The 54,702-nt window shown below is 63.4% G+C and carries 59 protein-coding genes, 1 tRNA gene and 1 riboswitch (2 of these 61 only partly in view); of the genes, 36 read left to right on the forward strand and 24 right to left on the reverse strand.

The genetic code is table 11. The features are described 5' to 3' along the window. From CXP40_RS12060 to mobA, 4 genes are all read right to left on the reverse strand, one after another. A protein-coding gene (locus CXP40_RS12060; RefSeq protein ID WP_106733905.1) for a tyrosine-type recombinase/integrase crosses the window boundary here: on the reverse strand, window positions 1-843 show its 5' portion. The gene continues 387 nt to the left of window position 1, outside the view; 843 of the gene's 1,230 nt are visible here — the first part of the coding sequence; the start codon lies at window positions 841-843; its stop codon lies beyond the left edge, outside the window. Between the two features lie 168 nt (window positions 844-1,011). Further along, a tRNA-Pro gene (locus CXP40_RS12065) sits at window positions 1,012-1,088 on the reverse strand. A gap of 130 nt (window positions 1,089-1,218) precedes the next feature. Next, window positions 1,219-1,440 carry a YgdI/YgdR family lipoprotein gene (locus CXP40_RS12070; RefSeq protein WP_099525269.1) on the reverse strand — a complete coding sequence of 74 codons (222 nt, stop codon included), beginning with the start codon at window positions 1,438-1,440 and terminating at the stop codon, window positions 1,219-1,221. A gap of 87 nt (window positions 1,441-1,527) precedes the next feature. Continuing rightward, on the reverse strand, window positions 1,528-2,118 hold the full coding sequence (gene mobA / locus CXP40_RS12075) for a molybdenum cofactor guanylyltransferase MobA (RefSeq protein ID WP_106733906.1): 591 nt from the start codon (window positions 2,116-2,118) through the stop codon (window positions 1,528-1,530). 68 nt (window positions 2,119-2,186) lie between these two features. On the opposite strand from mobA, the gene moaB reads away from it, so the two are divergent. The 19 genes from moaB (at window position 2,187) to CXP40_RS12165 (ending at window position 17,466) form a co-directional block, all read left to right on the forward strand. Next, window positions 2,187-2,726 carry a molybdenum cofactor biosynthesis protein B gene (moaB, locus tag CXP40_RS12080; protein ID WP_045732987.1) on the forward strand — a complete coding sequence of 180 codons (540 nt, stop codon included), beginning with the start codon at window positions 2,187-2,189 and terminating at the stop codon, window positions 2,724-2,726. Continuing rightward, window positions 2,723-3,937 carry a gephyrin-like molybdotransferase Glp gene (glp, locus tag CXP40_RS12085; RefSeq protein WP_106733907.1) on the forward strand — a complete coding sequence of 405 codons (1,215 nt, stop codon included), beginning with the start codon at window positions 2,723-2,725 and terminating at the stop codon, window positions 3,935-3,937. Before moaB ends, glp begins: the two co-directional genes overlap by 4 nt. A gap of 149 nt (window positions 3,938-4,086) precedes the next feature. Beyond that, complete coding sequence (locus CXP40_RS12090) at window positions 4,087-4,719, forward strand: C40 family peptidase (protein WP_106733908.1); 633 nt, start codon at window positions 4,087-4,089, stop codon at window positions 4,717-4,719. Between the two features lie 127 nt (window positions 4,720-4,846). Then, window positions 4,847-5,371, forward strand: a complete 525-nt coding sequence (locus CXP40_RS12095) for a C40 family peptidase (RefSeq protein WP_106733909.1) — start codon at window positions 4,847-4,849, stop codon at window positions 5,369-5,371. A 10-nt stretch (window positions 5,372-5,381) separates the two neighbouring features. Beyond that, the gene (locus CXP40_RS12100) at window positions 5,382-5,702 is read left to right on the forward strand and encodes a hypothetical protein (protein WP_106733910.1); all 321 of its coding nucleotides are present in this window, start codon (window positions 5,382-5,384) and stop codon (window positions 5,700-5,702) included. 39 nt (window positions 5,703-5,741) lie between these two features. Beyond that, window positions 5,742-5,952: riboswitch (cobalamin riboswitch) on the forward strand. A gap of 185 nt (window positions 5,953-6,137) precedes the next feature. Beyond that, window positions 6,138-6,749, forward strand: a complete 612-nt coding sequence (cobO, locus tag CXP40_RS12105; RefSeq protein WP_106733911.1) for a cob(I)yrinic acid a,c-diamide adenosyltransferase — start codon at window positions 6,138-6,140, stop codon at window positions 6,747-6,749. Continuing rightward, window positions 6,749-8,041, forward strand: a complete 1,293-nt coding sequence (locus CXP40_RS12110) for a cobyrinate a,c-diamide synthase (RefSeq protein WP_106733912.1) — start codon at window positions 6,749-6,751, stop codon at window positions 8,039-8,041. Before cobO ends, CXP40_RS12110 begins: the two co-directional genes overlap by 1 nt. Next, window positions 8,038-8,691: a 5,6-dimethylbenzimidazole synthase gene (gene bluB / locus CXP40_RS12115; RefSeq protein ID WP_106733913.1), complete on the forward strand. Its 654-nt coding sequence runs from the start codon at window positions 8,038-8,040 to the stop codon at window positions 8,689-8,691. The genes CXP40_RS12110 and bluB overlap by 4 nt, the downstream gene beginning before the upstream one ends. Before the next feature lie 3 nt (window positions 8,692-8,694). Beyond that, entirely contained in the window at window positions 8,695-9,603 is a 909-nt protein-coding gene (gene cbiB, locus CXP40_RS12120) for an adenosylcobinamide-phosphate synthase CbiB (RefSeq protein WP_106733914.1), read from the forward strand. After that, entirely contained in the window at window positions 9,596-10,606 is a 1,011-nt protein-coding gene (gene cobD, locus CXP40_RS12125; protein ID WP_106733915.1) for a threonine-phosphate decarboxylase CobD, read from the forward strand. Before cbiB ends, cobD begins: the two co-directional genes overlap by 8 nt. Then, entirely contained in the window at window positions 10,606-12,057 is a 1,452-nt protein-coding gene (locus CXP40_RS12130) for a cobyric acid synthase (RefSeq protein ID WP_106733916.1), read from the forward strand. Before cobD ends, CXP40_RS12130 begins: the two co-directional genes overlap by 1 nt. Before the next feature lie 58 nt (window positions 12,058-12,115). Continuing rightward, complete coding sequence (cobU, locus tag CXP40_RS12135) at window positions 12,116-12,637, forward strand: bifunctional adenosylcobinamide kinase/adenosylcobinamide-phosphate guanylyltransferase (RefSeq protein WP_106733917.1); 522 nt, start codon at window positions 12,116-12,118, stop codon at window positions 12,635-12,637. Next, entirely contained in the window at window positions 12,634-13,689 is a 1,056-nt protein-coding gene (cobT, locus tag CXP40_RS12140) for a nicotinate-nucleotide--dimethylbenzimidazole phosphoribosyltransferase (protein WP_106733918.1), read from the forward strand. The genes cobU and cobT overlap by 4 nt, the downstream gene beginning before the upstream one ends. Beyond that, window positions 13,686-14,261 (forward strand): alpha-ribazole phosphatase family protein, encoded by a 576-nt coding sequence (gene cobC, locus CXP40_RS12145; RefSeq protein WP_177429659.1) that lies wholly within the window; start codon window positions 13,686-13,688, stop codon window positions 14,259-14,261. The genes cobT and cobC overlap by 4 nt, the downstream gene beginning before the upstream one ends. Then, window positions 14,258-14,989 (forward strand): adenosylcobinamide-GDP ribazoletransferase, encoded by a 732-nt coding sequence (locus CXP40_RS12150; protein ID WP_106733920.1) that lies wholly within the window; start codon window positions 14,258-14,260, stop codon window positions 14,987-14,989. The genes cobC and CXP40_RS12150 overlap by 4 nt, the downstream gene beginning before the upstream one ends. Before the next feature lie 72 nt (window positions 14,990-15,061). Next, on the forward strand, window positions 15,062-15,466 hold the full coding sequence (locus CXP40_RS12155; protein ID WP_099525285.1) for a MarR family winged helix-turn-helix transcriptional regulator: 405 nt from the start codon (window positions 15,062-15,064) through the stop codon (window positions 15,464-15,466). Between the two features lie 58 nt (window positions 15,467-15,524). Further along, a complete protein-coding gene (locus CXP40_RS12160) occupies window positions 15,525-16,730 on the forward strand; it encodes an MFS transporter (protein WP_106733921.1) in 1,206 nt (401 codons plus the stop codon). Then, on the forward strand, window positions 16,727-16,852 hold the full coding sequence (locus tag CXP40_RS23985; RefSeq protein WP_256579287.1) for a hypothetical protein: 126 nt from the start codon (window positions 16,727-16,729) through the stop codon (window positions 16,850-16,852). The genes CXP40_RS12160 and CXP40_RS23985 overlap by 4 nt, the downstream gene beginning before the upstream one ends. 62 nt (window positions 16,853-16,914) lie before the next feature. After that, window positions 16,915-17,466: a glutathione peroxidase gene (locus CXP40_RS12165; protein ID WP_106733922.1), complete on the forward strand. Its 552-nt coding sequence runs from the start codon at window positions 16,915-16,917 to the stop codon at window positions 17,464-17,466. Window positions 17,467-17,521: 55 nt separating this feature from the next. Here the strand turns inward: CXP40_RS12165 and CXP40_RS12170 are convergent, their stop codons facing one another. From CXP40_RS12170 to CXP40_RS12180, 3 genes are all read right to left on the reverse strand, one after another. Continuing rightward, window positions 17,522-18,787, reverse strand: a complete 1,266-nt coding sequence (locus tag CXP40_RS12170; RefSeq protein WP_106733923.1) for an OmpP1/FadL family transporter — start codon at window positions 18,785-18,787, stop codon at window positions 17,522-17,524. 149 nt (window positions 18,788-18,936) lie between these two features. Next, complete coding sequence (locus CXP40_RS12175; protein WP_106733924.1) at window positions 18,937-19,416, reverse strand: hypothetical protein; 480 nt, start codon at window positions 19,414-19,416, stop codon at window positions 18,937-18,939. 412 nt (window positions 19,417-19,828) lie between these two features. After that, complete coding sequence (locus tag CXP40_RS12180; protein ID WP_106733925.1) at window positions 19,829-20,683, reverse strand: sulfurtransferase; 855 nt, start codon at window positions 20,681-20,683, stop codon at window positions 19,829-19,831. A 331-nt stretch (window positions 20,684-21,014) separates the two neighbouring features. Here CXP40_RS12180 and gdhA point away from each other — a divergent pair, with 331 nt between their 5' ends. Together gdhA and CXP40_RS12190 are read left to right on the forward strand one after the other, a co-directional pair. Continuing rightward, window positions 21,015-22,352 (forward strand): NADP-specific glutamate dehydrogenase, encoded by a 1,338-nt coding sequence (gene gdhA / locus CXP40_RS12185; protein WP_106733926.1) that lies wholly within the window; start codon window positions 21,015-21,017, stop codon window positions 22,350-22,352. A gap of 129 nt (window positions 22,353-22,481) precedes the next feature. Further along, window positions 22,482-23,162, forward strand: a complete 681-nt coding sequence (locus CXP40_RS12190; RefSeq protein ID WP_106733927.1) for a spermidine synthase — start codon at window positions 22,482-22,484, stop codon at window positions 23,160-23,162. Between the two features lie 41 nt (window positions 23,163-23,203). Here the strand turns inward: CXP40_RS12190 and CXP40_RS12195 are convergent, their stop codons facing one another. Further along, entirely contained in the window at window positions 23,204-24,265 is a 1,062-nt protein-coding gene (locus CXP40_RS12195; RefSeq protein ID WP_106734022.1) for an SMP-30/gluconolactonase/LRE family protein, read from the reverse strand. Window positions 24,266-24,396: 131 nt separating this feature from the next. Here CXP40_RS12195 and rnd point away from each other — a divergent pair, with 131 nt between their 5' ends. From rnd to CXP40_RS12220, 5 genes are all read left to right on the forward strand, one after another. Next, window positions 24,397-25,530 carry a ribonuclease D gene (rnd, locus tag CXP40_RS12200; protein ID WP_106733928.1) on the forward strand — a complete coding sequence of 378 codons (1,134 nt, stop codon included), beginning with the start codon at window positions 24,397-24,399 and terminating at the stop codon, window positions 25,528-25,530. Beyond that, window positions 25,527-25,820: a YcgL domain-containing protein gene (locus tag CXP40_RS12205; RefSeq protein ID WP_106733929.1), complete on the forward strand. Its 294-nt coding sequence runs from the start codon at window positions 25,527-25,529 to the stop codon at window positions 25,818-25,820. Before rnd ends, CXP40_RS12205 begins: the two co-directional genes overlap by 4 nt. Before the next feature lie 3 nt (window positions 25,821-25,823). Further along, window positions 25,824-26,756 carry a D-2-hydroxyacid dehydrogenase gene (locus tag CXP40_RS12210; protein ID WP_106733930.1) on the forward strand — a complete coding sequence of 311 codons (933 nt, stop codon included), beginning with the start codon at window positions 25,824-25,826 and terminating at the stop codon, window positions 26,754-26,756. A gap of 133 nt (window positions 26,757-26,889) precedes the next feature. Next, window positions 26,890-27,339, forward strand: coding sequence for a YcgN family cysteine cluster protein (locus CXP40_RS12215; RefSeq protein WP_106733931.1), 450 nt, complete (start codon window positions 26,890-26,892; stop codon window positions 27,337-27,339). 100 nt (window positions 27,340-27,439) lie between these two features. Next, the gene (locus tag CXP40_RS12220) at window positions 27,440-28,666 is read left to right on the forward strand and encodes a hypothetical protein (RefSeq protein ID WP_106733932.1); all 1,227 of its coding nucleotides are present in this window, start codon (window positions 27,440-27,442) and stop codon (window positions 28,664-28,666) included. A 17-nt stretch (window positions 28,667-28,683) separates the two neighbouring features. On the opposite strand, the gene CXP40_RS12225 is transcribed toward CXP40_RS12220, so the two are convergent. Continuing rightward, window positions 28,684-29,154: an RNA methyltransferase gene (locus CXP40_RS12225; protein ID WP_037002491.1), complete on the reverse strand. Its 471-nt coding sequence runs from the start codon at window positions 29,152-29,154 to the stop codon at window positions 28,684-28,686. A 47-nt stretch (window positions 29,155-29,201) separates the two neighbouring features. Continuing rightward, window positions 29,202-29,543 (reverse strand): YajD family HNH nuclease, encoded by a 342-nt coding sequence (locus CXP40_RS12230; RefSeq protein ID WP_099525302.1) that lies wholly within the window; start codon window positions 29,541-29,543, stop codon window positions 29,202-29,204. 83 nt (window positions 29,544-29,626) lie between these two features. Between CXP40_RS12230 and CXP40_RS12235 the strand changes: the two genes are divergently transcribed. Beyond that, window positions 29,627-29,941 (forward strand): hypothetical protein, encoded by a 315-nt coding sequence (locus CXP40_RS12235; protein ID WP_106733933.1) that lies wholly within the window; start codon window positions 29,627-29,629, stop codon window positions 29,939-29,941. Between the two features lie 69 nt (window positions 29,942-30,010). On the opposite strand, the gene CXP40_RS12240 is transcribed toward CXP40_RS12235, so the two are convergent. Continuing rightward, complete coding sequence (locus tag CXP40_RS12240; RefSeq protein WP_106733934.1) at window positions 30,011-32,053, reverse strand: S9 family peptidase; 2,043 nt, start codon at window positions 32,051-32,053, stop codon at window positions 30,011-30,013. A gap of 105 nt (window positions 32,054-32,158) precedes the next feature. Between CXP40_RS12240 and CXP40_RS12245 the strand changes: the two genes are divergently transcribed. The 6 genes from CXP40_RS12245 (at window position 32,159) to CXP40_RS12270 (ending at window position 36,077) form a co-directional block, all read left to right on the forward strand. After that, a complete protein-coding gene (locus CXP40_RS12245; RefSeq protein WP_106733935.1) occupies window positions 32,159-32,629 on the forward strand; it encodes an MFS transporter in 471 nt (156 codons plus the stop codon). A gap of 63 nt (window positions 32,630-32,692) precedes the next feature. Beyond that, window positions 32,693-33,139 carry an HIT family protein gene (locus CXP40_RS12250; protein ID WP_106734023.1) on the forward strand — a complete coding sequence of 149 codons (447 nt, stop codon included), beginning with the start codon at window positions 32,693-32,695 and terminating at the stop codon, window positions 33,137-33,139. Between the two features lie 4 nt (window positions 33,140-33,143). Continuing rightward, window positions 33,144-33,917: a class II glutamine amidotransferase gene (locus CXP40_RS12255; RefSeq protein ID WP_099525306.1), complete on the forward strand. Its 774-nt coding sequence runs from the start codon at window positions 33,144-33,146 to the stop codon at window positions 33,915-33,917. A 4-nt stretch (window positions 33,918-33,921) separates the two neighbouring features. Continuing rightward, complete coding sequence (locus tag CXP40_RS12260) at window positions 33,922-34,446, forward strand: DUF2937 family protein (protein WP_106733936.1); 525 nt, start codon at window positions 33,922-33,924, stop codon at window positions 34,444-34,446. Between the two features lie 159 nt (window positions 34,447-34,605). Then, window positions 34,606-35,670 carry a DUF2167 domain-containing protein gene (locus CXP40_RS12265; protein ID WP_106733937.1) on the forward strand — a complete coding sequence of 355 codons (1,065 nt, stop codon included), beginning with the start codon at window positions 34,606-34,608 and terminating at the stop codon, window positions 35,668-35,670. Continuing rightward, window positions 35,667-36,077, forward strand: a complete 411-nt coding sequence (locus tag CXP40_RS12270) for a hypothetical protein (protein WP_256579288.1) — start codon at window positions 35,667-35,669, stop codon at window positions 36,075-36,077. The genes CXP40_RS12265 and CXP40_RS12270 overlap by 4 nt, the downstream gene beginning before the upstream one ends. Window positions 36,078-36,134: 57 nt before the next feature. On the opposite strand, the gene CXP40_RS12275 is transcribed toward CXP40_RS12270, so the two are convergent. The 3 genes from CXP40_RS12275 to CXP40_RS12285 form a co-directional block, all read right to left on the reverse strand. Next, a complete protein-coding gene (locus CXP40_RS12275) occupies window positions 36,135-37,313 on the reverse strand; it encodes a VWA domain-containing protein (protein WP_099525310.1) in 1,179 nt (392 codons plus the stop codon). Window positions 37,314-37,478: 165 nt separating this feature from the next. Next, a complete protein-coding gene (locus CXP40_RS12280) occupies window positions 37,479-38,324 on the reverse strand; it encodes a MoxR family ATPase (RefSeq protein ID WP_013716171.1) in 846 nt (281 codons plus the stop codon). Between the two features lie 145 nt (window positions 38,325-38,469). Next, window positions 38,470-39,552 (reverse strand): DUF748 domain-containing protein, encoded by a 1,083-nt coding sequence (locus CXP40_RS12285; RefSeq protein WP_106733939.1) that lies wholly within the window; start codon window positions 39,550-39,552, stop codon window positions 38,470-38,472. 128 nt (window positions 39,553-39,680) lie between these two features. On the opposite strand from CXP40_RS12285, the gene cysK reads away from it, so the two are divergent. Then, a complete protein-coding gene (cysK, locus tag CXP40_RS12290) occupies window positions 39,681-40,652 on the forward strand; it encodes a cysteine synthase A (protein ID WP_099525312.1) in 972 nt (323 codons plus the stop codon). Between the two features lie 102 nt (window positions 40,653-40,754). On the opposite strand, the gene CXP40_RS12295 is transcribed toward cysK, so the two are convergent. After that, window positions 40,755-41,645: a DMT family transporter gene (locus tag CXP40_RS12295; RefSeq protein WP_106733940.1), complete on the reverse strand. Its 891-nt coding sequence runs from the start codon at window positions 41,643-41,645 to the stop codon at window positions 40,755-40,757. Window positions 41,646-41,868: 223 nt separating this feature from the next. Between CXP40_RS12295 and aceK the strand changes: the two genes are divergently transcribed. Together aceK and CXP40_RS23990 are read left to right on the forward strand one after the other, a co-directional pair. After that, window positions 41,869-43,587 (forward strand): bifunctional isocitrate dehydrogenase kinase/phosphatase, encoded by a 1,719-nt coding sequence (aceK, locus tag CXP40_RS12300; protein ID WP_106733941.1) that lies wholly within the window; start codon window positions 41,869-41,871, stop codon window positions 43,585-43,587. Window positions 43,588-43,674: 87 nt separating this feature from the next. After that, window positions 43,675-43,806 (forward strand): PA1414 family protein, encoded by a 132-nt coding sequence (locus CXP40_RS23990; RefSeq protein WP_256579289.1) that lies wholly within the window; start codon window positions 43,675-43,677, stop codon window positions 43,804-43,806. Between the two features lie 193 nt (window positions 43,807-43,999). On the opposite strand, the gene CXP40_RS12305 is transcribed toward CXP40_RS23990, so the two are convergent. The 9 genes from CXP40_RS12305 to CXP40_RS12345 form a co-directional block, all read right to left on the reverse strand. Beyond that, complete coding sequence (locus tag CXP40_RS12305) at window positions 44,000-44,731, reverse strand: MBL fold metallo-hydrolase (protein ID WP_106733942.1); 732 nt, start codon at window positions 44,729-44,731, stop codon at window positions 44,000-44,002. Window positions 44,732-44,821: 90 nt separating this feature from the next. Continuing rightward, window positions 44,822-46,162, reverse strand: coding sequence for a cytosine permease (locus CXP40_RS12310; protein ID WP_106733943.1), 1,341 nt, complete (start codon window positions 46,160-46,162; stop codon window positions 44,822-44,824). Window positions 46,163-46,319: 157 nt separating this feature from the next. After that, window positions 46,320-47,921: a 5-guanidino-2-oxopentanoate decarboxylase gene (locus CXP40_RS12315; protein ID WP_106733944.1), complete on the reverse strand. Its 1,602-nt coding sequence runs from the start codon at window positions 47,919-47,921 to the stop codon at window positions 46,320-46,322. Between the two features lie 21 nt (window positions 47,922-47,942). Further along, on the reverse strand, window positions 47,943-49,349 hold the full coding sequence (locus tag CXP40_RS12320; protein WP_106733945.1) for a YjiH family protein: 1,407 nt from the start codon (window positions 49,347-49,349) through the stop codon (window positions 47,943-47,945). 76 nt (window positions 49,350-49,425) lie between these two features. After that, entirely contained in the window at window positions 49,426-50,385 is a 960-nt protein-coding gene (gene speB, locus CXP40_RS12325; RefSeq protein WP_106733946.1) for an agmatinase, read from the reverse strand. 146 nt (window positions 50,386-50,531) lie between these two features. After that, the gene (locus CXP40_RS12330) at window positions 50,532-51,254 is read right to left on the reverse strand and encodes a class II aldolase/adducin family protein (protein WP_106733947.1); all 723 of its coding nucleotides are present in this window, start codon (window positions 51,252-51,254) and stop codon (window positions 50,532-50,534) included. Next, a complete protein-coding gene (locus CXP40_RS12335) occupies window positions 51,251-52,765 on the reverse strand; it encodes an amino acid ABC transporter permease/ATP-binding protein (protein WP_106733948.1) in 1,515 nt (504 codons plus the stop codon). Before CXP40_RS12335 ends, CXP40_RS12330 begins: the two co-directional genes overlap by 4 nt. 125 nt (window positions 52,766-52,890) lie before the next feature. Continuing rightward, window positions 52,891-53,697, reverse strand: coding sequence for an ABC transporter substrate-binding protein (locus CXP40_RS12340; protein WP_106733949.1), 807 nt, complete (start codon window positions 53,695-53,697; stop codon window positions 52,891-52,893). Between the two features lie 42 nt (window positions 53,698-53,739). Continuing rightward, on the reverse strand, window positions 53,740-54,702 hold the 3' portion of the coding sequence (locus CXP40_RS12345) for an isopenicillin N synthase family oxygenase (RefSeq protein WP_106733950.1). 78 nt of this gene lie beyond the right edge of the window; only the last 963 of its 1,041 coding nucleotides appear in the window; the start codon falls outside the window, past its right edge — the gene reads right to left on this strand; its stop codon occupies window positions 53,740-53,742.

Genomic DNA, 54,702 nt, shown 5'->3' on the forward strand with positions numbered 1-54,702 from the left:
CTCGCGGCGCTTCTTCATGCGCTCGGCTGGAATCGTCCAGGTGCCTTGTTCCAGGTCGAACTCGGTCCAAGGGGCTTCTCGAAGTTCGCTGGGGCGAACCGCGGTCAGCATCAGCAGCTGCAGGCCGAGGCGAATGTCATGGGCATGCGGATAGGCGTTGATCGCGCGCAATAGCGCTGGCAACTCGGCTGCGGTGACGTGCGCATAGTTCTCCACCTCCTTGGTCAGGAGATGTTTGTGCAGCCTCTCGATGGGGTTGTGTTGAGCTCTTCCCGTCGTCCAGGCCAGGTCGTAGATATCCATGCAGTAGCGACGCACATTGCTCATCTGGTCGAGGATGCCTTTCTTCTCCATGCCCCTGAAGAAGTCCAACCACTCCATGGGGGTGATATCGGCGTAGGCACGTTTGCCGAATACGGGGAAGACGTGCAGCTCAAGGGCGCCGATGATCCTTTTGGCATTACCGGGCTCCCAGCGGGCCCGCCGACCTTCGAACCACTCGCGCGCCAATGGCTCGAACTTGTTGTTGGCCGCCGCCTCTTCGGCGGCTTTGCGCGCCTGCTTCGAGGCGATCGGGTTCTTGCCTGCCGCCGCATCTGCCCGTAGTTCGGCGGCTTTTTGGCGCGCCTGTGCGCCACTGACCGCTGGATAGCCACCAATGCCGAGCCATGACCACTTCCCATCCGGCTTCTTGTAACGCAGCTGCCAGGACTTCTGGCCGTCTGGCTTGACTCGGAAATACAGCCCCTGGCCGTCTAATTCGCGGTACTCCGTCGCCTCCGGCTCGAGGTTGAGCAGGGTGGTGTCAGCGAGTGGGCGGCGCTTGATTTCGGCGCGTTTCATGGGCTTTGTATCCCCTGGGTTCTATCATTTCCCGAGGATACACGCAGGGATACACGGCGGGTAGGTGTAGGCGTGAACAGAAATAAACAAATAGAAACAAGAAAGCCCGCACGTGGCGGGCTTTTTTGAGAGTTCGGCGATAGCAATATACTGCCGTGAACTGCTATTTGGTCGGAGAGACAGGATTCGAACCTGCGACCTTCTCGTCCCGAACGAGACGCGCTACCAAGCTGCGCTACACTCCGAATGCCGCGTATTCTACCGAAAAACTTTTACCGCACAAGGGGTTAGCCCGAAAAAACTACGAGTCGGCAACCCGGTTGTCGACTCGTATCATCCATCTGGCTGGCCGATATGGGCGCTCAGGCTGTTGCCTCAGAGCTCCTTGACGGTTTGCACCTGATCTTTGTTGATCGTGGCGCGTTTGCCGTCGAGCTGTTCGAACTCGTAGAAGCCGGATTCTTCATCGAATTTGGGCTTGTCCACGGTCTGGATCTCACGGCCGTCATTCAGCGTGATTACCGACGGCGAGGAGCAGCCGGCCAGTACAGCGAGGCCGATCGTCATAAGCAGGGCGGGGATTATCCGTTGGTTCATGGTCTGTCTCCTTGAGTACAAAAGGTGGGGCTATACCCTCGCTCAGACGTAAAACTGTCGTATGAGTTCCGCTGAGTGCGTGGTGTTTCAGTGCGAAGGGGCATGACCTGCCAAGGTTTCCGGCGTATTGAGGTTGGCTAGTCGTGCATCCTCTATGGGGCAATCGACAGCGATGGGCGCTAATTTACCGAACCAGCGCTGCGGGCTGCGTTCTCCGGATTGCCATGCACGTTCCAGGTCGTCTTTCAGTCGTGTCGGCAGCAGGCAGAATAACGGTTGCCAGTAGTTGCCCTGGCGAATCACCACCGGTTGGGGTCCCGCGTGCGCTAGCAGCGACTCGATCAGCGCGTGGTCGACCAGCGGGGCGTCGCAGGGCAGGACCAGCATTTGCTCATGGCGTGCCGTAGCCATGCCGGCGCGGATACCAGCCAGTGGGCCCTGAAAATCCTGATCTTCGTCGGTGACCAGTTGGTCGGCATAAGGCGCATAGCGCTCGGTGTTGCGGTTGCAGGAGATGATCAGGTCGTCGCTCAAGGGTCTGGTCAGGTCATGCAACCAGGCGATCAGTGGGCGGCCGCGCCAGTCCAGCAAGCCCTTGTCACGGCCACCCATGCGCTGGCCTCGGCCGCCGGAAAGCAGCAGCACCGAGCAGGTGGGTAGTGGGTTGGATACGGGCATGCGGGCGGTCTCCGAAGACAGGCTGTGTGATATAACAGCGCCCATTCTCTCCCAATTGGATGCCTGCCATGAACCACAAGGCCGATGCGGTTTTCGTGCCGCTGAACATTGCCGTGCTTACCGTCAGCGACACACGCACGTTGGAGACCGACACCTCGGGTCAACTGCTGGTCGACCGCCTGACCGCCGCTGGCCACCAGTTGGCCGCTCGCGTTCTGCTCAAGGATGATCTGTACAAGATCCGCGCCCAGGTGGCGACCTGGATCGCCGAGGATCAGGTGCAGGTGGTGGTGATCACCGGCGGTACCGGTTTCACTGGACGTGACAGCACGCCGGAAGCGGTCGCCTGCCTGCTGGACAAGCAGGTCGATGGTTTCGGCGAGTTGTTCCGGCAGATCTCTGTGGCCGATATCGGCACTTCTACCATCCAGTCGCGCGCGCTGGCCGGTCTGGCCAACGGCACCCTGGTGTGCTGCCTGCCGGGCTCGACCAACGCCTGCCGCACCGCCTGGGACGGCATCCTCGGTGAGCAACTGGATGCGCGCCATCGTCCCTGCAACTTCGTGCCGCATCTGAAGCAGGTGGGCGCCTGCGAGACGCGCGGATGAGTGGTTGCGATCATCCCGGACTGTTGCCGATGGAGGCGGCGCTGGAGCGCCTGCTGGCGTTGGCAGAGGCGGCGCCCATCGAGCAGAACGAGCTGGTTGCGCTGGCCGAGGCCGATGGACGGGTGCTGGCCGAGCCGCTGATTGCGGCGCTGGATTTGCCACCATGGGCCAACAGCGCCATGGACGGTTATGCGCTGCGCCTGGCTGATTGGAACGGCCAGGCATTGCCGGTCAGTCAGCGTATCCAGGCCGGAACTGCACCTGTGTCGCTGGAGCCGAGTACCTGTGTGCGCATCTTCACCGGTGCGCCGCTGCCGGCAGGTGCCGATACCGTCGAAATGCAGGAGAACGTCGAGCTGGATGAGGCGGGGCGGGTGCACTTCCGTGAGCCGCTGAAAATTGGCCAGAACGTTCGAGCTCAAGGTCAGGAAACCCGCGTCGGCGAAGGTGTGTTGCCAGCCGGTACGCGCCTGGGGCCTATCGAGCTGGGGTTGGCGGCGTCTTTGGGGGCGGCGCAGCTTTCGGTGCGCCGGCGCCTGCGTGTTGCCGTGCTGTCTACTGGCGACGAACTGGTAGAGCCGGGTCAGGCGCTTGGCCCGGGGCAGATCTACAACAGCAATCGGCGTCTGCTGATTGTCTGGTTGCAGCGGCTGGGCTGCAGCGTGGTGGATGCGGGCATATTGCCCGATGATCTGCAGCGCACCCGCGAAGCGTTGGGTGCCTTGGGCGAGGTCGATCTGATTCTCTCCACGGGTGGCGTTTCGGTGGGGGAGGCGGATTTCCTTGGCATAGCCCTGCGTGAGGCGGGCGAACTGGCGCTGTGGAAACTGGCGATCAAGCCGGGTAAGCCGCTGACCTTCGGTCATTATCAGGGGGTTCCGGTAATAGGTCTGCCGGGCAACCCGGCTTCGACACTGGTTACCTTCGGACTGCTGGCGCGTCCTTATATGTTGCGTCGTCTTGGCGTGCAGCGGGTCGAGCCGTTGGGCTTCTCGGTACCGGCAGGTTTTACCTGGCGCAAGCCGGGCATGCGCCGCGAGTACCTGCGGGTGCGTCTGGAGCAGGGGCGTGTGGTGCCTTACGCCAACCAGAGTTCTGGCGTTTTGCGCAGCGCCGCCTGGGCAGAAGGCTTGGCCGAGGTGATGGAAGGCAGCACGCTGAGCGAAGGGGATATGCTGCGCTTTATCCCGCTGAGCGAGATTCTCGGCTAGCGTTTCGCAAGCCCGACCAAGCAAGTGGTCGGGCGCTTTAGATGTCGCGGCGAAACTACTGGGTCACATTTATAACGATAGAATTTGCAAATGGGCTTGGTAGAGGGCATAGTCGCCAACTTGTAAATCCAACCGACACGGTCGTGCCCATGCTAAAACGCTTCGCACCCCTCGTGCCTCTCGCACTCACAGTCTTTCTCGCTGCCTGTGCCGGCCATGCGCCGCAGACGCAGCCGCAGCAACCGATCAGCGATGCAGCAGTCGAACCTGTGACTCGCCTGATGATCGAGCAGGATGAACCTGCCGATGATGAGATCAACGCGCTGATCGACGATCAACCCTATGAAATGCCGCAACTGGCCGACAGCCTGCTCGATCTCGGGCGTTCGCTGATCGGTACCCGTTATCGCTACGGCGGTAGCTCGGTACAGTCTGGTTTCGATTGCAGCGGTTTTGTCGGCTACCTGTTCCGCGAGGAAGTCGGCCTGGAACTGCCGCGTTCCACGCGTGAGCTGATCAACCTCGATGCGCCGAAGGTGGCGCGCGCCGATCTGGAACCGGGTGATCTGATCCTGTTCAATGATCGTGGTCGTGGTCGCGTCAGTCATGCCGGCATCTACCTGGGTGATGATCAGTTCATCCACTCCAGCAGCAGCCGCAGTGGTGGTGTGCGCATCGATAGCCTTGACGACAGCTACTGGAACCGCAGCTATCTGCAGGCCAAGCGCGTCCTTGCGCTGGCTCCGGTTGAAGATCAGGTCGCTGCCAAGCGTCATAACTGATGCATACGGCGTAACTGCAGAATCTGTTCAAGGGCTGTCTTGTCAGCCTTGAGCAGGTGCTGAGGGTTGCGCCGTTTGTCTGCAAGCGGCAGAGTAGAGCGCATTCAGGCTCAGGATCGCCTCGCTTATGCCCGTCACGACCCGTGTTGCCCTCATCGCTCTCGCTCTGCTGCTGAGTGCTTGCAGCAGTCGCGCTCCCTCTCCCCAGCCTATCTATAGTCCTCCAGTCTCTGCTTCGTCCTATCAGGGTGGTGCCGAAGATGTGCTGTTCCGCGCCCTCGGCCTGGTTGGTACGCCCTATCGTTATGGCGGTAATACCCCGGAAGGTGGTTTCGACTGCAGTGGCCTGATTGGCTATGTTTATCGCGATGCTGCCGGTATCAGCCTGCCGCGTTCGACGCGTGAGCTGAGTGCCATGCGCACCCCAGATGTCCGTCGCGATGCCCTGAAAAGTGGCGACCTGGTGTTCTTTGCCACCAATGGCGGACGCGCCGTCAGCCATGCCGGCATCTATGTCGGCGACGGCCGCTTCGTGCATGCTCCCTCTACCGGCGGTACGGTGCGCCTGGACAGCCTCACCAGCGGTTATTGGCAGGGCGTCTATCTCGATGCCAAGCGCGTCATCACGCCAGAGCTCGCGCGTAATCCCTGAATTACTGTCCATGGTCGATCCCATTCGCCTACCGCCTCAGCCCGAGGTGTGCGAGCTGTGCGCGCGACCCGTTGCGCTGACGCGTCATCATCTGATTCCCAAGGCCCTGCACGACAAGACCTACGTGCAGAAGCGTTTCGCTCGTCATGAGCGCATCAGGGCTACGCTCTGGGTCTGCCGCGCCTGCCACAACCAGATTCACCGGCTGTTCGGCGAAAAGGAGCTGGCGCTGACCTACAACAGCCGTGACGCGCTGCTGGGTGATGAGCGCCTGCGCACCTTCGTCGAATGGCTGGCCAGCAAGCCGCCGGGCTTCACCCCCAGGCATTGAGCGGTCTCGACGTTGACGCGCAGGGCTGCCAGCCTCTACCCTGCGCGCCTTGCTTCAGGTGCCCCGAGTTGCCGTGAATGGTAGCCATGGGGTGAAACAGGGAAGCCGGTCCGAATGCCGGCGCTGCCCCCGCAACGGTAGGTGAGTCAAACACCGCTCAAGGCCACTGTGCACCGCACGGGAAGGCGCGGTGCCGAACCTTCGGGCTCGCTCACAAGCCCGGAGACCGGCCTGTCGCATTTTCACGGCATCGCGGAGGGCGTTGTCCGGCCGACGCTCCGGTTTTTCCGGGATGTTGTGCTTCCTGTCTTCCGCTCGCCTGACCAGCCATTGGCACCAGGGTGAGGACGCGCGGACCATCGCGATCTGCTCCCCATCGTTGCTCGTACTGTTTACCGACAGTCGACGCGGGTGCCTGATGTACAGGAGCACAGCATGAGCGAGTCCACCGAGCGTGATGCCCGCCACAAGGCGCGCATGCAGCGCAAGAAAGCCCTGATCGACGAGAAGATCGCCCAGGCCCAGGACGAATACGGCCTGTTGCTGGTGCACAGCGGCAATGGCAAAGGCAAGAGCAGCAGCGCCTTCGGCATGGTCGCGCGTGCCCTCGGTCATGGCCTCAAGGTCGGCGTGGTGCAGTTCATCAAGGGCGCGGCCAGCACCGGTGAAGAATCCTTCTTCCGCCGCTTTCCCGAGGAAGTCAGCTACCACGTGATGGGTGAGGGCTTTACCTGGGAAACCCAGGATCGCCAGCGCGATATCGCCAAGGCGCAGGAGGCCTGGGCGGTGGCTCGCCGCCTGCTGAGCGACGAGTGCGTCGGCCTGGTGGTGCTGGACGAGCTGAACATCGCACTCAAGCATGGCTACCTCGAACTGGAGCCGGTGCTGGCCGATATCGAGGCTCGGCCGCTGCTGCAGCACGTGGTAGTGACCGGGCGTGGCGCCTTGCCGGGGATGATCGAGGCGGCTGATACGGTCACCGAGATGAGCCTGGTCAAGCATGCGTTCAAATCCGGGGTAAAGGCGCAGAAGGGCATCGAATTCTGATGGAAGCACGTCACTGTCCGGCGCTGTTGATTGCCGCCCCGGCTTCCGGCCAGGGTAAGACCACCGTCACCGCCGCGCTGGCGCGCCTGCATACGCGTCAAGGACGTCGGGTGCGGCTGTTCAAGTGCGGCCCGGACTTTCTCGACCCGATGATCCATGCTCGTGCCAGTGGCGCACCGGTGTATCAGCTCGACCTGGCCATGGTTGGCGAGGCGGAAAGCCGTCGCCTGCTGTGGCGGGCCGCTGGCGAGGCTGATCTGATCCTGATCGAAGGGGTGATGGGGTTGTTCGACGGTAAGCCGTCGGCGGCCGACCTGGCGCGTCATTTCGGCGTGCCGGTGCTTGGGGTTATCGACGGTGCGGCCATGGCGCAGACCTTCGGTGCGCTGGCCCACGGTCTGGCTACCTTCCAGCCGGATCTGCCCTTTGCCGGGGTGCTCGGCAACCGCGTCGCCAGCACGCGCCATGGCGATATCCTGCGCGATGCCCTGCCGCCCAGCATCCACTGGTTCGGCGCCTTGCCGCGCAGTGCCGCGGTGGAATTGCCCAGCCGCCATCTGGGGCTGGTGCAGGCGGGCGAGTTGGCCGATCTGGATGCGCGCCTGGACGCCGCCGCCGATGCCCTGGCCGCCAGCGCCAACGTCGACCTGCCGCCAGCGGTGAGCTTCGCCGCGCCGCAGTTCGATGAACCTGCGCCATTGCTGAATGGCGTGCGCATCGGCGTGGCGCGTGATGCCGCGTTCGCCTTCCTTTATCAGGCCAATCTCGACCTGCTGCAGGCGCTAGGCGCCGAATTGCGCTACTTCTCGCCACTGGTCGATAGCGCGTTGCCCGACGTCGACAGTCTGTACCTGCCTGGTGGTTACCCCGAGTTGTACCTCTCCGAGCTGGAGAGCAATCAGGCCATGGCTGACGCGATTCGCGCCCATCACCAGTCCGGCAAGCCGCTGCTGGCCGAATGTGGCGGCATGCTCTATCTGCTCGATGAGCTGCGCGACAAGCAAGGTGCCAGCGGGCGCATGCTCGGCCTGCTCAGCGGCAGCGCGGCCTTGCAGCCGCGGCTGACCGCGTTGGCCCTGCAGGAAGTGGCGCTGCCCGAAGGCGAGCTACGTGGCCACAGCTACCATCACTCGCGACTGGACAGCCCGCTGCAGCCCCTGGTGCTTGGCCGTTGCCCGAATGGCAAGCCGGTGGCTGAGTCGGTATATCGTTTGGGGCGACTAACGGCCAGCTATATCCATTTCTACCTGCCCTCCAACCCGGAGGCAGCCGCCGCGCTGTTGCGTCCGTGACCGACCATGCCTTCAGCGCGCAGGAGCGTGCCGCGGTATACCGCGTCATCGCCGAGCGTCGCGACATGCGCCATTTTGCCGGCGGCGAGGTGCCGCCCGAGGTGCTGGCGCGCCTGCTCGAGGCGGCGCACCACGCCCCCAGCGTCGGCCTGATGCAGCCGTGGCGCTTCCTGCGCATTCGCGATCCGCAATTGCGTGAGGCGGCTCATGCGCTGGTGGAGGCCGAGCGTGTGCGTACCGCCGAAGCTTTGGGCGAGCGTTCGGATGAATTCATGCGGCTCAAAGTCGAAGGTATTCGCGACTGCGCCGAGCTGCTGGCCGTGGCGCTGATGGAGGGACGCGAAGCGCATATCTTCGGGCGGCGCACCTTGCCGGAAATGGATATGGCCTCGGTGGCCTGCGCCATTCAGAATCTGTGGCTGGCTGCACGAGCCGAAGGGCTGGGGCTCGGCTGGGTGTCGCTGTTCGACCCCGAGGCGCTGGCCGAGCTGCTGGGCATGCCGGCTGGCAGCAAACCGGTGGCGTTGCTGTGCCTGGGGCCAGTGGACGCCTTCTATGAGAAACCGATGCTGGTGGAAGAGGGCTGGGCCACGCCACGGCCGCTGAGCGAGCTGCTGTTCGAGAATCGATGGGGAGTCCGGGGTGACTGAACGATGAGCCTGGCGCTGATCACCTGTGCCGGCGTGGCGCTGGACGCCGTACTGGGTGAGCCCCGACGCGCGCACCCGCTGGTGGCCTTCGGTCGCCTGGCCGAGCGCCTGGAGCAGCGTTTCAACCCGGCTGGCGGCGGCTGGCGCAGTCATGGCGTCACCGCCTGGTGCCTGGCGGTGCTGCCGCTGACCTTGTTCACCTGGCTGCTGGTGCAGGTCAGTGGTCTGGGCTGGGCCGTGGAAATCTTCGCCCTGTACTTCGCCCTCGGCCTGCGCAGCCTGTACGAGCATGCGCAACCGGTGGCCCGCGCGCTGCGTCTGGGTGACCTGGCTCTGGCGCGCGAGCGCGTCGGCTGGATGGTCAGCCGCAACACTGCCGAACTGGATGCCACGGGTGTGGCGCGTGCCGGCACCGAGTCGGTGCTGGAGAACGGCTCCGATGCGGTGTTCGCCGCCTTGTTCTGGTTTATCGTTGCGGGCGCACCGGGTGTGGTGCTGTACCGCCTGAGCAATACCCTCGATGCCATGTGGGGCTACCGCAACGAGCGTTTCGAGCGTTTTGGCTGGGCGGCCGCGAAAATCGATGACGTACTCAATTATCTGCCGGCGCGCCTGGTGGCGCTGACCTACGCACTGCTTGGGCACGCCGCCCTGGCGCTTAGGTGCTGGCGCAAGCAGGCGCCGCTGTGGGACAGTCCCAATGCTGGCCCGGTGATGGCGTCTGGCGCAGGCAGCCTGGGCGTGAGCCTGGGCGGGGCGGCGGAGTATCACGGCGAGCGGCATGAACGCCCGCAGTTGGGCGAAGGCCCGGCGCCGCGTGCGCGGGATATCGAGCGGGCGATGAATCGAGTCGTCGCGGGCGTTGGCTTATGGTTGCTGTGCCTGATCCTATGGGAGGTCTTGGTTGCTTGAGCATGGAGGTCGACTGCGCGCCGCTGCGCAGCGCTATGGCATCCCACTGGAGGATTGGCTGGATCTGTCCACTGGGGTTGCGCCCTACGGTTGGGAGCTGCCGGCCGTGCCCGGCTCTGCCTGGGCGCGCCTGCCTGAAGCGGATGACGGCCTGGAGCAGGCCGCGCGCGATTATTACGGCGCCGTCAGCCTGCTGCCGGTAGCCGGCTCGCAGGCGGCGATCCAGGCCTTGCCGCGTCTGCGTCGTAACGCCAGCGTCGGTATCATCGCACCCACTTACGCCGAGCATGCCGCTGCCTGGTGTCGCGAAGGCCATCGCGTCACCAAACTCAGCGAGGGTTCGGTGCATCGCGCCTTGCCGCAGTTGGATGTGCTGCTGGTGGTCAACCCGAACAATCCGACCGGCCGACTGATCGAGCCGGCGCGCCTGCTCGACTGGCACGATGAGCTGGCCGAGCGCGGTGGCTGGCTGGTGGTCGACGAGGCCTTCATCGATTGCACGCCGGAGCACAGCCTGGCTGCCTACAGCGACATGCCGGGGCTGATCGTGCTGCGCTCGTTCGGCAAGTTCTTCGGCCTGGCTGGCCTGCGTCTGGGCTTCGTTCTGGCTGCCCAGACATTGCTGGATGAGCTGGAAACGCTGCTCGGCCCTTGGTCCGTGAGCGGCCCCGCGCGCAGTGTGGCGCGCAGCCTGCTGGTCGATGGCGAGGGACAGCGCCGCCAGCGTGAACGCCTGCTGGCCGATGGCGAGCGTCTGGCGGCGCTGCTGCGTGATTGCGGCATGCCGGTGACCGGTGGCTCGTCGTTGTTCCAGTTCTGCTGTACTCGTCGGGCGGTGCCTTGCATGGAGCTGCTGGCGCGGCGCGGCATCCTGGTGCGGTTGTTCGCCGAGCTGGATAGTCTGCGCTTCGGCCTGCCGGCGGATGAATCTGGCTGGCGGCGGCTGGAACAGGGACTGCTGGATTGCGCGCCTATCCTGGCCAGTCTCGAGGAAACGCCCTGATGGCCACCTTGATGGTGCAGGGCACCACCTCCGATGCCGGCAAGAGCACGCTGGTGACGGCCCTGTGCCGATGGGCGCGGCGCCAGGGCATTTCCGTGGCGCCGTTCAAGCCACAGAACATGGCACTCAATTCCGCCGTGACTGCCGACGGCGGCGAGATCGGCCGCGCGCAGGCAGTGCAGGCGCAGGCGGCCGGGCTGCAGCCACATACCGACATGAACCCGGTGCTGCTCAAACCCAACAGCGACATGGGCGCCCAGGTGATCATCCACGGCCGGGCCATCGGCAATATGCACGCACTGACCTATCACGGCTACAAGCCGGTGGCGATGGCGGCGGTGCTGGAGTCCCATACTCGTCTGCTGGAGAGCCATCAATTGGTGCTGGTCGAAGGCGCCGGCTCGCCGGCCGAGATCAACCTGCGTGCCGGTGACATCGCCAACATGGGCTTTGCCGAGGCAGTCGATTGCCCGGTAATCCTGATCGCCGATATCGACAAGGGCGGCGTGTTCGCCCACCTGGTCGGCACCCTGGAGCTGCTCAGCCCGAGCGAGCAGGCGCGCATCCGCGGCTTCGTGATCAATCGCTTTCGCGGAGATATCGCACTGCTCAAGCCGGGGTTGGACTGGCTCGAACAGCGCACTGGCAAGCCCGTGCTTGGCGTGCTGCCGTACCTGATGGATTTTCATCTGGAAGCCGAGGACGCCGTCGATACCCGTCAGCAGGCCAAGGATGAACAGGCCTTGCGCGTGGTGGTGCCAGTGTTACCGCGCATCAGCAACCACACCGATTTCGATCCGTTGCGCCTGCATCCACAGGTGCAGTTGACCTTCGTCGGGCCGGGTCAAGCCATCCCACCAGCGGACCTGATCATCCTGCCTGGCTCCAAGAGTGTGCGCGCCGATCTCGCGCGGCTGCGCGAACAGGGCTGGGATGCTGCCATCACCCGCCACCTGCGTTATGGCGGCAAGGTTCTGGGTATCTGCGGTGGCCTGCAGATGCTCGGTCGGCAGATTCACGATCCGCACGGGCTGGAAGGTGTTGCCGGCAGTAGCGAAGGTCTCGGTCTGCTGGATTTCGAGACGCTGCTGGAGCCGGAGAAGCAGTTGCGCAACGTGCGCGGTCGGTTGTGCCTGGAGCAGGCGCAGGTCAGCGGCTATGAAATCCATGCCGGCGTCAGTAGCGGGCCAGGGCTCAATGGCGCCGTGCGGCTCGATGACGGGCGCAGCGACGGTGGCATCAGCGCTGATGGCCAGGTGTTCGGTACCTACCTGCATGGCCTGTTCGAGCAACCCTCGGCGTTCGCTGCGCTGTTGCGCTGGGCCGGGTTGCATGAGGTGCAGGCGGTGGATTACCAGGCGCTGCGCGAGCGCGATATCGAGCGCCTGGCCGATCAGGTGGAACTACACCTGGATACCGAAAAACTCAAGGCGCTTTGCGGCCTGGGGTAGGGGGCGCGGCGCCCGCAGGTTTTGAAATGGTGCGCACAGCGCACCCTACGGAGTGAAGATGCTTGAATTGATCCTCGGCGGTGCTCGTTCCGGCAAGAGCCGGCTGGCCGAGAAGCTGGCCGACGAGTCCGGATTGGAGGTCGTCTACATCGCCACCAGCCAGCCGCTCGATGGCGAGATGAATGCGCGCGTCGCTCAGCACCGCGCACGGCGACCAGAGCATTGGGCGCTGGTCGAAGAGCCGCTGGAACTCGCCCGCGTGCTGCGCGAACAGGCTGCGCCCGGCCGTTGCCTGCTGGTGGACTGTCTGACCCTGTGGCTGACCAACCTGCTGATGCTGGATGATCCTGCTCGTCTGGCAGCCGAACGTGAGGCGCTGCTCGACTGCGTGGAGCAACTGCCGGGGCGCATTCTGCTGGTCAGCAATGAAGCCGGGCTGGGCGTGGTGCCGCTGGGCGAACTGACTCGCCGTTATGTCGATGAGACTGGCTGGCTGCACCAGGCGCTGGCCGAGCGCAGCCAGCGTGTGCTGTTCATCGTGGCCGGGTTGCCCATGGTGCTCAAGGGGGATGCGTTATGAGTCTGCAATGGTGGCAAGGGCCGTGTCAGCCGCTCGATCATGTTGCAAGGGCCAAGGCCGAAACGCGGCAGCAGCAGTTGACCAAACCCACGGGTTCGCTCGGCCGCCTGGAAGCACTGGCCATTCACTTGGCAGCGCTGCAAGGGCGCGAGCGACCGAGCCTGGACAAACTGTGGATCGCCATCTTTGCCGGTGATCATGGCGTGGTGGCTGAGGGCATTTCCGCCTATCCGCAGGCAGTGACCGGACAGATGCTGGCCAACTTCGTCACTGGCGGTGCGGCCATCAGCGTGCTCGCGCGTCAGTTGGACGCAGCGCTGGAGGTGATCGACCTGGGTACTGGCGAACCATTGCCGCCGCTGTCTGGCGTGCGTCATCTGCAGGTCGGCGCCGGCACGCAGAATTTCGCCCGCGATCCAGCGATGACCTTGGCCCAGGCGATGATTTGCCTGGAAGCTGGCCGCGACAGCGTCCAACGCGCGCGCGCCAGTGGTTGCGACCTGTTCGTCGGTGGCGAAATGGGCATCGGCAACACCACCGCGGCGGCGGCGCTGGCCTGCTGGCTACTGGATTGCCCGGCGAGCGAGCTGGCAGGCCCTGGTACCGGATTGGATGGCGCTGGTGTGGCGCACAAGGCGCGGGTGATCGACGCCGCGCTGGCGCTGCACCGGACGCAGATCGCCGATCCGCTGCAGGCGCTGATCCACTTGGGTGGCTTCGAGATCGCCGCCCTCGTTGGTGCTTACCTGGCCGCTGCGCAGCAGGGTGTCGCGGTATTGGTCGATGGCTTTATCTGCAGCGTCGCCGCATTGCTCGCCGTGCGCCTGAACCCTGGTTGCCGCGACTGGCTGCTGTTCGCCCACCACGGCGCCGAGCCAGGCCATGTGCGCGTGCTGCAGGCGCTGCAGGCCGAACCACTGCTGGAACTCGGCTTGCGCCTGGGCGAAGGCAGCGGTGCTGCATTGGCCGTGCCGTTGCTGCGCCTGGCCTGCGCCCTGCACGGCCAGATGGCTACCTTCGCCGAAGCTGCCGTTGCCGAGAGACCGAGCTGATGCTGCAACTGGAATTGCTGCGCCATGGCGAGACCGAATTAGGCGGCGGCTTGCGCGGCAGCCTGGACGATGCGTTGACCGAGCAGGGCTGGGCGCAGTTGCGTGCCGCCGTGCAGGACGCAGGCCCCTGGGATCGCCTGATCAGCTCGCCGCTGCAGCGTTGTGCCCGCTTTGCCGAGGAGCTGGCCGCCGCCCATGGTTTGCCGCTGCACCTTGAGCCCGGCCTGCAGGAGCTGCATTTCGGTGACTGGGAAGGGCGCAGCGCTGCCGAGCTGATGCACAGTGATGCCGAGGCATTGGGTCAGTTCTGGGCCGACCCCTATGCGTTCACGCCGCCCAATGGCGAGCCGTTGCTGCAGTTCGAGGCACGTATTCTGGCTGCCATACGGCGCTTGCAGCAGAACTATGCGGGTGAGCGCCTGCTGCTGATCACTCATGGCGGTGTCATGCGTCTGCTGCTGGCGCGAGCCCGCCGTCTGCCACGCCAGGAGCTGCTGCAGGTCAACGTCGGCTACGCACAGCGTTTTCGCCTGAGCCTGGATGCCGACGGGCAACTGACGGAATTGCCATGATTGCGCTGCTGATCGCCCTGCAGTTCCTCACTCGCTTGCCGGTCACGCTGCCTGGCATGCCCTCGCCGGAGCAGGTGGGGCGTTCGCTGCTCTGGTATCCGGCCGTGGGCCTGTTGCTCGGCCTGCTGTTATGGGGCGCGCACCTGCTGCTGGGGCAGACGTCGGCCTTATTACAGGCAGCGATCATTCTGGCGCTGTGGGTGGGGCTGAGCGGCGGCCTGCATCTGGACGGCCTGGCCGACACCGCTGATGCCTGGGTGGGCGGTTTTGGTGACCGTGAGCGCACCCTGGCGATCATGAAAGACCCACGCAGCGGGCCTATCGCAGTAGTGGTGCTGGTTCTGCTGTTGCTACTCAAGTTTGCCGCCTTGTTCACGCTGCTGCAGGCCGGGCAGGGGATCTACCTGCTGCTGTTGCCCTGGCTGGGACGCAGCCTGTTGCCACTGCTGTTGGCGACCACGCCCTATGTGCGGGCCGGTGGGCTGGGACAGGCGCTGGTCGATCACTTGCCGTGCCGACAATTGCCTTGGGTGCTGGGCCTGCACCTGCTGGGCATGCTGCTGTTCGGCTGGCAGGGCCTGCTGGCGCTGACAACGGGCTTATTGCTGTTCGCCTGGCTGCGCCGCGCCTTGCTGCAACGTCTCGGCGGCACCACGGGTGATACGGCCGGTGCACTGGTCGAACTGGCTGAGTGCGGTGCACTTTTAGCGCTAGCGCTGAGCCTCTGACACAACTGTTATGCCGACGCAGTGCATAACTGTATGAGTGTGAATTGTTGATGCGGGTATATACCTGTATCCATGTTGCCGACCTCTTGTCTCTGTACCCAACTGCGCCGCGCCAGTCGCGGCGTTACCCGTCTCTACGATGACGCCCTGGCTGCTGTCGGGCTTGGCGGTGCGCAGTTTTCCCTGCTGCGCCACGTACAGCGGCTCGGGCAGCCGAGCATTTCCGTGCTAGCCGAGGCCATGGGGCTGGATCGTAGTACGTTGGGGCGCAACGTGCGGGTGCTGGAGGAACAGGGGCTGGTGCAACTGGGAGAGGGGCGCGACTTGCGCGCTCGCGAGGTACGGCTCACAGAGGCCGGCCTTCAACGCATCGATCTGGCGCTGCCGCTGTGGGAACAGGCACAGCGCGAGGTGACCGCGCAACTGGGCGAAGGTCGCCGTGCCGAATTGATGAGGTTGCTCGAACAACTTGCCTGATGGCCAACTCATTTTTACTGCCTGAACGGTCGTTAACGGGCGTTCGCTGGAGAGACTGATGACAACTGCATGGCGCTCAACCACCTGGCTGCTGCTTGGCGCGTCACTGATCCTGGCGCTGTCGCTTGGCACCCGGCATGGTTTCGGCCTGTTCCTGCCGCCGATGAGTGCGGAGTTTGGCTGGGGGCGTGAGGTGTTCGCCTTCGCCATCGCCTTGCAGAACCTGATCTGGGGTATCGCTCAGCCGATCACTGGTGCGCTGGCCGACCGCTTCGGGGCGCGCAAGGCGATCGTCGTTGGCGGTGTGCTGTACATGCTCGGCCTGATGCTGATGAGCATGGCCGATTCGCCGCTATCGCTGTCGCTGAGTGCCGGTTTGCTGATCGGCATCGGGCTGTCCGGCACATCGTTCTCGGTGATCCTGGGTGTGGTCGGTCGCGCCGTACCGCCGGAGAAACGCAGCATGGCCATGGGCGTCGCTGCGGCGGCAGGCTCGTTTGGGCAGTTCGCCATGTTGCCGGGCACGCTCGGGCTGATCGGCTGGCTCGGTTGGTCGGCAGCACTACTGGCCCTCGGGCTGCTGGTGGCGTTGATGATTCCGCTCGCAGTGATGATCAAGGAGACGCCTCCACCAGCGAGCAATGGTCCACAGCAGACGCTGATCGAAGCGCTGCGCGAGGCCACCAGCCACTCCGGTTTCTGGCTGCTGGCGCTGGGTTTCTTCGTCTGTGGTTTCCAGGTGGTGTTCGTCGCCGTGCACCTGCCAGCCTACCTGGTCGATCACCATCTGCCGGCGCTGACTGGTACCACGGTGCTGGCGCTGGTCGGCCTGTTCAATATCTTCGGCACCTACATCGCCGGCTGGCTCGGCGGACGTATGTCCAAGCCGCGTCTGCTCAGTGCGCTGTATCTGCTGCGTGGTGTGGTGATCACGCTGTTCCTGCTGGCGCCGCTGACGCAATGGAGTGCCTACCTGTTCGGTATCGCCATGGGCCTGCTGTGGCTGTCGACCGTGCCGCTGACCAACGGTACCGTGGCGACCCTGTTCGGCGTACGCAACCTGTCGATGCTCGGCGGTATCGTGTTCCTGTTCCACCAGCTCGGCTCCTTCCTCGGTGGCTGGCTGGGCGGGTATCTCTACGACACCACTGGCAGCTACGACCTGGTCTGGCAGATCTCCATTGGCCTGAGTGTGATGGCTGCCGCGCTGAACTGGCCGGTGCGTGAAGTGCCGGTGGCGCGTCTGCAGGGCGCGCCGGCATGAGCCGTAAGGTGCTGACGCTCAGTGCCGTGGCGCTGGGCTTCGGTACGCTGCTGGCGTTGGCCTGGTGGGGCTGGCGCCAGGGTGGACTGGCTTTGCTGCAGCTGGGTGTCGGTATCTGCTAGTTGCTTGCGGCTGGGCCTGCGAGTAGCGTGGTGCAATCGCGTCATCGCTTGAGGTCACTGCCATGTCTCTTCGTCGTCTTGTCTGTTCCTTGTTGCTGTCCAGCCTGGCGTTGCCAGCGCTGGCCGCCGAATGCCCGGCCATGCTCCAGGGCGAACTGCCCAAGCTGCGCGCCAAAGGTGAAAACATCGAGCTCTGTCAGTTCTCGGGCAAGCCGCTGGTGGTGGTCAACACCGCCAGCTTCTGCGGCTTCACCCCGCAATTCAAAGGGCTTGAAGCGCTTTACCAGCGTTACAAGGATCAGGGCCTGGAAGTGCTCGGCGTGCCATCTGACGACTTCCGCCAGGAATCCGCCGACAGCAAGGAAACGGCCACTGTCTGCTACGTCAACTACGGCGTGACCTTCGCCATGACCGAACCGCAGCCGGTTTCCGGTGCCAACGCCATCCCATTGTTCAAGGGCCTGGCCGAGCAGAGCCGGCAGCCGCGCTGGAATTTCTTCAAGTACGTGGTCGACCGTCAGGGCAAGGTGGTGGCCAGCTTCTCCAGCCTGACCAAGCCGGATGATCCCGAGTTGATCGCCGCCGTCGAAAAGGCCATCGCTTCGGAGCCATGAGCGTATCGGCTTGCGTAGTGCTCGTAGGCCGTCCGTGGCCGGGTGTGTATTCCGATTAGAAGCGGTAGCTGAGCGAGGCGCCGAGACCGTGTGCACTGTTCTTGTAACGCGCACTGTAGGTGCCGCGGGTGGCGCTGGCGTGGTTCACGTCCACCGACTCTTCCTGCAGGTAGGAATAGGCCACATCGATGGTCATGTCCTGATTTGGGCTCCAGCCGGCACCGACGCTGAAGATGGTGCGGTCGCCCGAGGGAATGCGGGGCGAACGGTCGACGTTGTTGGTCGGCGACTGGTCGACGGCGATACCGGTCCGTAGCGTCCATTGCGGATTGAGCTTGTACGACAGGCCGAGCGCATGAGCCCAGGTGTCGTGCCAGTTCTGCTCCTCGACGATGGTGGTGAGGTTGGCCGGCAAGGTGGCGGAGTCGTTCTCCACGCGGATTTCCTTGAAGCGGCTCCAGCGCGTCCAGGTGCTGCCGACATGCAGCGTCAGCGCATCGGTCAGATCGTGGGTGATGGACATGTCCACCGATTCGGGAGTGGTCAGGTCTAGGTTGGCGTCGTACTTGCCGGCGATGCCGGCCAGAGCGCCACTACCGGAAACGCGAGTATCGCCTTCCAGTTCGTACTTCACCCGCGAATGGTAGGTCACGCCTGCGCGTGTGCTCGGGGTGAACTCGTAGAGCATGCCGACATTGAAGCCGACAGCGGTGTCGTCGCCCTTGACCTTCACTTTGCCGTCGCTGTTACCTGGGTTGAGAATCGAGGAGGTCAGTTCGCCTTCGATGTGGTTGAAGGTAGGGCCGAACCCCACCGACAGCTTGTCATTGAAGCGATAGCTCAAGGTCGGCTGTACGGTGATCACGCGCACGTAGCTCTTGTCGGCGTAGTAGCGGCCCTGGAAGTTGCTCTCGTAGTCGGTCATCAGGCCGAAAGGCACGTAGATGCCCAGGCCGAAAGTGACCTTGTCGTCGAGTGGCTTGACGTAATAGCCCATGGGTACGCCAGTGGTCGGCACCATATCGCCGTCGTTACTGCCAGACAGTGCGAGCGGGCCCGCATTGGCGCTGGCGTGGCTAATATCGCTCTTGGCGTGAATCACCGCAGCACCGACGTAGACTTCGTCGCGCTTGAGACGGGCCATGCCGGCCGGGTTGCCGAACACGGTGCTGGCATCGTCGGCCGAGGATGAGCGTCCGGCGAAAGAGGTACCCATACCGGAAATGCTTTGTTCATTGAGGGCGAAGCCGCTGGCGAAACCGTGGCTCGAGGTGGCAGTGATGGCGACGGCAAGACCGGTCTTGAGAAGACGTTTGCTCACGGGGAAGCTCCTGTGGTGAGGCGGGGGGCGCACGCTACAGTTTTTCCTGACCCCTGCCAAGGCGATGAAGTTCCCGAAATAGAGCGTATTGTCGGACAATTGGTTGGATAATGTATGGATTTTCCAAATTGTATTTTCTGACTGCCTGGTCAAGCCGCCTGGCTTACGGGCTCAATGCAGCGTTGCCAGGCATCGAGAAAGTCATGTTGGCTCGCCTGCGGCTGAAAAACCTTGCGCCAAATTCGGCCCATGGCTAGCACGTCATCAGCGGCCGGCAGCTCGAGTTTTTCGCTTTCGATCATCAGCCAGGCAATGGCCGTGGCGTAACGCAGATTGACCGTCAGCTCCATGTGCGGCATTTCCAAGAATGCGTGCTGGCTGGCGAGGCCGCGTACACGGCTGGCAAGATCCGGGTCGAAGGCCAGATGCTGGTCCCAGAGTATCTGGTGGCGCTGTTCGCTGATGCGATACAAGCCGTGACCTTGCGGGGTGTCCAGCGCACTGCCCAGTGCTGACTGACAGGCCGCAGCCCCTAATAGCAGTGCTTCGGCCGTGGCGCTATGGCGTTCGAGATAGAGCAGGGTAGGGCGGATCACATGCTGGCTGAGATCGCAGGCGGCAATTCCCATGGCATCCTCGCAAGGGTGCCGGTAGGGCCGGGCGCGTGGCAGCTGTTTCCAGACCGATGAAAAACTATCTCGGCTTTGGCTTCCTGCGTCGCTCTACCTCCTGCATCCATGCAGTCGTGCGTTGGCAATCCTGCGTTAAAAACAGCCTCGTGTGCGAGCCCAGTCGAAATGCTCATTTACGCTTGTAAAATCGAGCGCGATTCCGACCGTTTCTCGGCTGTTTTTGCCTTGTCTTGCCTGCCTCGCTAACGTTTTTCAACGGTCTGGGCTCTTCGATAAAGGCCCCACCGGGAGCGGGGTTAGCCGCTCATTCTCAAGTCTAGTGCGATATTTCAGCTGTAAAGGTCTGTTTTTAAATTGATTCTGGATTTGAGTTATTGGGCATATTTCGATTGGTGCTTAAAACCCTCGATCAATCACCCGTGGCTACCGGGCGCGTCGGATCGGTGATCCACTCGCTCCAGGAGCCTGCGTAGAGCGGCGCCAATGGATAACCAGCGAGACTCATGGCGAACAGGTTGTGACAGGCCGTGACCCCGGAGCCACAGTAAGCCACCAGATTTTCCATCGGGCGTTCGCCGCGCAGCTCGTCGAAGCGCTCGCGCAGTACCGCTGCCGGAAGGAAGCGGCCATCCTTACCCAGGTTGTCGTTGAACACGGCGCATCGTGCGCCGGGAATATGCCCGGCGACCGGGTCGAGCGGCTCGACCTCACCGCGAAAGCGCGGCAGTGCACGCGCGTCGAGCAGGGTCAGCTCCGGGTTGCCCAAGTGCTGGGCCAGGTGATCGGCAGTCAGCAGCAGGCTGCTGTCGGGTTGCGCGGAGAAATCGCCCGGGGTGTTGTTAGGTGGCGTGGTGGTCAGTTCCTGTCCGGCTTCACGCCAGGCTTTCAGGCCGCCATCGAGCAGGTACAAACCATCACGCTTGCCCAGCCACAGCAGCAACCACCAGGCGCGTGCGGCGAACGCACCGGGGCCGTCGTCATACAGCACGACCTGGCTATCCGCCCGCAGTCCGCAGCTGCGCAGGCGTTCGACCAGAGAACTCGGGTCGGGGAGCGGGTGGCGACCGGTTACGCCCTTGACCACCGGGGCGGACAGGTCCTGCTCCAGGTCGAGAAAGTGCGCGCCCGGGATATGCCCATCGACGTAGCTGCGGCGCCCATAGGCTGGGTCTTCGAGGGCGAAGCGGCAGTCCAGTACCAGCAGGTCGTTTTGGCCTAGACGCTGTTGAAGGTGTTCCGCACTGATCAGTTGAGCGAGTGGCATGCAGCCTCCTGTTTCGTAGCAGGGTTTGCGGCATCATACCGTCTGGCCCTCTATTGGGCCTCTGCGAAGAAAAGCCTTCTCACACTCATTTGGGAAAGCTGTAACGCCAGCGGTGAGCTCGATCCAAACATGAGTGATCGATATTCGTGCGCGATAGGCCATTATTTGGTGTGTTTATGGGTGGGAATAATTGCGCGATAGAGGCATTTCAAATCTTTATTTGCTGCTAGCGCACTAAAAAGTTTCATCAAGGCGACATTTTGATCTGTTTTGGTGCTTTGCTGCCTGCTAGAGTGCCGGCCACTTTGTCTTTGTGGTGTCGAGGTGCCGCATGTCGTTGTCCGTCGATTCTTTCCTGGCGCGCCTGAAGCAGCGCGACCCCGATCAGCCGGAATTCCACCAAGCGGTGGAAGAGGTGGTGCGCAGTCTGTGGCCCTTCCTCGAGGCCAACCCGCGCTACCGCGAGGCCGGCATTCTCGAACGCATGGTCGAGCCGGAACGGGCCATTCTGTTTCGCGTGCCCTGGGTCGATGACCGTGGTCAGGTGCAGGTCAATCGCGGTTACCGTATCCAGATGAGCAGCGCCATCGGCCCCTACAAGGGCGGCCTGCGTTTCCACCCCTCGGTGAACCTCGGTGTACTCAAGTTTCTCGCCTTCGAGCAGGTGTTCAAGAACTCCCTGACCTCGCTGCCCATGGGCGGCGGCAAGGGTGGCTCGGACTTCGACCCCAAGGGCAAGAGCGAAGGCGAGGTGATGCGCTTCTGCCAATCGTTCATGACCGAGCTGTACCGTCACATCGGCGCCGATCTGGACGTACCGGCCGGTGACATCGGCGTCGGCGGTCGCGAGATTGGTTACCTGTTTGGTCAGTACAAGCGTCTGTCCAACCAGTTCACTTCGGTACTGACCGGCAAGGGTCTGAGTTATGGCGGCAGCCTGATCCGCCCGGAGGCCACCGGTTACGGCTGCGTCTACTTCGCCCAGGAGATGCTCAAGCGCATCGGCCGGGGTTTCGAGGGCCAACGCGTGGCCGTTTCCGGTTCCGGTAACGTCGCTCAGTATGCGGCGCAGAAGGTCATGGAGCTGGGCGGCCGGGTGATCTCGCTGTCCGACTCCGAAGGCACCCTGTATGCCGAGGGCGGCCTCAGCGATCAGCAGTGGCAGTACCTGATGGAGCTGAAGAACGTGCGTCGTGGCCGCCTGCGCGAGATGGCTGAACACTATGGTCTGCAGTTCCTCGCCGGGCAGCGTCCGTGGGGCCTGGCCTGCGATATCGCCTTGCCTTGCGCGACGCAGAATGAGCTGGACGGCGAGGATGCCCGCGCGCTGCTGAAGAACGGCTGCATCTGCGTGGCCGAAGGCGCCAATATGCCTTCGACCCTGGAAGCGGTGGACCTGTTCGTCGAGGCCGGTATCTGCTACGCACCGGGCAAGGCGTCCAACGCCGGTGGCGTGGCCACCAGCGGCCTGGAAATGAGCCAGAACGCCATGCGCCTGCACTGGAGCGCCGGCGAGGTGGACGAGCGTCTGCACGGCATCATGCAGAACATTCACCACGCCTGTGTGCACCATGGCGAAGAGAATGGCCGCATCAACTACGTCAAGGGCGCCAATATCGCCGGCTTCGTCAAGGTCGCCGATGCGATCCTGGCGCAAGGCGTGGTCTGAGCCCATCGCAGTAGACTCGGGGCCCCGCGTGAGAGCGCGGGGCCTCGTCGTTTCTGGCGGGGCTGTGTTGCCAGGCCGATTCAGGCATGCTGCCTGCCCTCTCGCTCGCTACTCAGGTCTTCGCCTTCTATGAAACGCTTCGTTCTGCTCGATACCGCTCCTATTCCCGGTACGGATGGTGCGCTCAACCTGTTCGAATACGGCGAAGATTTCGTGATCAAGATTGCCGGCGGCGATGGCGGGCAACTGATGAATACGCGCATGCACGGTTCGGAAGATGCCCTGGCCGCGATTCCCTGCAAGCAGATCGCGAGTCGGCCACAGGTGCGGGTACTGATCGGTGGCCTGGGCATGGGCTTCACCCTGGCGTCTGCGCTCCAGCACTTGGGGGCCGATGCCGAGGTAGCGGTGGCCGAGTTGGTGCCGGGCGTGGTCGAGTGGAACCGTGGTCCGCTCGGGGCGAAGTCCGGTTATCCGTTGAATGACCCGCGTGCAGTGATCATTCAGGAGGACGTCGCCAAGGTGCTGCAGGCCGCTGAGCAGTGCTACGACGCGATCATGCTGGACGTCGACAACGGCCCCGAGGGGCTGACCCAGAAGGGCAATGACTGGCTTTACAGCATGGACGGCCTGCGCCAGTGCGCCAAGGCACTGAGGCCCAAGGGCATGCTGGCGGTGTGGTCATCCAGCGCCGACCGGGCGTTCTCGGAGAAGGTGCGTAAGGCCGGCTTCAAAGGCGAGGCGGTGCAGGTATATGCCCACGGCAATCGGGGCACGCGACACACCATCTGGATTGCCCAGAAGGTCTGAGCGGGCTGCCCAGGTCTTGAGTGACCCGGGCAGCTGTGTGCTCAGTGAATCTGCAGTTTGCCGATTCGATCGTTGTCCAGGCTGCCGAAGTACAGGTAGTCGCCTACCGGCTTCACCGAGGTGACCATGCGCAGGTGCGTGCCGCTGGTGTCATGCAGGCTGCGGACGATCTCGCCTTGCTCGTTGAGGGCGATGGCGAAGCCGTAAGGGATCGCCTTCGGCCACAGTGCGCGCGGCAGTTTGGCCATTTGCGACTTGAGCCAGGGGTGGCGATGGAGGAAGTCGGCATCGGCCTTGCGCGGGGTCGGCAGGGCCACCCAGAAGGTGCCCTTGCGGTCGCCCTGCAGGTTGTCCGGCAGGCCCGGAAGGTTGTCGATGAAGATGTCGTGCTGGCCGGCCTTGTCGCCCTTGAGCCAGTAGCGGGTGATGCGATAGCGATAGGTTTCGTTGACCAGGACGAAGTCCTCGTTCGCCGACAGCGCCACGCCGTTGGCGAAGTACAGGTCTTTCAGCAGTACACGGGTCTCGCCGCTGGCCGGGTTGTAGCTGAGCAGGCGGCCGTGAGGGCGTGCCTCGAGCAGATCGAGCAGGTAGTCCGGCTGTTCGAAGCGCGAGGAGGCGTCGCTGAAGTAGATGGTGCCGTCGCTGGCGATGTCCAGGTCATCGGTGAAGGCGAAACGCAGGCCTTCAGCCTCAGTGGTCAGCACCTTGATCGCGCCCTGCGGGTCGATGCTCAGCAGGCCCTTGTAGGCATCGGCGACGATCAGATTGCCGCTGGCATCGAAGTTCATGCCCAGCGGGCGGCCGCCGGTGTCGGCGAAGGTTTCCAGGCTGTCGTCTTCCAGCACGCGAACGATGCGGCCGTCATGCAGGCCGGCGTACACCCGCCCCTGGTTGTCGACGGCGGTGTCTTCTGGGCCATGCACCTGGCCGCGCGCCAGCAGCTCGGCTTTCATCAAGGTGTCGTTGGGCTCCAGTGTTCCAGTCATCGCCGGGGCGGGCGCGGCATCCCAGGGCAGCGGATCGATCGGGCTGGGCGTCAGGGCCAGGTAACTGGCCGCTGCGGCCAGCAGCATGACGACCAGGGCAAGCAGTTTCTTCAGCATTGTTGTTCTTCCGTTTCGGAGGTGATGCGCGGCACAGATTACACAGTTCCCGTCATCGGCGGCAGGCTGCTGCCCCGTGCGTAGGCCTGGGCATATATACTGCGCGGCATTCTAGACGGGAGAGCCGCGTGGCTAACGACATTCACTGGATTCTCGACGACGCCAGCCTGGCCGAGCATTGCGCCGCCTGGCAGGCGCAGCCCTTCGTCGCGTTGGACACCGAGTTCATGCGCGTCGACACCTTCTATCCCATCGCCGGTTTGCTGCAGGTCAGCGCTGGTGACGGCGCCTACCTGATCGACCCCTTGCGCATCAGCGACTGGCGGCCGTTCGCCGCGCTGCTTGAGTCGCCTACAGTGGTCAAGGTGCTGCATTCATGCAGTGAAGACTTGGAAGTCTTTCTACGCCTGACCGGCAGCCTGCCGACGCCGCTGTTCGACACGCAACTGGCCGCCGGTTATCTCAATCTCGGTTTCTCCATGGGCTACTCGCGTCTGGTGCTGGCCTTGCTGGACATCGAGCTGCCCAAGGGTGAAACCCGCTCCGATTGGCTGCAGCGGCCGCTGTCTGAGCTGCAGGTGCGCTACGCCGCCGAGGACGTGCTGCATCTGGTTGAGGTGTACCGCGCCCTGATGGCCCGCCTGGCGCCGCAGAAGGTCGAGTGGATTCTGGAGGACGGTGCCGAACTGGTCGCCAATCTTGGTCGTGAGATCGCCCCGGAAGACGCCTGGCGCGAGGCCAAGCTGGCGTGGAAACTGTCGCGTCAACAGCAGGCCGTGCTGCGCGCACTGTGCGCCTGGCGCGAGCGTGAGGCGCGGGCGCGCAACCAGCCGCGTAATCGCATCCTGCGCGAGCATTCGCTGTGGCCGCTGGCACGTACCCAGCCAGATAACCTGGTGACGCTGGCGCGCATCGAGGACATGCACCCGAAAACCGTACGCCAGGACGGAGAGACGCTGCTGCAGCTGATTCGTGATGCTGCTGCGCTGCCGCCCGAGCAGTGGCCCGAAGCCTTGCCCGAGCCGCTACCCATCGAAGCCTCTGCGCTGCTGAAGAAATTGCGCGTCATCGGCCAGCAAGAAGGTGAGCGCCTTGACATCGTCCCTGAGCTGATGCTGCGCAAGAAAACCCTGGAAGCCCTGTTGAAAACCGGCTTCCCCCATGGCCCGTACCAATTGCCCGACTCCCTGCGCGGCTGGCGCCGGGAGCTGATGGGCCAGGCGCTATTGGATTGCCTGGCCGCCGAAGGAGAATCCGCGTGAAACGCATCTGTTCCATCTACAAGAGTTCGCGTAAGAACGAGATGTACCTTTACGTACTCAAGGCCGATGCCCTGGCGCGCGTACCGGAAGGGCTGCTCAGCGTCTTCGGCCCGCCCGCGCATGCTTTCGACCTGGTGCTCAGCCCCGAGCGTCAGCTGGCCCGCGAGGACATCGCTCAGGTGCTGGAGGATCTCGAGAAGCAGGGCTATCACCTGCAGATGCCGCCGCCCGAGGAGGAGTACATCGAGCACCTGCCTGACGAACTTTTGCGCCGTAACGACCCGGTGTGACCGATGCGCCTGTTGATCGCCGAAGAGGAGCATGCGTTCTACGCCGAGCGTATCCGTAGCGCCTGCCCCGACCTGCAGTTGGTCGCCAGCGCGCAGCTCGAATCGCTGCGTGTGGTCGCCGGCGACTGCGACCTGTGGCTGGGGCAACCCGACCTGCTCGCACCGCTGTTGCGCGACGGCACGCGGCCGCAGTGGTTGCAATCGACCTGGGCCGGCATCACGCCGCTGTTGGCGGAAGGATTGCCGCGTGATTACCGCCTGACCCGTGCGGTCGGCATCTTCGGACAGGTAATGGCCGAATACGTGCTCGGCCATATGCTGGCCCACGAGCGGCGCCTGTTCGCCCGGCTGGCGGCGCAGGTCGAGCAACGTTGGGATCACAGTCTGCCGCGCAGCTTGCGCGGTCGCCGCGTGTTGGTGGTCGGTTGTGGTGATATCGGTCAGGCCGTGGCCGAGTTTCTGCAACCCTTCGGCGTGGAACTGCGTGGCGTCGCCAGTCAGGCGCGCGAGCAGGTGCCTTTTGCCGAAGTGGCAAGCATGGATGACCTACCGCGGCTGACCACCTGGGCCGATTACGTGGTCAACCTGCTGCCGGATACGCCGGCCACGCGCGATCTGTACGATGCCCGGCTGCTCGCCCAGTTCCGCCCGGAGGCGGTGCTGATCAATGCCGGGCGCGGCGTTGCCGTGGTCGATGCCGACCTGGTGGCCGCGCTGGAGCAGAACCAGTTGTCCGCAGCCGTGATCGATGTCTGCCGTGAAGAGCCGCTGCCGCCAGGCCATCCGTTCTGGACGGCGCCGCGTTTGCTACTCACCGGCCACAGTTCGGCGCCCACCGATCCGGCGTTGATGGGCGAGTTGTTCATCGACAACCTGGCGCGTTGGCAAGCCGGACAGCCTTTACAGGGTGAAGTGGATTTCACCCGTGGTTACTGAGCATCCAGTTGGTGTGCATGGCGCACCCCATGGGCGGCTGCCCATGGCCCGCCGTTCGGCATGCGCCGCTTGGCCGGGGCGCATGCCCAAGCTAGACTGCCGCGCTTTTTACCCTTGAGTCCATACTGCTGCCATGGCTGCCGACCTCGAACCCTTCTGGAAACGCAAGACACTCGCCCAGCTAGATGCGCGCGAGTGGGAGTCGCTGTGTGACGGTTGCGGCCTGTGCTGCCTGCAGAAGCTCGAGGACGAAGATGACGGCGCCGTCTACTACACGCGCATCGCCTGCAAGCTGCTGGATCTGCAAACCTGCCGTTGCAGCGATTACCCCCATCGGGTCAAGCACGTGCCTGACTGCATTCAGCTCACCCCGGCGCAGGCCGATCAGTTCCGCTGGCTGCCGCCGACCTGTGGTTATCGCCTGGTCAGCGAAGGCAAGGACCTGCCGCACTGGCATCATCTGGTCTGCGGCGACCCGGACGCGGTGCACGCTGAGCGCATTTCCCAATCAGGACGTATGCTCAGTGAGAACAGCGTGGCTGAAGACGACTGGGAAGATCATCTGATTTTTCGTGCCGGTTGATTGCCACGCGGCTTCTTGGCAAATCTATTTGCCGTCCATGGAATTTGCCCTGTGGCGCAGCTGTCATATGCCGCCACGTTCAGCATCAGGAGTTTGCTCGATGTCCCTTCGCTTGCCGTTGTACTCGTCTTTGCTGCTTCTGAGTCTGCCGGCCTTCGCCGCCACGCAGAAGGTCGATCTGGATTACCGCGTGCGCTTCTTGCCGGAGAGCAATCAGGCTGAAGTCAGCATCACCCTGGAGAAGGGCGAGCGCGTGCGCAGTCTTGACTTCAACCTCGGCGAAGATGGCCGTTTCAGCGACTTCAAGGCCGACGGCCAGTGGTCGCAGGAGCAGGCCGGGCGCGGCAAATGGCAGCCGGGGGAGGGCAAGAGCGTGCTGAGCTACCGCGTGCTGATCGACAACGAGCGCAAGCCGGGTCGCTACGACGCCCGGATGACCCAGGACTGGGCGCTATTTCGCGGTGACGACCTGGTGCCGGCGGCCAAGCTCGATCAGAAGGACAAGACCGATCTGGTGGCGCGCCTGCAATTCGATCTGCCCAAGGGCTGGAAAAGTGTGGAGACCGGCTGGCCGCGCGTCGGCAAGAACCGTTTCCGCATCGACAACCCGCAGCGCAAATTCGACCGCCCGACCGGCTGGATGCTCGCCGGCAAGCTCGGCACCCGTCGCACCCGTCTGGGCGACACCGAAGTCGCCATTTCCGCGCCCATCGGCGAGGGCATGCGGCGCATGGACATCATGACCTTCCTCACCTTCGTCTGGCCGCAGATGCAGCAGGTGTTCCCCCGTGATCCGGACAAACTGCTGATCGTCGGCGCTGGCGACCCGATGTGGCGCGGCGGCCTGTCGGCGGCCAACTCCTACTTCATGCATGCTGATCGCCCGCTGGTCAGCGAGAACGGCACCAGCTCCCTGGTGCACGAACTGGTGCACGTGTTCGGCCGTATCTATGGTCGTGAGCGCAGCGACTGGATCGCCGAAGGCCTGGCCGAGTATTACGCCATCGAGTTGATGCGCCGTGCCGGCGGCATCAGCGAGGACCGCTATCAGAAAATCCGTGAACAACTGATTCGCTGGAGCAAACCGGTCAACAGCCTGCGTACCGACAACGCCAGTGGTCCGGTCACGGCGCGTGCGGTGCTGCTGTTGCAGGAGCTGGATCGCGAGATTCGGCAGAAGACCAAGGAAAAGGGCAATCTGTCGCTCGATGACGTCACTCGTGGCCTGATGCGCCTGGATAGGGTCAGCACCAAGGACTTCATCGACATCACCGAGAACGTCATTGGCGGTCCGTCGAAGACCCTGGACACGCGTTTGCTACGTTGAGCGTTAGCGCTTCGTGGTCAGAACAGGGGGCCGGAGCGGGTGTTGTTACCTTTGGCCAGGCGGTCGTAGAGCACCACGTTGACCGTCGCGGCCAGGTTCATGCAGCCCTGGGTCGGGATGTACACCACTTCGGCGCCACACCAGTCGAGAATCTCCTGCTGCAGTGAGCCATCCTCCGGGCCGAAGATGTACAGCGCCCGGTCGGGATGGGTATAGGCGGGCAGGGCGCGGGCATCATCGACCAGTTCCACCGCTACCGGGGTGCAGCCCAGCGGCAGGATCTTGCGCAGATCGTCGATATTGATCAGCGGGATGTCCTGATGAACCTTCTTGGTATCGGTGATGAAGTCCTTGGCGCGGTCATAGCGGGTTCCGGTGTAGAACACCGAACTGACGCCATAACAGCCTGCCGCACGCATGATGGAACCGACGTTTTCCGGCGATTTCGGATTGAACAGGCCGATGCAGGCGTATCTCTTGTTGGCCACGGTGGCACTCGCAAAAGCGCCGATTATACGGTGCCGAGTGCCACGCCCTAGTCCTTTTTCAGCAGGCTGGCCAGATCGCCGAAGGCCTTGTAGGTCGACTTGGCGGCCTGAGGGCTGGCGGTGGAGCCTTCGGCGAAGTACTGCTGGTCGGTGTAGCGCGAGTGTTCGTTGTCGTGACAGAACAGGCACAGCAGCTCCCAGTTGGAACCATCGGCCGGGTTGTTGTGGTGGTTGTGGTCGCGGTGGTGCACGGTCAGTTCGCTCAGACGCTTGCCAGAGAACTCGCGGGCGCAGCGGCCGCAGACGTGGGGGTACATTTTCAGCGCTTTCTGCCGGTAGCCTTCTTCGGCCTGGGCGGACAGATAATAGGGGTTGTTGCTGGTGCTCATGGCGGAACCTGTTATCGGAGGTGAACGCTTGTCTGGATATGTTGCCAGAATAGAACGAAAGCCAGCTGCACAGGAGAAATGTCATGCGCTTGCCTCTGTTCGCCGCGATGATTCTGGCCTCCAGCCTTGGAAGTCTGGCCTGGGCTCAGGAACCGATGCGCATGCCGTCCGCCCCTGGGGCGGGCGCGCCGGGCACCGCCACGCCGCAACCATACGGTCAGCCTTCCACGCCCAGTACGATCAAGCGCCAGGGATCGGCGCCCCTTTTACCGCCGCCGCAGGGACAAACGCCCCCAGGGACTGTGCCGAAATCCCCTGGTGACCAGCCGATTCCGCAACTGGATGAGCAACTGCGCCGCAACAGCCAGGGGCTGGATGGGCAACGCAAGGCGGAGTAATCGGCGTAGGAGCGGCTTCAGCCGCGATGCTGGGAATCGCTGCTGAAGCGCAATGCCGCCCAACCGCTCCTACGGGTGTGCTATCCCGAGCACACGGAACAGAAACGCGTACTCCAGCGCCACATCCTTGATGCCCTGATAACGGCCACTCATGCCACCATGGCCGGCGCCGAGATCGGTCTTGAGTAGCAGCAGGTTGTCGTCGGTCTTGTCGCGACGCAGTTTCGCCACCCATTTGGCTGCTTCCCAGTACTGCACGCGGCTGTCGTTGTAACCGGCGACGGCGAGGATGGGCGGGTAGGTCTGGGCGCGGACGTTCTCGTAAGGTGCGTACGCCTTGATGCGTTCGAAGACCTCGGGCTGATTCGGATCGCCCCATTCGTCGTACTCGGTCACGGTCAGCGGCAGGTCCGGGTTGAGCATGGTGTTGAGCACATCGACGAACGGCACTTCGGCGATGGCGGCGGCGAATAGCTCGGGGCGCTGGTTGAGTACGGCGCCAATCAGCAGACCGCCTGCGCTGCCGCCGCTGATCGCCAGCTGTGAAGTGGTGGTCAGGCCCTCGGCGATCAGGCGTTCGGCGCTGGCGATGAAATCGTCGAAGGTGTTCTGTTTGTGTTCGAGCTTGCCGGCGCGGTACCAGGCTTCGCCCATCTCGCCGCCGCCGCGTATGTGCGCGATGGCGAAGACGAAACCGCGTTCTAGCAGGCTTAGGCGCGCGTGGGAGAACCAGGGGTCGAGGCTCGCCCCGTAGGCGCCGTAACCATAGAGATAGAGCGGCGCCGGTTTGCCGGCAGCGAACACCTCGCGGCGTGCTACCAGGCTGATCGGGATCTGCGTACCGTCGGCCGCGCTGGCCCAGAGACGGCGACTTTCATAGGCGTCGGCATCGAACGGACCTTCTACCGGCGTCTGCTTGAGTACCTGCTGTTCACCCGTGGCCAACTCCAGCTGACGTACCTGCGCGGGACGGTTCAGCGCTTCGTAGCGCAGGCGGATCACCGGGCTGTGGAATTCCAGGCTGTCCTGCACATAGAGGCTGTAGGCCGCATCCGGCAGCTGCACGCGATAGGGCGCCTGCCCCTGCGGCTGTACTTCGAGGATCGGCAGGCCGCCTTCGCGCAGGGCGAGGGTGAGTGCACGCTGGTTCAGCGTGGCGCCTTCGAGCATCACCTGCGGGTCGTGAGCGCGAATCTGTTGCCAATGCGGGCGCTGCGGCTTGTCCTCAGTGGCGCGGTACAGCGCGAAGTTGATGCCACTCTGGTTGCTGCGGATCAGCCAGCACCAATGGCCGTCCAGCATGCCGTGGTCGACGTCGTATTCATGGCCTTCCTCGCGCGGAGCCAAGCAATTGAATTCGCCCTGTGGCTGCTGCGCATCGAGCACCCAGACTTCGCTAGTGGTCTTGCTGCCCAGTTGCAAAATCAGCTGGCGCTCGGAGCTGGAGCGGTAACAATGCAGAAAGAAGCGGCCATCCTCTTCCTCGAATATGGCTTGTGCGGCGCTGTCACCGAGACGGTGGCGGTAGAGCTTGTAGGGGCGATGGGTCTCGTCCAGTTCGGTAAAGAACAGCGTCTGGCTGTCATTGGCCCAGGTCATGCTGCCGTCGCAGTCGTCGAAGGGCAGTTCGCTGATTCCTCCGCTGGCGAGCTCCTTGACGAACAGCCGGTAGATCTCGTCGCCGCTGCTGTCGAGGCTGTAGGCCAGGCGCTGCTGGTCGGGGCTGATGCTGAATGCACCCACGGAAAGAAAACCGCCGTCGGCCAGCGCGTTGGGGTCGAGCAGCAGCGTTTCGGTGGCACTGTCGACCTGCAGTGAACCGTCGGCAGGGCGACGGCAGCGGTAGTGCCGTGGATACTCGTCACCGGCCGTGGTGCGCTGGTAGTAGAGATAGTCGCCCCAGGGCGTCGGCAGCGACAGGTCAGTCTCGCGAATGCGCCCCTTGATTTCCTCGAACAGTTGCTCGCGCAGGGCTTGCTGCGGTTCCAGTACGGCATCCAGGTAGGCGTTTTCTGCCTGCAGATGCGCCAGGACCTCATCGCTGTCGCGGTTTTCCAGCCAGCAATAGGGATCTTTGCCGGCTTCCTGGCGGGCGATGGGGGCAGAGGACATGGCGTAGCTCCAGATAACGAGAGGGCGACGGCGGGGGCGCCGCATTGGGCAAAAGCCGTTATCATAAGCGCCCCTTTGCCAGACCTGCCACGCCGGCGCCTGCTTATGATGAATGAAAACGACTACCTCATGGCCTGGGCGGCCTACGGGATTGCTGCCCTGGGTTGCCTGTTGGTGTGGATGCGCCTGACCAGCTGGATGTGGCGCTACCTGCGCGAGCCGCTCGTCGTGCTGGTGGCCGTGTTGCTGTTCAGCCCGACCATCGTCGACCCGACGCGTGAACTGTTCGCGCCGGCCCTTGCGGTCACCGCCATGGACGTATTGCTCAAGGTCGGCAACAACGCCTGGCGTGCGGTCGCCGATCTGGCGCTCTACAGCCTCATCGCGCTGGCCGTATACCTGCTGTTCGTCGCCGTGCGCTGGCCCATCGAGCGCTGGTGGAAGGGCCGCAAGGGCGAGCAGGTGGCCGAGGCCGACGAAGATCCGCGTACCTTGCGCGAACGAATGGAAGAAGACGACCTGCCAGTCCGCGACTACGGACGTGATCGTTCGGGTCGTATGGAACCGCGTATTTGATCTGACCCCTTGCGCCTGCCGGCCCAGGCGTTCAGCATGATGGCCTTGTGCAAGGGAGGCCTGATGGATTGCGTGTTTTGTGCCATTGCCGAGCAACGGCTGCCCGCTCATCGCCTGTATGAGGACGATGACTTCATCGTGCTGCTGGATATCTTCCCGATGCGGCCGGCCCATGTGTTGATCGTCAGCCGCCTGCATGCTCCGTTTCTGCGTGACTTGCCGCCGATGGTGCGTGAGCGTCTGCTGACGCTGGCCGAGCGTATCGCCGCCGCGCTGCGTGATGCGGGCTTTGGCAAGAACGGCATCAACCTGCTGATCAACGATGGTCCGGATTCCAATCAGCACGTGCCCCACCTTCATTTACACCTGATTCCACGCCAGCCAGGCGACCTGCCAGCGCTGCTCTGGCGATTGCTGGTGCGTTTTCTGCCAATGGGCCGCAAGCGAATCGAAGCGCGTCTGCAAGATGAAGCCGATCGTCTACGCCTGATCCTCGGCAAGGAGAATTGATTAGATGTGCGAATTGCTCGGCATGAGCGCCAATGTACCCACCGATATCGTGTTCAGTTTCACCGGGCTGATGCAGCGTGGTGGCCGCACCGGCCCGCATCGCGATGGCTGGGGCATCGGTTTCTACGAAGGGCGCGGCCTGCGTCTGTTTCAGGACCCGCGGGCGAGCAGTGAGTCCGAGGTGGCGCAGTTGGTGCAGCGTTACCCGATCAAGAGCGAGGTGGTGATCGGCCACATTCGTCAGGCCAACGTCGGCAAGGTTTGCCTGGTCAACACCCATCCTTTCAGCCGTGAGCTGTGGGGGCGTAACTGGTGTTTCGCACACAACGGGCAACTGGCCGGCCTGCAGGGCTCCACCAGTTTCTACCGACCGATAGGTGAGACCGACAGCGAAGCGGCGTTCTGCGACCTGCTCAACCGAGTACGCCGGGCCTTTCCCGAGCCGGTATCGGTGGAAATGCTGCTGCCTGTGCTGGTAGCGGCTTGTGCCAGCTACCGTCAGCTTGGCGTATTCAACTGCCTGCTCAGCGATGGCGATTGGCTGTTCAGCTTCTGCTCGACCAAGCTGGCGCATATCACCCGGCGCGCGCCGTTCGGCCCCGCGCAACTCAAGGACGCCGACCTGAAGGTGGATTTCCAGTCGGAAACCACGCCCAACGACGTGGTGACGGTCATCGCCACCGAACCCCTGACCGACAACGAACAATGGTCGCTGTATCAGCCGGGCGAATGGCGCCTGTGGCGACGCGGCGAATGCATCACTCACGGCAAGGCCTGATCCCATGCTTAGAAGCTACCTGCGTCTGACGCTGTTCGCCTTCGGCCTGTTACTTGGCGTGCAGGTGCCGGGTTTCATCGATGACTACGCCAAGCGCGTCGAAGCCCATCGTCTGGAGTCGCAGCAAAGCCTCAAAGGCTTTCAGGAAACTGCGCGCAATTTCTTCAAGGGCGATATGGACGCGCTGGTGGCGCACTATCGCGTCAGCGACGACCCGGTGATGCGTAGCGATGCCAAGAGCGTCGGGCACCTGGTGCAGCGCTCTGCCTTGCTCGAACGGGAATGGCAGGCCATGCAGGGCCCCTGGTACACCCAGGCCTGGCACCTGGCGACTGGCGCCGATCACGAGTTGTTCGAGGAGACCCTGCAGGCGTACCGCTATCAGGTGCTGTTCACCCCGGATGCAATTCTCTGGGGCGTGATCAGCGCCTTGCTGCTGGCCTGGTTGGCCGAGGTGCTGGTGGTGCTGTGCGGCTGGCTGTTCGGAGCAGGGCGCACTCGGCGAGCGCAGCAACGACACTGGCACTGAGGGCAGGCAGCGTCGGGCGTGTTTTTGCACGGATCCGGCGGGTGGTTGCCTGCGATGAAAAGCAACGAAAAAGTGCACTGGTTCGCCTGAGCATGAGGCAGGGCGTGTTAATGTAATACGGCGTTACATTTATCCCTCTCTCGTGTTACTGGAGTTTCCATGTCGATCAAGGATTCGATCCTGGCAGCCGCGCTGGCTGCTGTCCTGCCGTTCACCTGTGCCGCCTACGCCAACCCCGAGACCGAGCCAGACAGCGCTGCGGTCAGCGAGGACGTCAGCGAGAGCGATGATTCGGCGCAGTACATCAGCCCGGAAGAATTCGTCGCCAGCCTTGAGTTCAAGAGCGGCCGCATCGTCCTGGGCAATGACCTTGCCAGCCTCAACCTGCCCGATTCGCTGGTGTTTCTCGACGGTGAGAATGCCCAGCGCCTGCTGGTCGACGCTTGGGGCAACCCGCCGGATGACGTCCCGCCGCTGGGCATGATCCTGCCGGCCGGCGTGTCGCCGTTGGCCGATGAATCCTGGGGCGTGACAGTCGAATATGAAGACAGTGGCTACGTGTCCGACGAGGACGCCGCTGACATCGACTATGGCGACATGCTCAAGGACATGCAGGCCGACATGCGCGAGGCCAACACCTGGCGTGAAGAGAACGGTTACGAGCCGGTACAACTGGTCGGCTGGGCCGCAGCGCCACGCTACGATGCCGAAGGCAAGAAGCTGCATTGGGCCAAGGAACTGAAGTTCGGTGACAGTGAGACCAACACCCTGAACTACAACATCCGCGTGCTCGGCCGTAAGGGCGTGCTGGTGCTGAACTTCGTCGCCAATATGGATCAGCTGGCGGAGATTGAAGCCAATGTGCCGGCCGTACTGGCTGCGACCGACTTCAACCCTGGTCAGCGCTATGCCGAATTCGACCCGGATCTGGACACCGTAGCGGCCTATGGCCTGGGGGCGCTGGTGGCTGGCAAGGTAGCGGCCAAGACCGGTTTGCTGGCGCTATTGCTGGTGCTGCTGAAGAAGTTCTGGTTCATACCGGTGGTGCTGGGCGGTTGGCTGTTCAAGCGCATCGGCCTGCGCAAGAAGGACGCGCCCAGCGAAGCGGCGAGTGCGTCGCAAGCGCCAGTAGCCAATGCCGAGAGCAAGCCGGAAGAGCCTCCGCAGACCCCGGCGCAGACTGTGATGGACCTGAACAAGCCAGACGGTGCGGACAAGCGGTGAGTTTGAGGCGTGGTAGCGTCATGTGCAGGGATGCGTTACGCGGTACCTCAGTTGCCGTTGTACTGACGCTGAGTGCCGGTTGTGGCGAAGCGAATCGCTTCGCCGACGGCTGGGATCGTGGCGGTACGCTGCATGACGCGAGCGTGCGTGAATGGGCCTTTGCTGTCGATGCCAATCGACTGGCCACCAGCGCCGATTTCGTCCGCGAGCGCATTCCCGATATGCCTGAGGAAGGGTTGCCGATTAGCAGCGCTCTGGTCGAGAAATGTCTGAGCGACATGTCGCTCCGTTCCGCCGTGGACTATCTCAAGGCGCACGAGAAACTGGACTACTGCTTCGACTACACCGATAGGATGCTCGGTCGGTTGGCCCAGGAATATGCAAGCCAGGCGCCTGCCTCCGAATAGCGAAACGCCGCGAATCCTCTACAGGGTTCGCGGCGTTTTTCATTGCGGCTCGATGCCTTACTTGGACAGGTACTTCATGCCGTCTTCCAGGCCCTGCAGGGTCAGCGGGTACATGCGATCTTCGATCAGCTCGCGCACCAGGCCGGTGGAGGCGGTGTAGTTCCAGGTGTCCTTGGGGTAGGGGTTGATCCAGATGATCTTCTTGAACTTCTCGGTGAAGCGCTTCATCCAGACGTAGCCGGCTTCCTCGTTCCAGTGTTCGACGCTGCCGCCGGCCTGGGTGATTTCGTAAGGCGCCATGGCCGCATCGCCGACGAACACCACCTTGTAGTCGGCGCCGTACTTGTGCAGCAAGTCCAGGGTCGAGGTGCGCTCGCTGGTGCGGCGCATGTTGTTCTTCCACACGCTTTCGTAGATGAAGTTGTGGAAGTAGAAGTATTCAAGATGCTTGAACTCGGTCTTGCAGGCGCTGAACAGCTCTTCGCAGACCTTGACGTGGGCATCCATCGAGCCGCCGATGTCCAGCAACAGCAGGAGCTTGACCGTGTTGCGTCGCTCCGGGCGCATCTGGATATTGAGCAGGCCGCCATCTTTCGCGGTGTGGTCGATGGTGCCGTCCAGATCGAGCTCTTCGGCTGCGCCCTGGCGGGCGAACTTGCGCAGGCGGCGCAGTGCCACCTTGATATTGCGCGTGCCCAGCTCGACCTGGTCGTCGAGGTTCTTGTACTCACGCTGATCCCAAACCTTGGCGGCCTTGCCCTGGCGCTTGCCGGCATCGCCGACACGAATGCCTTCGGGGTTGTAGCCGCCGGAGCCGAACGGGCTGGTGCCACCGGTGCCGATCCACTTGTTGCCGCCGGCGTGCTTTTCCTTCTGTTCTTCGAGGCGTTTCTTGAATTCCTCGATCAGCTTGTCCAGGCCGCCGAGGCTCTGGATCTGCGCCTTTTCCTCATCGCTCAGCAGGCGCTCGAATTCCTTGCGCAGCCATTCTTCGGGGATCATCGCCTCGATGTGCTCGTTGAGGTTTTCCAGGCCCTTGAAGTAGGCGCCGAAGGCGCGGTCGAACTTGTCGAAGTGACGTTCGTCTTTGACCAGGATCGCGCGCGCCAGGTAATAGAACTCGTCCATGTCGGCGAACACGACGTTGTGCTTGAGCGCGTTGATCAGGTCGAGCAGCTCGCGCACCGACACCGGCACCTTGGCCGCGCGCATTTCGTTGAACAGGTTGAGCAGCATTTTCGGTGCCCTCGGGGTAATCCGTAGGGTGGGTTAGTCGCGTAGCGGCGTAACCCACCGTTGATGCCGTCGGCATCATGCTTGCCAGCCTGACGGCTGGGCGGTGGGTTACGCTTCGCTAACCCACCCTACAAAGGCGCTGGCCGACGCGCAGCCGCCCGATGTTTACCGCGAAGCGCGGCGGGTCATGAAGGCCAGGCGCTCGAGCAACTGCACGTCTTGCTCGTTCTTCACCAGGGCGCCAGCCAGCGGCGGGATGGCCTTGGTCGGGTCGCGTTCGCGCAGCACGGCTTCGCCGATGTTGTCGGCCATCAGCAGCTTGAGCCAGTCCACCAGTTCGCTGGTAGAGGGCTTCTTCTTCAGGCCCGGCACCTTGCGCACGTCGAAGAACACATCCAGCGCCTCTGCCACCAGTTCGCCGCTGATGTTGGGGTAGTGCACGTCGACGATCTTCTTCAGGGTGTCGCGATCGGGGAAGGCGATGTAGTGGAAGAAGCAGCGGCGCAGGAAGGCGTCCGGCAGTTCCTTCTCGTTGTTCGAGGTGATGATGATGATCGGGCGCTGCTTAGCCTTGATCGTCTCGTCGGTTTCGTAAACGTAGAACTCCATCTTGTCGAGTTCCTGCAACAGGTCGTTGGGGAACTCGATGTCGGCCTTGTCGATCTCGTCGATCAACAGGATCACGCGCTCGTCGGACTCGAACGCCTCCCACAGCTTGCCTTTCTTGATGTAGTTGCGAACGTCGTGAACCTTGTCCGAGTCGAGCTGCGAGTCGCGCAGACGGCTGACCGCATCGTATTCGTACAGGCCTTGGTGCGCCTTGGTGGTGGATTTGATGTGCCAGGTAATGAGCTTGGCGCCGAAGGCGTCGGCTAGTTGCTCGGCGAGCATGGTCTTGCCGGTGCCCGGCTCACCCTTGACCAGCAGCGGGCGCTGCAGGGTGATGGCGGCGTTGACCGCGAGCTTGAGGTCGTCGGTGGCGACGTAGGACTGGGTGCCTTCGAACTTCATCGGAAAATCCTCGGAACGGTAACGCGCGGGGCCGGCCCGCAGCAGAAATTCAGAGCGCGACTATAACGCGCAGCTCCGGTGGCTGTGAACGCAGACGCAGTATTCAGTCACTGAATGGGCAGTCACCGCTGCTTGCGACTACAGCTCAATTGCCGTCTTGCTGAGGTGGCGGGCGTTCGTAGCGGGGCGTGAAGGCTTCGACGAAACCATTACGCAGGATGGCGATGAAGGCCTGGAATGCGCTGGTCTGCTGGTTGTGCACGCTGCCGCTGAGTTCGACACGGGTGGCAAATTGGTCGCGGCGCTGGTTCTTCAGCAGTGTCTCGCTGCCGCCGACGATGGCCTCCCAAAGCGAGCGCAGTACGCCTTTATCTTCGTCTTCGACGTCCTGCTCCCAGTCGAACACCTCGACATCGCGCAGCAGGGGTTTGATGTAGCCGTTGAGCTGAGCATTTTTGGCCTGCGCTTCGATCACCAGGTCGCCGTTGCCGCGTTTGAAGTCGAAGCGGCCGTAGGCGCGAGCGAAGTCGTTGAAGCGCGTCAGGTCGATGTCCTTCGCGCGCAGGCGCAGTTCGAAGTCCTCGAATTGCTCGAACGGGTCGAAGGTCGCCTCGGCTTCCAGTGGCGCGTGCTCCAGCAACAGCGCCCGACCTCCGAAGTGCGCGACGCGGTCGCCCGGCTCGTCACCGACGTTGGTGAGGTTGTAGAGGCTGGCGTTGACCTGGTCAGCGCTCAGTTCCACCTTGGGGTCGGTGCTGAAATTGTGAAAGCTGATGCGGCCGTCGATCACCCGCAGTTCGTTGAGAGTGATGGGCAGCAGCTTGTTCAACTGATCGCGCCAGTCGGTGCCGGCACCGGTCTGGGTGGCCTGGTCGTTTTCGCCGCCATCGACGAAATTTAGTTGTGGGCGCTCGAAGAACACTTCCGCGACCACGGCGTGTTCTGACCACAGTGCCCGCCAGCTTACCGCCAGATCGATCAGCGGCGCGTCGAGCAATGGCACTGGTACGTCGCCGCTGCTCTTGACGATGCGCAGGTCGTTGATGCGATAGGCGCCGCGCCACCAGGCCAGGTCGATATCAGCGATATGCCCGCGGTAGTCGCCCATGTCGGCGAGCTTGCCGTTGAGGTAGTCGCGGATCAACCAGGGCAGCGTAAGCTGCGCCGCCAGCACCAGCAGCAGTGCAACAAGCAGAGCCCTGAGGGGCCAGCTGTAGCGTCGTTTCATCGGACAGTCCATCGAGTGATCTATCTTCGATGGACTGCGTGCGCGGCATTCTGTTCGGCTGGACTGACGCTGCACCTGGGCATAGGCTGTTGCCCCTTATTCATCGTCCATCTGCTTAGGAAGGAATCATGAGCCGCATTTTCGCTGACAACTCCCAGGCCATCGGTAACACGCCGCTGGTGATGATCAATCGCCTGGGGCCGAAAGGTGTGACCATCCTCGCCAAGATCGAGGGGCGCAACCCGGCCTATTCGGTCAAGTGCCGCATCGGTGCCAGCATGATCTGGGATGCCGAGGAGCGCGGTGTGCTCAAGCCGGGCATGACCATCGTCGAACCGACCTCGGGCAACACCGGCATCGGCCTGGCCTTCGTCGCTGCCGCACGTGGCTACAAGCTGGTGCTGACCATGCCGGCCTCGATGAGCCTGGAGCGGCGCAAGGTGCTCAAGGCCCTTGGCGCCGAACTGGTACTGACCGAACCGGCCAAGGGCATGAAGGGCGCGATCGAGAAGGCCAACGAACTGGCCGCTGCCAACCCTGACTATTACTTGCCGCAGCAGTTCGAGAACCCGGCCAACCCGTCCATCCACGAGAAGACCACCGGCCCGGAAATCTGGCGTGACACCGAAGGCGCCATCGACGTGCTGGTAGCGGGCGTGGGGACTGGCGGCACCATCACCGGGGTTTCGCGTTACATCAAGCAGACCCAGGGCAAGCCGATCCTCTCGGTTGCGGTGGAGCCAGTGGGTTCGCCGGTAATCAGCCAGACCCTGGCGGGTGACGAGGTCAAGCCGGCCCCGCACAAGATCCAGGGCATCGGCGCCGGTTTCGTGCCGAAGAACCTCGATCTGGCGATGGTCGATCAGGTCGAGCAGGTCAATGACGACGACGCCAAGGCCATGGCTCTGCGCCTGATGCGTGAGGAGGGCATTCTCTGCGGTATCTCTTGCGGCGCAGCGATGGTGGCGGCGGTGCGTTTGGCTGAGAAACCAGAGATGCAAGGCAAGACCATCGTGGTGATCCTGCCTGACTCCGGGGAGCGCTACCTGTCGAGCATGCTGTTCAGCGATATGTTCACCGAGCAGGAGCTGCAGCAGTAAGAGTTGCTAGCACTCGTTATCAAAGCCGCCTTCGGGCGGCTTTTTCGTAGGGCTTCGCACAGCGGGATGGTGTCGCGGTGAGCTCGGTGCGCGCAGCGCCCCCTACGTTATGGTAACTGCTGGTCTGACCACCAGCCACAGCGCCAATGCGATCAACACGCAGCCAGGCAGGTAGGCCCAGCTCAGTGGCTCACCCAGCAGCAAAGCGCCCCATAGCACGCCGAATGGCGGGATGAGGAAGGTGGTGGTGCTGGCCTTGATCGGTCCGATATCGGCCAGCAAACGGAAATACAGCACGTAGGCGAACGCGGTGCAGACCAGGCCAAGGCCGGCCAGTGACAGCCACACCTCAATGCCGCCCCAGCTCGGCGGCGGTTGCAGCGCCAGGCTGCCGCCGAACAGCGGTAGCAGAAACAGGCTGGCACCCGCGAGGCTGGCGAAGGCAGTGAGGCGATTGTCCAGGCCGCCCTGTTGGCCGATCCAGCGCCGGGTAAGAAAGCCGGCAAAGCCGTAGCAGGTGGTGGCCACCAGGCAGGCGCCGGCACCGAGCAGCAGTTGGAGGTCGAAGGCCACCGGGCCGGTGCGGGTCAGCACCGCAACGCCAAGCAGACCGATAAATACGCCCGCCGCCTTGCTGCGGGTGATGCCCTCATGGAAAAACAGTGCGCCGATCAATACACCCATCAGCGGGGTGGTGGCGTTGAAGATCGCCGAGTAACCAGCCGGTAGGATCAATGCCGCCAGGCAATACATGGCTGAAGGCAGGCCTGCATTGATCACGCCCAAACCCAGGCAGATGCGAAATTTGCCGCGGAAGTCCCAGTCCGTGCGCAGCAGCAAAAGCAGTGCGAGCAGCCCCAGCGCGCCGAAGCTGGCGCGAAAGAAAGCGGTCGGCATGCTTCCCAGCACGGGGGCGGCAACGCGCATGAACAGGAAGCTGGCGCCCCAGATGGCGGCGAGCAGCAGCAGGCGGAGCAGATCGGCGGTACGCAAGGCGGAGTATCCGGTAGGGTGGGGCCGAGAGTGTTGCCGCTGGGCGGGGTTCTGGCAATCCGCATTGCACTTTCGAATGTTTGGGAGGGGCGCTGCTGCAGCGAAAATGTGGGAGGGGCTTTAGCCGCGACATGCAATCGTGGAGGCTTTGGCGATTCCCGGTTGCATCCAGGCCAGCGTTGTCGGCTAAGCTCGGCTGATCACTGCGGATGAGGCATGCGTAATGGGGCAGCAATGGCCGGCTGGCGAGATCGCTCGCCTGATCCTCGAGGGGTTCGATGATTACCGCGAGCATTTTCGCCAGATCACCGATGGCGCGCGCTTGCGCTTCGAGCAGGCGCAATGGCAGGAGGCGCAGCAGGCTTCGGCGGCGCGTATCAATCTATATGAGGAGAAGGTCGCAGAAACCCGCGAGCACTTGCTGCAAGGGTTCGATGCTTCGCTGCTGGAAGTCGGGCAGTGGCCGCTGGTCAAGAGTGCCTACATTGCCCTGATCGACCTGCGCTTCGACGACGAACTGGCGGAAACCTGGTTCAACTCGATCTTCTGCAGCCTGTTCAGCCATGACCAGATCAGCGATGGCTGCATGTTCATCCACACCACGCGGCCATCACTACGCAACCAGCCCAGCGCGGCGCAGACGCGCAGCTACCGGCCTACTGGCGAGCTGCACCTGGCGCTTCAGAGGATCTTCGACGATTACCGTTTCGATGCTCCATACGAGGACCTGCCGCGCGACCTGCAGCGCCTGGAAGAGCAACTGCGCGCCAGCCTGCCGGACTGGGTCTGCAAGGACCCGCAGCTGTGCATCGAACTGTTCTCCTCGGTGCTGTATCGCAACAAGGGCGCCTACCTGATCGGGCGCATCTACAACCGTGAGGAGCAGTGGCCGCTGGCGATCCCGCTGCTGCACCGCGAAGGGCAGGGTATCCAGGCCGATGCGGCGATCACTGACGAGGCGGAGGTGTCGATCATCTTCTCCTTCACCCGCAGCTACTTCATGGTGGACGTGGCCATCCCGGCCGAGTTCGTCGGCTTTCTCAAGCGCATCCTGCCGGGCAAGCACGTCGCCGAGCTGTACACCTCGATCGGCTTCTACAAGCACGGCAAATCCGAGTTCTACCGCGCCCTGATCGGTCACCTGGCCAGTACCGATGACCGCTTCATCATGGCGCCCGGTGTGCGCGGCATGGTGATGAGCGTGTTCACCCTGCCGGGCTTCAACACCGTATTCAAGATCATCAAGGACCGTTTCGCCCACGCCAAGACGGTGGATCGCAATACGGTGATCGTAAAGTACCGCCTGGTGAAGAGCGTCGACCGCGTAGGGCGCATGGCCGATACCCAGGAGTTCGCCGATTTCCGTTTTCCCAAGGCCAAGTTCGAGCCCGAGTGCCTGGCTGAGCTGCTGGAAGTGGCACCTTCCACCGTGGTGGTGGAGGGCGACACCGTGTTGGTACGCCACTGCTGGACCGAGCGGCGCATGACCCCGCTCAACCTCTATCTGGAGAGCGCCAACGAGGCGCAGGTGCGCGAGGCACTGGACGACTACGGCCTGGCCATCAAGCAACTGGCCGCCGCGAACATCTTCCCCGGCGACATGCTGCTGAAGAACTTCGGTGTTACCCGCCATGGCCGCGTGGTGTTCTACGACTACGACGAGATCTGCTTTCTCACCGAGGTGAATTTCCGCCGTATTCCGCCGCCGTGCTTTCCCGAGGACGAGATGAGTTCCGAACCCTGGTATTCGGTGGGGCCGATGGACGTGTTCCCCGAGGAGTTTCCGCCGTTCCTGTTCGCCGATATCAAGCAGCGCCGTCTATTCAGCCAGCTGCATGGCAACCTGTACGAAGCCGATTACTGGAAACAGTTGCAGGAGGCGATTCGCGCAGGCAAGGTGATCGACGTGTTCCCTTATCGGCGCAAGAGCCCGGTAATTTGACGGCGCCTGGTTGAAATCCGGTTTGTCCGGCCTAATCTGATAAATGAGCCGCTGGCTCTTCCCTTTACTTGGCAGGAGGTCGTACCCATGCTCGCCAAGCTGCAAGAACAACTGCAAGCCCTGTTGCAGGCCCTTGGCCTTGTCCCGCAACCTCAGCCAATTCGTATCAGCGAAGCCGAGCAGGAGCGTCTGAGTCGCGAAGCGCGTCAGCGTCGCTGAAGGGCACCTCTAGAAACTACCTGCGTTGCCATCGCGGCGTTAAAAACAGGCTCGTGCGCGAGTCCGATCAAAATGCTCATTTACAGCGCGTAAAGTCGAACGCGAATCCGAGTGTTTTTCGCCTGTTTTTGCGGGGCCGCCATCGGTATTGCGCTGGCTGCCTCGCCTACGTTTTTAGAGGTGCCCTGAAGTTTCAGGTGAGCCGATGGACGTCGAACCAGGCGCCTATCAGCTCGCGCATCCGCTCTCCCGAGAAACTCGCGAAATGCCCGCCATGTACGGTGCGAACGGGCAGTTCGCGCAAGCGCGACAGACTCTGTGCGTAATCTTCCAGATTCGAATGGTAGGCGTCCTCGATCAACGGGCCGTCGTAGAGGATGTCGCCAGAAAACAGCGTCTGCGTCTTCGCTTCCCATAGGCTGATGCCACCCGGTGAATGACCGGGCGTGTGCAGCACCTGCAAGACCCGATTACCCAGATCCAGCACGTCGCCATCCTCGATCAGGCGCGTGGCCGGCGCTGCTCGCACGCGGTATTCGGCGTAGCACAGCGGGCAATCCGGGTGCGCCTCGAACATCTCGTCGCCGACGAAGTCCGTCGCCAGGGTGTTGGCGCCGTCCGGTGCGGCCAGAATGTCGGCCTCGGCCGGATGCACCAGGCGCTCATCGAATTCGTGATGCCCGGCGATATGGTCGAAGTGGCAGTGGCTGGCCACCGCCAGCAGCGGCTTTTCGGTCAGCCACGGCAGTTGCTCGCGCAGGCTGACCAGTCCGGAACCGGAGTCGATCAGCACGTCATGCTCGCGCCCCTGCACATGCCACATGTTGCAGCGGTAGAAGGGGCGCACGTAGGGCTCGTGGATCAGGCAGATGCCGTCGTGGCGGTGTTCCACCTCGAACCAGCGGTCGCGGCTGACGATTTTCATGACGGGAAATTACCTCACTGGCAGGTTGCACCCGCCCTACAGGTTCGTATGACGAGTAGGGCGGGTGCAACCGCCACGGTTGTTATCACGCTACGCCAGCTGCGCCCGTGGCACCAGCACCCAGCGACGCAACACGGCGTAGCTGGTGGCGGTGATCAGGAACACCGGCAGCGAGGCGCCCCAGGCCAGCGGCGAGACCCAGCCCCAGTAGTAGGCCAGCACGGCGCCCAGGCCATAGGCAACGAAGGCCGCCGGGTTGAAACCGTTCAGGTAACGGTAGCGGCCGCCGTCTTCGCTGAGCAGTTCGTCAACGGCGTAGTCGCCCTTGTGGATCAGGAAGTAGTCGGCGATCAGCACGGCGAAGGCCGGGATGAACACGCTGCCGATCACCAGCAGGAAACTCTGGAAATTGTCGAGGATACCGGGTATCTGCGAGCCGAGGATCGACAGCACGCCGATGCACAGTGCCGGCTTCCAGAACGGGGTTTTCGGGCTGATGTTGAGGTACGACAGCGAGGCGCTGTAGACGCACATGACGTTGGTGGTCATCACCGAGAGGAACACCACGATGGCCGCTGGCAGGCCGAAGCCGAAACCAGCTAACAGCACGGCAGGGTCGTAGGTCTGCTCCATGCCGGTCAGTACCGAGAAGCCCGACACCGTGGCGCCCAGGCCCATGGCCAGCAGGGTGGCGGCGACATAACCGACCCAGGTACCGACCCCTGCCACGCCCTGACTGCGGCAGTTGCGGTTGTAGTCGGCGGCCAGTGGAATCCAGGAGAACGCGGTGGCAATAACGATATCGAAGGCGATACCGGGGGTGATCTCGTTACGCGGCTCGGTCGGCATGGCCAGCAGGCTGGCGAATTCGAATTTCTGCCCCATCACGTAGAACACCGCGCCGGCCAGCAGAAGCATGCCGATGGCGGCCCAGCGCTCGACGCGCTCGATGCCCAGGTGGCCGCGCAGGGCGATCAGCAACACCAGGGTTTCGCAGAGGATGGTGAACAGCGGCAGGTTGGAGTAGCCGGTCAGGTGCTCCACTGCGTAGTTCAGGCTCATACCGGCCAGCAGTGCCTGGATCCAGCTCCAGGCCAGCAGGGTCAGCAGATTGACCAGCGACGGCAGCTTGGCGCCGCGCGAGCCGTAGCTGCCGCGTGCCAGCACCATGGTGGTCAGGCCCGAGCGCTGACCCATCAGCCCGACCAGCACCAGCGGCAGGATGCCGATACCCGAACCGATCAGGACGATGAGCATGGCCTGGGTGAATTTCAGATCCGGCACCAGCAGCATGCCGGTGAGGATGGTGGTGACCACCACGTTGGCGCCCAGCCACAGGGCGATGGTGCCGCCCAGGCCGAGGCTGCGATGCGCCTTGTCGGTAGGGGCAAGGCCATCCTGGCCGAAATGCTGGCTGAGATTCTTGAACATGGAACGACTCCCCGATGCTTGATTATTGGTATTGGTGGGCGGCAGTCAGTGGTACAGCTGAATCTTGTGGTTATGGTCACGCGGGCTCGCGGCTAAAGCCCCTCCCACAGGGGCACCTCTATTTCCGTGGGAGGGGCTTTAGCCGCGATTGATCTAGTCAGGGATGAAATGGCGCAGCCTCCTGCACTTCGATGATCAAGGGGCGGTCTTCGGGCGCGCTGCGCAGCAGCTCGGCCAGATGGGAATGATCGCGCGCGCGCTCGGCGGCGCAGCCAAAGCCACGGGCGATGGCCAGCAGATCCGGCGTGTAGATGTCGACGGCAATCGGGGTGATATCGCGGCGCTGCATGTAGCGCTTGATCTCGCCGTAGCCGGCGTTGTTCCACAGCAGGACGATGATGCCGACCCTGGCTTCGACCGCGCTGGCCAATTCGGGCAGGGTGAACTGGATACCGCCGTCACCCATCAGGCTTATCACCGGGCGGGTGGGTTCGGCCAGCTTGGCGCCGATGGCTGCCGGCAGACCGTAGCCGAGGGTGCCGTAGCCGGTGGAGGCGTTGAACCAGCGCCGCGCGCCATCCAGTTCCACCAGATGGTTGCCGCTGTACACGGTCTGCGTCGAGTCGCCGACGAAGCGGGCATCGGGCAGGGCCTCGAGAATACAGTCGAACAACTGGCGGTAGTGCGCCCAACCACTGAAATCCTCGGCGAGCCGCTCCTGCACGGCAGCAGTACGCTGGGCGCCGGGGCTGTGTTCGCCTGGCTGACGGGGATCGAACTCGGCCAGCAGCATGCGCATGGCCAGACGCGCATCGCCTTGAATCGCCAGGTGCGGGGTGAAGTTGCGCTGCAGTTGCTGGCCGTCGATGTCGATGCGGATCAGCCGGCCAGGCAGGTGGAAGTCGCCGTCGAACACCACGTCGTAGTCGGTCTCGCCCAGCTCGGTGCCGATGGCCAGTACCACGTCGGCCTCCAGCGCCAGGTCGCGCACCGGGCGCAGCGACTGGTTACTGCCCAGCAGCAGCGGATGGCCCGGCGGCAGCAGGCCCTTGGCGTTGATGGTCAGCGCCGTCGGTGCATCCAGCGCGGCAGCCAGGGCGCGCGCCTCGGCCTCGGCGGCGACGCAGCCACCACCGAGCAGCAGTAAAGGGCGTTCGGCCTGCTTGAGCAGCCCGGTGGCCTCGCGGATCAGCGTGCGGTTCGGCGCCGGGCGGCGCACCGTCGGGCGCGGCGCCAGGGACATGTGCGAGGCGTCGGCGGTGATGATGTCCAGCGGCAACTCGATGTGCACCGGGCGTGGCCGCTCGCCCTCGAACACGGTAAAGGCGCGAGACAGGATGGCGGGCAGTTCCTCGACGCTCATCAGCGTGTGGCTGAAGGCGGTGACGCCTGCCGTCATCGCCCGCTGGTTGGGCAGCTCGTGCAGATAGCCCTTGCCCAGGCCCAGGCGTTCGCGCTCGTTGACGCTGGAGATCACCAGCATCGGGATCGAGTCGGCATAGGCCTGGCCCATGGCGGTGAGGATGTTGGTCATCCCCGGCCCGGTGATGATGAAGCACACGCCAGGCTTGCCCGAGACGCGCGCGTAGCCGTCGGCCATGAAGCCGGCGCCCTGTTCGTGGCGCGGGGTGACATGGCGGATGCCGCTGTGCGGCAGGCCACGGTAGAGCTCCACGGTATGCACGCCGGGAATGCCGAACACGGTGTCGACGCCCCAGGCTTCGAGTTGCTTGACGAGAAATTCGCCGCAGGTGGTCATGGTCAGGTCCTTGTGTCGACGTCAGCCGACGATCCAGTGCGCCATCAGCGCGATGATCGGCAGGGTGATCAGGGTGCGGATGATGAAGATGACGAACAGCTCCAGCAGGTTCAGCGGCAGCTTGGCCTTGAGGATCAGCACGCCCACTTCGGACATATAGATCAGCTGGGTCAGCGACACGCAGGCCACCACGAAACGGGTCAGCTCACTTTCGATGCCCTTGCCCAGTACCGCCGGCAGGAACATGTCGGCGAAACCCACCAGCATGGCCGGTGCTGCCTTGGCCGCTTCTGGCAACTGCAGGGCTTCGAGCAGTGGCACGAAGGGGTAGGACAGCCAGTTGAAGATCGGTGTGAACTCGGCAATCGCCAGGGACACGGTGCCGATGGCCATCACCAACGGCAGCAAACCGAGCCAGATGTCGACCACGTTGTGTACGCCGATCTTCACCATCTGCACGGGAGAGGGATTGGCATTGGCGCGTTGGACCGCTTGGGTCAGGCCCCAGCACAGCAGCGAGGTGCCGGCCGGCACGTCTTCCTGAATCTGCTTGCCGACGCCGGCGACGTACTCGTCCTTCTTCCATGACAGCGGCGGGATGCGCGGGGTGATGATGGCGGCGGCGAGGCCAGCGACCACCACGGTCAGGTAGAAGGGCACGAACAGGTGATCGAGCTTCATGAAGCTGGTGATCAGCAGGCTGAAGGCGATCGAGGCGATGGAGAAGTTGGTGGCGATCACCGCCGCCTCACGGGCGCTGTAGAAACCCTTCTGGTACTGCTGGGCGGTGATCAGCACGCCAACGGTGCCGGAGCCGAGCCAACTGGCGATGGCGTCGATGGCCGAGCGGCCCGGCAAGCCGAAGATCTTGCGGAACACGTTGCGCACCAGGGTGCCGCAGAACTCCATCAGACCGTAGTCGGTGAGCAGCGGAAGAATCAGGCCGGCGACTAGGAAGAAGGTGATCAGTACTGGCGCCAGATCTTTCAATACCACGCCGCCAGTGTTGGCGCTCCAGACCCATTCAGGGCCGAACTGCCAGAAGGTCATGGCTGCGAACAGCGCGCCGACTACGCGAAGGCCAAGCCAGAGCGGATGCAGGTTGAACAGATCATCCAGCGCGCGGCGCTCGGTGACCCAGCGCGGCTTGAGCAGGCTGCCGAATACGCCCAGCACTGCGGAGATGATCAGCAGCCCGGTGGCGATGGCTGGCAACTGTTCGCTGACGGCGGCCTTGAGTGCATCGGCCATGACGCCGAGGCCGATGGTCACCTTCTCTTCATAGACGATGGGGGTGAGAAACAGCAGCACGCCAAGCAGGGACGGGATCAGGAAAATAAGAAACTGGCGCAGGTCGTAAGGTCGCGCGGCAGGGTCGTTGGTTGGCGGCTGCTTGTCCAGCGCTGGGGCAGTGTCTTCGCGATTCATCAGGTCACCTTGATTATTTTTGTTTGAATGTATCGGGTGTCGTCTAGGACACCCGAACGGGCATAAAGGCCATGGATCAGCGGCGCTGAACTCCCGGAAGCACGCAAAGCATTTCGTACAGCAGGTTGGCGCCGAGCAACGAGGTGTTGCCAGTGGTGTCGTAAGGTGGGGAGACCTCGACCAGGTCGCCGCCGATCAGGTCCAGGCCCTGGCAGCCGCGAATGATCTCGATGGCCTGGATCGTGGTCAGACCGCCGATCTCCGGGGTGCCGGTGCCGGGCGCCCAGGCCGGGTCGATACCGTCGATGTCGAAGGACAGGTATACCGGCCCGCCGCCGACCTTCTCGCGTACTTCGGCCATCAGCGGCTCCAGCGACTTGTGCCAGCACTCTTCGGCCTGCACCACACGGAAGCCCTGCTTGCGGCTCCAGTTGAAGTCCTCGGCGGTATAACCCTGCGCGCGCAGGCCGATCTGCACCACGCGCTCGCTGTCAAGCAGGCCTTCCTCCTGGGCGCGGCGGAAGGTGGTGCCGTGGGCGATCTTTTCGCCGAACATGTGATCGTTGACGTCGGCGTGGGCGTCGATATGCACCAGGCCGATCTTGCCGTACTTCTTATGCAGGGCGCGCAGGATCGGCAGGGTGATGGTGTGGTCGCCGCCCAGCGTCAGCGGCTTGATGCCGAGTTCGACGATCTCGTCGTAGGCCGCTTCGATGATGCGCACGGCGTCGAGCAGGTTGAAGGTGTTGATCGCCACGTCACCGATATCGGCCACGTTCAGCGAGTCGAAGGGGGCGGCGCCGGTGGCCATGTTGTACGGGCGGATCATCACCGACTGGGCGCGAATCTCGCGCGGGCCGAAGCGGGTGCCGGAGCGCAGCGAGGTACCGATGTCCAGCGGCACGCCGACGAAGGCGGCGTCGAGCTGGCGTTTTTCCTCGGTGCTCTGGATGTGGGGCAGGCGCATCATGGTGGCGATGCCGCCGAAGCGGGGCATTTCATTGCCGCCCAGGGGCTGGTGGAAGGTCTTGTCCATGGGTAGGCCTCAGGCTCGTTCTGGTTGTGGCCGGAGTCTTGACCGGCCAGGCGCTTGGAAAAATCGGCTGGGGCAAAAACTTACTTCAGGATTGTTTGAAGTAAGGCTGTAAGCCCCGGCTCATAAGGGTTGGCGTGGCATGCACATCAGTCGCGGTAGCTGGAATCGAGGCGGTCGAGTTTGCGCAACCAGGCCTGCCAGATCAGCTGGCGCTGCCATTCGGCGCCCTGCAATTGCTCGCAGGCGTGCTGCGCCAGGTGCGCGGGGATCTCGCTGCACGGCTGGCCACCGCCAATGGCGGCAAGCTGGATCTCGCAGGCGCGGTTCAGGTAATGCATGACATAGAAGGCATCGGCGACGCTGGCGCCGACGCTGAGCAGGCCGTGGTGGCGCAGCAGCAGGGCGATGTTGTCGCCCAGCGAGGCCTGGATGCGCACGCGTTCATCCAGATCCAGCGCCACGCCTTCATAGGCGTGGTAGCCCAGACGCCCGTGGAATTCGGTGCTGATCTGGTTGAGCTGCAGCAGGCCGTTATCCTGAGCGGCCACCGCCATACCGGCCAGGGTATGGGTGTGGATGACGCAGTGGGCGTCGTCGCGGGCCATGTGCACGGCGCTGTGGATGGTGAAACCGGCGACGTTGTAATCGGCGTTGCCCTCGACCACCTGGCCGTGCATGTCCACCACGATCAGGTCGCTGGCGCGAATCTCCTCGAAGAACAGGCCGAACGGATTGATCAGAAAACGCGGCTCGCCGTCGCCTGGCAGGCGCACGGAAAAGTGCGTGTAGAGGGTGTCGTCCCAGCCGAACAGGGCAGCCAGGCGATAGGCCGCGGCCAGGTCGCGGCGCAGGGTGGCAATATCGTTCATGCGTTCTCCAGGCCGATGAAGCGGCGTACGCGTTGGTGGTCGCCGGTGCGGATGGCGTCGGGCGAGGCATCGAGCTGGACATGGCCGTCCTCCATGAACAGCACGCGGTCGGAAATCGACAGGGCGAAGTCCATCTCGTGGGTGACGATCAGCATGGTCATGCCCTCGCGGGCCAGGTCGCGGATCACCGCCAGCACGTCGCCAATCAGTTCCGGGTCAAGGGCCGAGGTGGGCTCGTCGAACAGCATGATGTCCGGCTTCATCGCCAGGGCGCGGGCGATGGCCACGCGCTGCTGCTGGCCGCCGGAGAGCTGGTGCGGGTATTTTTCGGCGTGGGCGAGCAGGCCGACCTTATCCAGCAGCGCCAGTGCCTGCTGGCGCAGGTCGGCGCCATTGCCCAGGCCGTGGTAACGCGGCGCGAGCAGCACGTTATCGATGATGGTGCGGTGCGGGAACAGGTTGAAGCTCTGGAACACCATGCCAATGCGCCTTACGCCTTTGCGCTGGCGGCGGTTCTCGGGGCGGTCACCGGCCTGGATGAAGGATTCGCCGAACAGCACGATCTCGCCCTCGTCGATGCTTTCCAGACCGTTGACGGTGCGGATCAGCGAGGTCTTGCCGGAGCCGGACGGGCCGATGATGGAGATCACCTCGCCGGGCTGCACGCTCAGGTCGATGCCCTTGAGCACATGGTGGTCGCCGTAATGCTTGTGGATGTTGCTCAGATACAGCGCCGCCGGGGCGCCGGACTGGCGCGCCTGGGGGCTGCCGGCCGTTACCTGCGGCAGGCTGCTGCGCAGCTCGGCCATCTGGGCCTCACCCAGGGTGCTCGGTTTACGCCGGCCAAGGTCGAGATGACGCTCCAGGTACTGCAGGCCCCAGCCGAACAGGCTGACGATCAGCACGTAGTACACGGCCACGGCGCCGAGGGTTTCCAGCACCAGGAAGTTCTGGGCGTAGAGGCGTTGGCCGACCAGCAGCAGCTCGCTGAGGGAGATCACCGAGACCAGTGAGGTCAGCTTGACGATGGTCACGTACTCGTTGGTCAGCGTCGGCAGGGCGATGCGAAAGGCTTGCGGCACGACGATCAGGCGCTGGGCGCCGAGCCGGCCAATGCCCAGGGCGCGGGCCGCCTCGCGTTGACCCTTGGCTACCGAGAGCAGGCCGCCGCGGTGGATCTCCGCCATGTACGCCGCTTCGGTCAGCACCAGGGCGAACAGGCCGGCATAGAAGGGGTTGGACAACACCTTGCCGCTGGCGGGGATGAGCTGCGGCAGGTTGTAGACGAAGATCAGCAGTACCAGCAGCGGCACGCTGCGGAAGAACCACACGTAGATCGCGGCGGGCGCACTGAACCAGCGGCTGCTGGCCTGCTTGGCACTGGCCAGGCCGAAGCCCAGCACCAGGCCGAGCAGCCAGGCCAGGCTGCTGAGTTTGACCACCGTCCAACACGCAGCCCAGAAGGCCGGCATGGAAAACAGGGAGAAGAAATAGCTCCATTCGAACGGCATATGGGGCACCTGCGACTCAAGCCGAAAAAAGGCCGCTGGCCGGAGTGAGCACCAGCCAGCGGGGTGAAGCGGTCATGCCATGCAGCGCCCGTGGGTGAGCCATAAGGCTTATCCACGGGTTGGTTTCAGGCTTCTTCCAGGTTGTATTTCTTCAGCAACTCGCTGTACTCGCCGCTGGCCTTGAACTCGTCCAGCGCGGCTTTCAGGGCGTCGAGCAACTGCTTGTTGCCCTTCTTCACGTAAATGCCCAGCACCTGCGGGTAGATCGAGCCCTTGGAGCTGATGGCGATGCGGCCCCGGGATTTTTCGACGATCAGCAGCGAGGCGGCATCGATCTCGAGGTGCGCCTGGATGTGGCCGGAGAGCAGCGCTTGGGAGGTTTCCGAGGTGGTCGGGTACTGGTTGATGGTGATGGCGCCGGCGCCTTTTTCCTTGCAGTAGCCGTCGGAAACCTTCTGCAGCGCCGGAATCCACGAGGTGCCCTGTTGCAGGCCGACGGTCAGGCCGCAAAGCTCTTCGGGCGTCGCCGGTTTCTTCTCGGCGTCGCTGCGCACCATGATCGCCGCACCGGTCTTGGCGTAGGGGATGGCGTCGGCTTTCTCCAGGCGCTCGGGGAGGATGTACATGCCGGAGATGATGGTGTCGAAGCGCCCGGCGTCGAGGCCGAGGATCAGGTTGGGGAAGGTGATGTCGCTGAAGCTCGCCTCCAGGCCCAGACGCTTGGCCAGGGCGGCTGACACTTCCGGGTCGAAGCCTTTCACTTGGTCGCCTTCGTAGTACTCGAACGGTGGGTAGGTGATTTCCATGCCCACCTTCAGCTCGCCGCTGGCGAGGGTCTTGGGCGTTTCGGCGGCGTGGGCGGTGGTGAACAGGCCTGCCAGGGTGCAGGCCAGCGCCAGGGCGGTGGTGCGCAGCGGTTTACGGGTTGTCATTGTTCATCTCCGGATCAGGTTTTGTGTTGGCAGCGTGGAAAGTCACAGCGCACTCGGCTGGTGCTTCAGGTGGCCGAAGCTGGACGGTGCGCGGGCGCGTTCGGGCAGCTGCAACTGGCCGTCCTCGACGCGCTTCTTGAGGTATTGGTAGGTCTGCAGCGCCTGACTCCACATGTGCTCGCCGATGCTGATGGTTTCGTAGCTCTGGCCGGTGGCCTCGAACTGCGGCAGCGGGCGGATCTGCGTGTGGTAGTCGCAGGCATAGAAGAAGGGGAACGAATAGCGCTCCTGGCTGACCTTGCGCACACGGTGCGAGGTGGCGACGAAGGTGCCGGCGCTCATCACCTCGAGCATGTCGCCGATGTTGACGACGAAGGTGCCTTCGCGCGGCGGTGCGTCGATCCACTGGCCAAGGTCGTTCATCACCTCCAGCCCCGGACGGTCAGCGAGCAGGATGGTGAAGCACTCATAGTCGGTGTGGGCGCCGATGCCGGGGGCATCCTGGGCGTCGCCATCGAAGGGGTAGTGGATCAGGCGCAGCTTCGAGGGCGGGAAGTTGGCCATCTCGTCGAAGGTGTTTTCCGGCACGCCGAGAGCCAGGGCGAAACCGCGAAACAGCGCGCGGCCAAGCTGGAAGATACGCGCGTAGTAGGCCTGCACCGCTTCCTTGAAATCGGGCAGCGTGGGCCAGTCGTTCGGCCCCAGCAGCGGCGTGCCGGCCAGCACCAGCGGATTGTTGGCGGGCACTTCGAAACCGATGTCGAAGGCTTCCTTGTGATCCGGCTTGCCAGTGCCGTAACGCTCCTCGCCCTCGGGCACGAAGCCCTTGTGGCTAGCCGAGGCGCCGATGTAATGGCGCATCTTGGCGTCCAGCGGCTGGGCGAAATAGTCCTCGGCGGCGCGGTGCAGGCCATCGATCAGCGTCTGCTCGATGCCATGGCCGCTGATGTAGAGAAAGCCCACCTCACGGGCGGCGCGGCCCAGGTTCTCGGCCACGGCCAGGCG

Source organism: Pseudomonas sp. YY-1 (genome assembly GCF_002843095.1).
Taxonomy (GTDB): Bacteria; Pseudomonadota; Gammaproteobacteria; order Pseudomonadales; family Pseudomonadaceae; genus Aquipseudomonas; species Aquipseudomonas sediminis_A.

Coding starts and splice junctions, on each gene's coding strand:
- CXP40_RS12070 (WP_099525269.1), bottom strand. CDS start 1,440: ATGAACCAACGGATAATCCCCGCCCTGCTTATGACGATCGGCCTCGCT.
- mobA (WP_106733906.1), bottom strand. CDS start 2,118: ATGCCCGTATCCAACCCACTACCCACCTGCTCGGTGCTGCTGCTTTCC.
- moaB (WP_045732987.1), top strand. CDS start 2,187: ATGAACCACAAGGCCGATGCGGTTTTCGTGCCGCTGAACATTGCCGTG.
- glp (WP_106733907.1), top strand. CDS start 2,723: ATGAGTGGTTGCGATCATCCCGGACTGTTGCCGATGGAGGCGGCGCTG.
- CXP40_RS12090 (WP_106733908.1), top strand. CDS start 4,087: ATGCTAAAACGCTTCGCACCCCTCGTGCCTCTCGCACTCACAGTCTTT.
- CXP40_RS12095 (WP_106733909.1), top strand. CDS start 4,847: ATGCCCGTCACGACCCGTGTTGCCCTCATCGCTCTCGCTCTGCTGCTG.
- CXP40_RS12100 (WP_106733910.1), top strand. CDS start 5,382: ATGGTCGATCCCATTCGCCTACCGCCTCAGCCCGAGGTGTGCGAGCTG.
- cobO (WP_106733911.1), top strand. CDS start 6,138: ATGAGCGAGTCCACCGAGCGTGATGCCCGCCACAAGGCGCGCATGCAG.
- CXP40_RS12110 (WP_106733912.1), top strand. CDS start 6,749: ATGGAAGCACGTCACTGTCCGGCGCTGTTGATTGCCGCCCCGGCTTCC.
- cbiB (WP_106733914.1), top strand. CDS start 8,695: ATGAGCCTGGCGCTGATCACCTGTGCCGGCGTGGCGCTGGACGCCGTA.
- CXP40_RS12130 (WP_106733916.1), top strand. CDS start 10,606: ATGGCCACCTTGATGGTGCAGGGCACCACCTCCGATGCCGGCAAGAGC.
- cobU (WP_106733917.1), top strand. CDS start 12,116: ATGCTTGAATTGATCCTCGGCGGTGCTCGTTCCGGCAAGAGCCGGCTG.
- cobT (WP_106733918.1), top strand. CDS start 12,634: ATGAGTCTGCAATGGTGGCAAGGGCCGTGTCAGCCGCTCGATCATGTT.
- CXP40_RS12150 (WP_106733920.1), top strand. CDS start 14,258: ATGATTGCGCTGCTGATCGCCCTGCAGTTCCTCACTCGCTTGCCGGTC.
- CXP40_RS12155 (WP_099525285.1), top strand. CDS start 15,062: ATGTTGCCGACCTCTTGTCTCTGTACCCAACTGCGCCGCGCCAGTCGC.
- CXP40_RS12160 (WP_106733921.1), top strand. CDS start 15,525: ATGACAACTGCATGGCGCTCAACCACCTGGCTGCTGCTTGGCGCGTCA.
- CXP40_RS23985 (WP_256579287.1), top strand. CDS start 16,727: ATGAGCCGTAAGGTGCTGACGCTCAGTGCCGTGGCGCTGGGCTTCGGT.
- CXP40_RS12165 (WP_106733922.1), top strand. CDS start 16,915: ATGTCTCTTCGTCGTCTTGTCTGTTCCTTGTTGCTGTCCAGCCTGGCG.
- CXP40_RS12175 (WP_106733924.1), bottom strand. CDS start 19,416: ATGGGAATTGCCGCCTGCGATCTCAGCCAGCATGTGATCCGCCCTACC.
- CXP40_RS12180 (WP_106733925.1), bottom strand. CDS start 20,683: ATGCCACTCGCTCAACTGATCAGTGCGGAACACCTTCAACAGCGTCTA.
- gdhA (WP_106733926.1), top strand. CDS start 21,015: ATGTCGTTGTCCGTCGATTCTTTCCTGGCGCGCCTGAAGCAGCGCGAC.
- CXP40_RS12190 (WP_106733927.1), top strand. CDS start 22,482: ATGAAACGCTTCGTTCTGCTCGATACCGCTCCTATTCCCGGTACGGAT.
- CXP40_RS12210 (WP_106733930.1), top strand. CDS start 25,824: ATGCGCCTGTTGATCGCCGAAGAGGAGCATGCGTTCTACGCCGAGCGT.
- CXP40_RS12215 (WP_106733931.1), top strand. CDS start 26,890: ATGGCTGCCGACCTCGAACCCTTCTGGAAACGCAAGACACTCGCCCAG.
- CXP40_RS12220 (WP_106733932.1), top strand. CDS start 27,440: ATGTCCCTTCGCTTGCCGTTGTACTCGTCTTTGCTGCTTCTGAGTCTG.
- CXP40_RS12230 (WP_099525302.1), bottom strand. CDS start 29,543: ATGAGCACCAGCAACAACCCCTATTATCTGTCCGCCCAGGCCGAAGAA.
- CXP40_RS12235 (WP_106733933.1), top strand. CDS start 29,627: ATGCGCTTGCCTCTGTTCGCCGCGATGATTCTGGCCTCCAGCCTTGGA.
- CXP40_RS12240 (WP_106733934.1), bottom strand. CDS start 32,053: ATGTCCTCTGCCCCCATCGCCCGCCAGGAAGCCGGCAAAGATCCCTAT.
- CXP40_RS12245 (WP_106733935.1), top strand. CDS start 32,159: ATGATGAATGAAAACGACTACCTCATGGCCTGGGCGGCCTACGGGATT.
- CXP40_RS12250 (WP_106734023.1), top strand. CDS start 32,693: ATGGATTGCGTGTTTTGTGCCATTGCCGAGCAACGGCTGCCCGCTCAT.
- CXP40_RS12255 (WP_099525306.1), top strand. CDS start 33,144: ATGTGCGAATTGCTCGGCATGAGCGCCAATGTACCCACCGATATCGTG.
- CXP40_RS12260 (WP_106733936.1), top strand. CDS start 33,922: ATGCTTAGAAGCTACCTGCGTCTGACGCTGTTCGCCTTCGGCCTGTTA.
- CXP40_RS12265 (WP_106733937.1), top strand. CDS start 34,606: ATGTCGATCAAGGATTCGATCCTGGCAGCCGCGCTGGCTGCTGTCCTG.
- CXP40_RS12275 (WP_099525310.1), bottom strand. CDS start 37,313: ATGCTGCTCAACCTGTTCAACGAAATGCGCGCGGCCAAGGTGCCGGTG.
- CXP40_RS12280 (WP_013716171.1), bottom strand. CDS start 38,324: ATGAAGTTCGAAGGCACCCAGTCCTACGTCGCCACCGACGACCTCAAG.
- CXP40_RS12285 (WP_106733939.1), bottom strand. CDS start 39,552: ATGAAACGACGCTACAGCTGGCCCCTCAGGGCTCTGCTTGTTGCACTG.
- cysK (WP_099525312.1), top strand. CDS start 39,681: ATGAGCCGCATTTTCGCTGACAACTCCCAGGCCATCGGTAACACGCCG.
- aceK (WP_106733941.1), top strand. CDS start 41,869: ATGGGGCAGCAATGGCCGGCTGGCGAGATCGCTCGCCTGATCCTCGAG.
- CXP40_RS23990 (WP_256579289.1), top strand. CDS start 43,675: ATGCTCGCCAAGCTGCAAGAACAACTGCAAGCCCTGTTGCAGGCCCTT.
- CXP40_RS12305 (WP_106733942.1), bottom strand. CDS start 44,731: ATGAAAATCGTCAGCCGCGACCGCTGGTTCGAGGTGGAACACCGCCAC.
- CXP40_RS12310 (WP_106733943.1), bottom strand. CDS start 46,162: ATGTTCAAGAATCTCAGCCAGCATTTCGGCCAGGATGGCCTTGCCCCT.
- CXP40_RS12315 (WP_106733944.1), bottom strand. CDS start 47,921: ATGACCACCTGCGGCGAATTTCTCGTCAAGCAACTCGAAGCCTGGGGC.
- CXP40_RS12320 (WP_106733945.1), bottom strand. CDS start 49,349: ATGAATCGCGAAGACACTGCCCCAGCGCTGGACAAGCAGCCGCCAACC.
- speB (WP_106733946.1), bottom strand. CDS start 50,385: ATGGACAAGACCTTCCACCAGCCCCTGGGCGGCAATGAAATGCCCCGC.
- CXP40_RS12330 (WP_106733947.1), bottom strand. CDS start 51,254: ATGAACGATATTGCCACCCTGCGCCGCGACCTGGCCGCGGCCTATCGC.
- CXP40_RS12335 (WP_106733948.1), bottom strand. CDS start 52,765: ATGCCGTTCGAATGGAGCTATTTCTTCTCCCTGTTTTCCATGCCGGCC.
- CXP40_RS12340 (WP_106733949.1), bottom strand. CDS start 53,697: ATGACAACCCGTAAACCGCTGCGCACCACCGCCCTGGCGCTGGCCTGC.